The 54,443-nt window shown below is 70.9% G+C and carries 59 protein-coding genes and 1 riboswitch (1 of these 60 running past the window's edge); of the genes, 21 read left to right on the plus strand and 38 right to left on the minus strand.

From position 1 onward, the window contains the following. Window positions 1-90 precede the first annotated feature (90 nt). Window positions 91-495: a hypothetical protein gene (locus Ate02nite_RS25125; RefSeq protein ID WP_203809709.1), complete on the plus strand. Its 405-nt coding sequence runs from the start codon at window positions 91-93 to the stop codon at window positions 493-495. 422 nt (window positions 496-917) lie between these two features. On the opposite strand, the gene mycP is transcribed toward Ate02nite_RS25125, so the two are convergent. Beyond that, a complete protein-coding gene (mycP, locus tag Ate02nite_RS25130; RefSeq protein ID WP_239147666.1) occupies window positions 918-2,114 on the minus strand; it encodes a type VII secretion-associated serine protease mycosin in 1,197 nt (398 codons plus the stop codon). 88 nt (window positions 2,115-2,202) lie between these two features. Continuing rightward, a riboswitch (adenosylcobalamin (AdoCbl) riboswitch) is annotated at window positions 2,203-2,348 on the plus strand. An 8-nt stretch (window positions 2,349-2,356) separates the two neighbouring features. Here mycP and Ate02nite_RS25135 point away from each other — a divergent pair. Then, the gene (locus Ate02nite_RS25135) at window positions 2,357-2,560 is read left to right on the plus strand and encodes a CbtB domain-containing protein (protein ID WP_203809714.1); all 204 of its coding nucleotides are present in this window, start codon (window positions 2,357-2,359) and stop codon (window positions 2,558-2,560) included. Beyond that, window positions 2,551-3,303: a CbtA family protein gene (locus Ate02nite_RS25140; protein ID WP_203809716.1), complete on the plus strand. Its 753-nt coding sequence runs from the start codon at window positions 2,551-2,553 to the stop codon at window positions 3,301-3,303. Before Ate02nite_RS25135 ends, Ate02nite_RS25140 begins: the two co-directional genes overlap by 10 nt. A 49-nt stretch (window positions 3,304-3,352) precedes the next feature. Here the strand turns inward: Ate02nite_RS25140 and Ate02nite_RS25145 are convergent, their stop codons facing one another. The 4 genes from Ate02nite_RS25145 to Ate02nite_RS25160 all read right to left on the minus strand — a co-directional run bounded on the left by Ate02nite_RS25145 (window position 3,353) and on the right by Ate02nite_RS25160 (window position 6,205). Then, a complete protein-coding gene (locus Ate02nite_RS25145; RefSeq protein ID WP_239147667.1) occupies window positions 3,353-4,111 on the minus strand; it encodes a class I SAM-dependent methyltransferase in 759 nt (252 codons plus the stop codon). Continuing rightward, on the minus strand, window positions 4,108-4,848 hold the full coding sequence (locus Ate02nite_RS25150; RefSeq protein ID WP_239147668.1) for an alpha/beta fold hydrolase: 741 nt from the start codon (window positions 4,846-4,848) through the stop codon (window positions 4,108-4,110). Before Ate02nite_RS25150 ends, Ate02nite_RS25145 begins: the two co-directional genes overlap by 4 nt. Window positions 4,849-4,926: 78 nt before the next feature. Beyond that, window positions 4,927-5,619 (minus strand): SRPBCC family protein, encoded by a 693-nt coding sequence (locus Ate02nite_RS25155; RefSeq protein ID WP_203809720.1) that lies wholly within the window; start codon window positions 5,617-5,619, stop codon window positions 4,927-4,929. After that, the gene (locus tag Ate02nite_RS25160; RefSeq protein ID WP_203809722.1) at window positions 5,612-6,205 is read right to left on the minus strand and encodes a winged helix-turn-helix domain-containing protein; all 594 of its coding nucleotides are present in this window, start codon (window positions 6,203-6,205) and stop codon (window positions 5,612-5,614) included. The genes Ate02nite_RS25155 and Ate02nite_RS25160 overlap by 8 nt, the downstream gene beginning before the upstream one ends. 54 nt (window positions 6,206-6,259) lie before the next feature. Here Ate02nite_RS25160 and Ate02nite_RS25165 point away from each other — a divergent pair, with 54 nt between their 5' ends. Continuing rightward, window positions 6,260-7,285 carry a phosphotransferase gene (locus Ate02nite_RS25165; RefSeq protein ID WP_239147669.1) on the plus strand — a complete coding sequence of 342 codons (1,026 nt, stop codon included), beginning with the start codon at window positions 6,260-6,262 and terminating at the stop codon, window positions 7,283-7,285. Between the two features lie 35 nt (window positions 7,286-7,320). On the opposite strand, the gene Ate02nite_RS25170 is transcribed toward Ate02nite_RS25165, so the two are convergent. Beyond that, complete coding sequence (locus Ate02nite_RS25170) at window positions 7,321-7,719, minus strand: GNAT family N-acetyltransferase (protein ID WP_203810384.1); 399 nt, start codon at window positions 7,717-7,719, stop codon at window positions 7,321-7,323. Between the two features lie 238 nt (window positions 7,720-7,957). Here Ate02nite_RS25170 and Ate02nite_RS25175 point away from each other — a divergent pair, with 238 nt between their 5' ends. Both Ate02nite_RS25175 and Ate02nite_RS25180 read left to right on the plus strand, forming a co-directional pair. Further along, window positions 7,958-9,112, plus strand: a complete 1,155-nt coding sequence (locus Ate02nite_RS25175; protein ID WP_203809724.1) for a serine/threonine protein kinase — start codon at window positions 7,958-7,960, stop codon at window positions 9,110-9,112. Window positions 9,113-9,784: 672 nt separating this feature from the next. Beyond that, entirely contained in the window at window positions 9,785-10,123 is a 339-nt protein-coding gene (locus tag Ate02nite_RS25180; RefSeq protein WP_203809726.1) for an RNA polymerase-binding protein RbpA, read from the plus strand. Window positions 10,124-10,184: 61 nt separating this feature from the next. Here the strand turns inward: Ate02nite_RS25180 and Ate02nite_RS25185 are convergent, their stop codons facing one another. From Ate02nite_RS25185 to kdd, 9 genes are all read right to left on the minus strand, one after another. Next, a complete protein-coding gene (locus Ate02nite_RS25185; protein ID WP_203809727.1) occupies window positions 10,185-10,703 on the minus strand; it encodes an FxsA family protein in 519 nt (172 codons plus the stop codon). 55 nt (window positions 10,704-10,758) lie between these two features. Then, window positions 10,759-11,547 carry a polyprenol monophosphomannose synthase gene (locus Ate02nite_RS25190; RefSeq protein ID WP_239147670.1) on the minus strand — a complete coding sequence of 263 codons (789 nt, stop codon included), beginning with the start codon at window positions 11,545-11,547 and terminating at the stop codon, window positions 10,759-10,761. Next, window positions 11,544-13,142: an apolipoprotein N-acyltransferase gene (lnt, locus tag Ate02nite_RS25195; RefSeq protein WP_203810388.1), complete on the minus strand. Its 1,599-nt coding sequence runs from the start codon at window positions 13,140-13,142 to the stop codon at window positions 11,544-11,546. The genes Ate02nite_RS25190 and lnt overlap by 4 nt, the downstream gene beginning before the upstream one ends. Window positions 13,143-13,594: 452 nt before the next feature. After that, window positions 13,595-14,857 carry a glutamate mutase L gene (locus Ate02nite_RS25200; RefSeq protein WP_203809728.1) on the minus strand — a complete coding sequence of 421 codons (1,263 nt, stop codon included), beginning with the start codon at window positions 14,855-14,857 and terminating at the stop codon, window positions 13,595-13,597. Next, on the minus strand, window positions 14,854-15,219 hold the full coding sequence (gene kal / locus Ate02nite_RS25205; protein WP_203809729.1) for a 3-aminobutyryl-CoA ammonia lyase: 366 nt from the start codon (window positions 15,217-15,219) through the stop codon (window positions 14,854-14,856). Before kal ends, Ate02nite_RS25200 begins: the two co-directional genes overlap by 4 nt. Further along, on the minus strand, window positions 15,216-15,989 hold the full coding sequence (kamE, locus tag Ate02nite_RS25210) for a lysine 5,6-aminomutase subunit beta (protein WP_203809730.1): 774 nt from the start codon (window positions 15,987-15,989) through the stop codon (window positions 15,216-15,218). The genes kal and kamE overlap by 4 nt, the downstream gene beginning before the upstream one ends. After that, window positions 15,986-17,542 (minus strand): lysine 5,6-aminomutase subunit alpha, encoded by a 1,557-nt coding sequence (kamD, locus tag Ate02nite_RS25215; protein ID WP_203809731.1) that lies wholly within the window; start codon window positions 17,540-17,542, stop codon window positions 15,986-15,988. The genes kamE and kamD overlap by 4 nt, the downstream gene beginning before the upstream one ends. 12 nt (window positions 17,543-17,554) lie before the next feature. Next, the gene (locus Ate02nite_RS25220) at window positions 17,555-19,093 is read right to left on the minus strand and encodes an amidohydrolase (protein ID WP_203809732.1); all 1,539 of its coding nucleotides are present in this window, start codon (window positions 19,091-19,093) and stop codon (window positions 17,555-17,557) included. A gap of 5 nt (window positions 19,094-19,098) precedes the next feature. Beyond that, complete coding sequence (kdd, locus tag Ate02nite_RS25225; RefSeq protein ID WP_203809734.1) at window positions 19,099-20,118, minus strand: L-erythro-3,5-diaminohexanoate dehydrogenase; 1,020 nt, start codon at window positions 20,116-20,118, stop codon at window positions 19,099-19,101. Window positions 20,119-20,247: 129 nt separating this feature from the next. Between kdd and Ate02nite_RS25230 the strand changes: the two genes are divergently transcribed. Continuing rightward, on the plus strand, window positions 20,248-21,594 hold the full coding sequence (locus Ate02nite_RS25230) for a KamA family radical SAM protein (protein ID WP_203809736.1): 1,347 nt from the start codon (window positions 20,248-20,250) through the stop codon (window positions 21,592-21,594). Window positions 21,595-21,663: 69 nt separating this feature from the next. Here the strand turns inward: Ate02nite_RS25230 and Ate02nite_RS25235 are convergent, their stop codons facing one another. Further along, window positions 21,664-21,855 (minus strand): CsbD family protein, encoded by a 192-nt coding sequence (locus Ate02nite_RS25235; RefSeq protein WP_203809739.1) that lies wholly within the window; start codon window positions 21,853-21,855, stop codon window positions 21,664-21,666. Window positions 21,856-21,968: 113 nt separating this feature from the next. On the opposite strand from Ate02nite_RS25235, the gene Ate02nite_RS25240 reads away from it, so the two are divergent. Then, on the plus strand, window positions 21,969-22,694 hold the full coding sequence (locus Ate02nite_RS25240) for a class I SAM-dependent methyltransferase (protein ID WP_203809741.1): 726 nt from the start codon (window positions 21,969-21,971) through the stop codon (window positions 22,692-22,694). Between the two features lie 125 nt (window positions 22,695-22,819). Here the strand turns inward: Ate02nite_RS25240 and Ate02nite_RS25245 are convergent, their stop codons facing one another. Further along, on the minus strand, window positions 22,820-23,266 hold the full coding sequence (locus Ate02nite_RS25245) for a MarR family winged helix-turn-helix transcriptional regulator (protein ID WP_203809743.1): 447 nt from the start codon (window positions 23,264-23,266) through the stop codon (window positions 22,820-22,822). 82 nt (window positions 23,267-23,348) lie between these two features. Here Ate02nite_RS25245 and Ate02nite_RS25250 point away from each other — a divergent pair, with 82 nt between their 5' ends. Then, the gene (locus tag Ate02nite_RS25250) at window positions 23,349-24,518 is read left to right on the plus strand and encodes a quinone oxidoreductase family protein (protein ID WP_203809745.1); all 1,170 of its coding nucleotides are present in this window, start codon (window positions 23,349-23,351) and stop codon (window positions 24,516-24,518) included. Window positions 24,519-24,680: 162 nt separating this feature from the next. Here the strand turns inward: Ate02nite_RS25250 and Ate02nite_RS25255 are convergent, their stop codons facing one another. The 5 genes from Ate02nite_RS25255 to Ate02nite_RS25275 all read right to left on the minus strand — a co-directional run bounded on the left by Ate02nite_RS25255 (window position 24,681) and on the right by Ate02nite_RS25275 (window position 28,714). Then, window positions 24,681-25,154 (minus strand): Lrp/AsnC family transcriptional regulator, encoded by a 474-nt coding sequence (locus Ate02nite_RS25255; protein ID WP_203809747.1) that lies wholly within the window; start codon window positions 25,152-25,154, stop codon window positions 24,681-24,683. A 304-nt stretch (window positions 25,155-25,458) separates the two neighbouring features. Further along, window positions 25,459-26,058 carry a sugar O-acetyltransferase gene (locus tag Ate02nite_RS25260; RefSeq protein ID WP_239147671.1) on the minus strand — a complete coding sequence of 200 codons (600 nt, stop codon included), beginning with the start codon at window positions 26,056-26,058 and terminating at the stop codon, window positions 25,459-25,461. Between the two features lie 14 nt (window positions 26,059-26,072). After that, complete coding sequence (locus Ate02nite_RS25265; protein ID WP_203809751.1) at window positions 26,073-26,582, minus strand: ATP/GTP-binding protein; 510 nt, start codon at window positions 26,580-26,582, stop codon at window positions 26,073-26,075. Further along, window positions 26,582-27,721, minus strand: coding sequence for an acyl-CoA dehydrogenase family protein (locus tag Ate02nite_RS25270; protein ID WP_203809753.1), 1,140 nt, complete (start codon window positions 27,719-27,721; stop codon window positions 26,582-26,584). The genes Ate02nite_RS25265 and Ate02nite_RS25270 overlap by 1 nt, the downstream gene beginning before the upstream one ends. Before the next feature lie 9 nt (window positions 27,722-27,730). Beyond that, the gene (locus Ate02nite_RS25275) at window positions 27,731-28,714 is read right to left on the minus strand and encodes a zinc-binding alcohol dehydrogenase family protein (RefSeq protein ID WP_203809755.1); all 984 of its coding nucleotides are present in this window, start codon (window positions 28,712-28,714) and stop codon (window positions 27,731-27,733) included. Window positions 28,715-28,736: 22 nt separating this feature from the next. Between Ate02nite_RS25275 and Ate02nite_RS25280 the strand changes: the two genes are divergently transcribed. After that, window positions 28,737-29,648, plus strand: coding sequence for a 5'-3' exonuclease (locus tag Ate02nite_RS25280; RefSeq protein WP_203809757.1), 912 nt, complete (start codon window positions 28,737-28,739; stop codon window positions 29,646-29,648). On the opposite strand, the gene glsA is transcribed toward Ate02nite_RS25280, so the two are convergent. Further along, a complete protein-coding gene (gene glsA / locus Ate02nite_RS25285) occupies window positions 29,637-30,608 on the minus strand; it encodes a glutaminase A (RefSeq protein ID WP_203809759.1) in 972 nt (323 codons plus the stop codon). The genes Ate02nite_RS25280 and glsA overlap by 12 nt on opposite strands. 4 nt (window positions 30,609-30,612) lie before the next feature. Beyond that, window positions 30,613-31,092, minus strand: a complete 480-nt coding sequence (locus Ate02nite_RS25290) for a GNAT family N-acetyltransferase (protein WP_203809762.1) — start codon at window positions 31,090-31,092, stop codon at window positions 30,613-30,615. A 49-nt stretch (window positions 31,093-31,141) separates the two neighbouring features. Between Ate02nite_RS25290 and Ate02nite_RS25295 the strand changes: the two genes are divergently transcribed. The 3 genes from Ate02nite_RS25295 (at window position 31,142) to Ate02nite_RS25305 (ending at window position 33,634) form a co-directional block, all read left to right on the plus strand. Further along, a complete protein-coding gene (locus tag Ate02nite_RS25295) occupies window positions 31,142-31,687 on the plus strand; it encodes a TetR family transcriptional regulator (RefSeq protein WP_203809764.1) in 546 nt (181 codons plus the stop codon). 79 nt (window positions 31,688-31,766) lie between these two features. Then, the gene (locus Ate02nite_RS25300) at window positions 31,767-33,233 is read left to right on the plus strand and encodes a PAS domain S-box protein (RefSeq protein WP_239147672.1); all 1,467 of its coding nucleotides are present in this window, start codon (window positions 31,767-31,769) and stop codon (window positions 33,231-33,233) included. An 89-nt stretch (window positions 33,234-33,322) separates the two neighbouring features. Continuing rightward, window positions 33,323-33,634 (plus strand): hypothetical protein, encoded by a 312-nt coding sequence (locus Ate02nite_RS25305; protein ID WP_203809766.1) that lies wholly within the window; start codon window positions 33,323-33,325, stop codon window positions 33,632-33,634. Here Ate02nite_RS25305 and Ate02nite_RS25310 read toward each other — a convergent pair. From Ate02nite_RS25310 to Ate02nite_RS25325, 4 genes are all read right to left on the minus strand, one after another. Further along, window positions 33,628-34,623 (minus strand): TolB family protein, encoded by a 996-nt coding sequence (locus Ate02nite_RS25310; RefSeq protein ID WP_203809768.1) that lies wholly within the window; start codon window positions 34,621-34,623, stop codon window positions 33,628-33,630. The two genes, Ate02nite_RS25305 and Ate02nite_RS25310, sit on opposite strands and share 7 nt — an antisense overlap. Before the next feature lie 164 nt (window positions 34,624-34,787). Continuing rightward, entirely contained in the window at window positions 34,788-36,044 is a 1,257-nt protein-coding gene (locus Ate02nite_RS25315) for an MFS transporter (protein ID WP_203809770.1), read from the minus strand. Between the two features lie 7 nt (window positions 36,045-36,051). Continuing rightward, window positions 36,052-36,891: an alkaline phosphatase family protein gene (locus tag Ate02nite_RS25320; protein WP_203809772.1), complete on the minus strand. Its 840-nt coding sequence runs from the start codon at window positions 36,889-36,891 to the stop codon at window positions 36,052-36,054. A 56-nt stretch (window positions 36,892-36,947) separates the two neighbouring features. Beyond that, the gene (locus Ate02nite_RS25325) at window positions 36,948-37,598 is read right to left on the minus strand and encodes a DUF1775 domain-containing protein (RefSeq protein ID WP_239147673.1); all 651 of its coding nucleotides are present in this window, start codon (window positions 37,596-37,598) and stop codon (window positions 36,948-36,950) included. A gap of 221 nt (window positions 37,599-37,819) precedes the next feature. Here Ate02nite_RS25325 and Ate02nite_RS25330 point away from each other — a divergent pair, with 221 nt between their 5' ends. The 4 genes from Ate02nite_RS25330 (at window position 37,820) to Ate02nite_RS25345 (ending at window position 43,775) form a co-directional block, all read left to right on the plus strand. Beyond that, complete coding sequence (locus tag Ate02nite_RS25330) at window positions 37,820-40,867, plus strand: putative bifunctional diguanylate cyclase/phosphodiesterase (RefSeq protein ID WP_203809776.1); 3,048 nt, start codon at window positions 37,820-37,822, stop codon at window positions 40,865-40,867. A 57-nt stretch (window positions 40,868-40,924) separates the two neighbouring features. Then, window positions 40,925-41,584 (plus strand): GNAT family N-acetyltransferase, encoded by a 660-nt coding sequence (locus Ate02nite_RS25335; RefSeq protein ID WP_203809778.1) that lies wholly within the window; start codon window positions 40,925-40,927, stop codon window positions 41,582-41,584. A gap of 56 nt (window positions 41,585-41,640) precedes the next feature. Beyond that, the gene (locus tag Ate02nite_RS25340; RefSeq protein WP_239147674.1) at window positions 41,641-42,711 is read left to right on the plus strand and encodes a cellulose binding domain-containing protein; all 1,071 of its coding nucleotides are present in this window, start codon (window positions 41,641-41,643) and stop codon (window positions 42,709-42,711) included. A 269-nt stretch (window positions 42,712-42,980) separates the two neighbouring features. Beyond that, complete coding sequence (locus tag Ate02nite_RS25345) at window positions 42,981-43,775, plus strand: DUF6928 family protein (protein WP_203809780.1); 795 nt, start codon at window positions 42,981-42,983, stop codon at window positions 43,773-43,775. A 207-nt stretch (window positions 43,776-43,982) separates the two neighbouring features. On the opposite strand, the gene Ate02nite_RS25350 is transcribed toward Ate02nite_RS25345, so the two are convergent. The 3 genes from Ate02nite_RS25350 to Ate02nite_RS25360 form a co-directional block, all read right to left on the minus strand. Further along, window positions 43,983-44,237, minus strand: coding sequence for a hypothetical protein (locus tag Ate02nite_RS25350; RefSeq protein WP_203809782.1), 255 nt, complete (start codon window positions 44,235-44,237; stop codon window positions 43,983-43,985). Between the two features lie 76 nt (window positions 44,238-44,313). Then, window positions 44,314-44,598: a hypothetical protein gene (locus Ate02nite_RS25355; RefSeq protein WP_203809784.1), complete on the minus strand. Its 285-nt coding sequence runs from the start codon at window positions 44,596-44,598 to the stop codon at window positions 44,314-44,316. A 72-nt stretch (window positions 44,599-44,670) separates the two neighbouring features. Continuing rightward, on the minus strand, window positions 44,671-45,201 hold the full coding sequence (locus tag Ate02nite_RS25360; protein ID WP_203809786.1) for a P-loop NTPase family protein: 531 nt from the start codon (window positions 45,199-45,201) through the stop codon (window positions 44,671-44,673). 177 nt (window positions 45,202-45,378) lie between these two features. Between Ate02nite_RS25360 and Ate02nite_RS25365 the strand changes: the two genes are divergently transcribed. Then, window positions 45,379-46,041: a DUF4232 domain-containing protein gene (locus Ate02nite_RS25365; RefSeq protein WP_203809787.1), complete on the plus strand. Its 663-nt coding sequence runs from the start codon at window positions 45,379-45,381 to the stop codon at window positions 46,039-46,041. A gap of 80 nt (window positions 46,042-46,121) precedes the next feature. On the opposite strand, the gene Ate02nite_RS25370 is transcribed toward Ate02nite_RS25365, so the two are convergent. Then, the gene (locus Ate02nite_RS25370; RefSeq protein WP_203809788.1) at window positions 46,122-47,291 is read right to left on the minus strand and encodes an acyl-CoA dehydrogenase family protein; all 1,170 of its coding nucleotides are present in this window, start codon (window positions 47,289-47,291) and stop codon (window positions 46,122-46,124) included. 105 nt (window positions 47,292-47,396) lie between these two features. Here Ate02nite_RS25370 and Ate02nite_RS25375 point away from each other — a divergent pair, with 105 nt between their 5' ends. Then, entirely contained in the window at window positions 47,397-48,014 is a 618-nt protein-coding gene (locus Ate02nite_RS25375; protein WP_203809789.1) for a hypothetical protein, read from the plus strand. Here Ate02nite_RS25375 and Ate02nite_RS25380 read toward each other — a convergent pair. From Ate02nite_RS25380 to Ate02nite_RS25390, 3 genes are all read right to left on the minus strand, one after another. Further along, window positions 47,988-48,911 (minus strand): helix-turn-helix domain-containing protein, encoded by a 924-nt coding sequence (locus tag Ate02nite_RS25380; RefSeq protein ID WP_203809790.1) that lies wholly within the window; start codon window positions 48,909-48,911, stop codon window positions 47,988-47,990. The two genes, Ate02nite_RS25375 and Ate02nite_RS25380, sit on opposite strands and share 27 nt — an antisense overlap. A 63-nt stretch (window positions 48,912-48,974) precedes the next feature. Next, complete coding sequence (locus Ate02nite_RS25385; RefSeq protein WP_203809791.1) at window positions 48,975-49,127, minus strand: hypothetical protein; 153 nt, start codon at window positions 49,125-49,127, stop codon at window positions 48,975-48,977. After that, window positions 49,124-49,834: an ankyrin repeat domain-containing protein gene (locus Ate02nite_RS25390; RefSeq protein WP_239147675.1), complete on the minus strand. Its 711-nt coding sequence runs from the start codon at window positions 49,832-49,834 to the stop codon at window positions 49,124-49,126. The genes Ate02nite_RS25385 and Ate02nite_RS25390 overlap by 4 nt, the downstream gene beginning before the upstream one ends. Before the next feature lie 67 nt (window positions 49,835-49,901). Here Ate02nite_RS25390 and Ate02nite_RS25395 point away from each other — a divergent pair, with 67 nt between their 5' ends. Next, entirely contained in the window at window positions 49,902-50,501 is a 600-nt protein-coding gene (locus Ate02nite_RS25395; protein WP_203809793.1) for a hypothetical protein, read from the plus strand. A 60-nt stretch (window positions 50,502-50,561) separates the two neighbouring features. Here the strand turns inward: Ate02nite_RS25395 and Ate02nite_RS25400 are convergent, their stop codons facing one another. The 3 genes from Ate02nite_RS25400 to Ate02nite_RS25410 all read right to left on the minus strand — a co-directional run bounded on the left by Ate02nite_RS25400 (window position 50,562) and on the right by Ate02nite_RS25410 (window position 54,256). Then, the gene (locus Ate02nite_RS25400) at window positions 50,562-52,160 is read right to left on the minus strand and encodes a purple acid phosphatase family protein (RefSeq protein ID WP_239147676.1); all 1,599 of its coding nucleotides are present in this window, start codon (window positions 52,158-52,160) and stop codon (window positions 50,562-50,564) included. An 82-nt stretch (window positions 52,161-52,242) separates the two neighbouring features. After that, window positions 52,243-53,778: a purple acid phosphatase family protein gene (locus tag Ate02nite_RS25405; protein WP_203809794.1), complete on the minus strand. Its 1,536-nt coding sequence runs from the start codon at window positions 53,776-53,778 to the stop codon at window positions 52,243-52,245. A 52-nt stretch (window positions 53,779-53,830) separates the two neighbouring features. Next, entirely contained in the window at window positions 53,831-54,256 is a 426-nt protein-coding gene (locus Ate02nite_RS25410) for a DUF1810 domain-containing protein (protein ID WP_203809796.1), read from the minus strand. Between the two features lie 92 nt (window positions 54,257-54,348). Here Ate02nite_RS25410 and Ate02nite_RS25415 point away from each other — a divergent pair, with 92 nt between their 5' ends. Continuing rightward, a protein-coding gene (locus Ate02nite_RS25415; protein WP_203809798.1) for a ricin-type beta-trefoil lectin domain protein crosses the window boundary here: on the plus strand, window positions 54,349-54,443 show its 5' end (the start). It continues 391 nt past the right edge of the window; 95 of the gene's 486 nt are visible here — the first part of the coding sequence; the start codon lies at window positions 54,349-54,351; its stop codon lies beyond the right edge, outside the window.

Genomic DNA, 54,443 nt, shown 5'->3' on the forward strand with positions numbered 1-54,443 from the left:
GCGGCATCCGGCGCGGCATCCGGCGCGGCATCCGGCGCGGCATCCGGCGCGGCATCCGGCGCGGCATCCGGCGCGGCATCCGGCAGCAAATTGTCTGAGATCCCCGCCGCTAGCACGGCTTCCGGTGCGGCCGGCGACAGCACGGCGTCGGACGCCCCCGCCAACGGCGACGGCGACGGCGAGGCGGCGTCCTGGCCGGCGTCTGGCGCCAGGCAGCTGGACCGCGGGTCCGGCGAATTGGACCGCCGGGTTCGCCTCGACCTCGGTCTGGCCGGCCCGCACACCGTGCGGCTGTGGCGGGTCGACGCCACCCACGGCAACATTGCCGCACGCTGGACGGGCGGCGATTGGCCCACCGACGAGCAGTGGGCCGCGCTGAAGGACGCGGACGTCCTACCGGAGGCCGAACCACCCCGCCGACTGGAGCCGGGCGAGGACATCACCCTCGACCTGCCCAATCCCGGCATAGCGTTCGTGGAGATCCGCCCGCTGTGACCCGGCACCGCCGGACGCGTTGTGGTGCGCTCGCCAGACTCGGCGACGCCGACCGTTTGTTGAGGTCCGCTGGGTGCGACCTGGCACCGCCGAACGCGCCGGGATGCGCTCGCCGTGGCCCAGCGGCACCGAACGCGGTTGAAGTCCGCCCGGCCTATCCCGGCGCCGCCGCGCATTGTGGGGCGCCCGCCAGGACCCGGCGGCGCCGAACGTTGTTGAGGTCTGCCCGGTGTGCCCTGGCACCACCGGACATGTTGACTGTCAATACGACATCAACACGTGGCCGTCCATGTGTTGACGTCAATGTTGATGCAGTCAACACATCAATCTGGCTTTGCCGGGCCCGGCTAGGCGGGTCCGGGCTCGGCTCTCGCCAACCCGGCGACCGCCGGCCCGGATCACGATCGCCATTCGCCGGGCCGTCAGGGCAGTTCCGGCCCGGCGGCTTGCCAACCCCGGCGGCGGCCGGCTCGGACCACGATCGCCGCGACCGCCAGCAGCAGGACCAGGCCGGCGCCGATGCCGGCGAACAGCAGTGCCGAGTCCTGTGAGCGGGCTCGGCGGGCGGCCAGGGCCTCGGCCGCCGGGTCGCCGGGGCGCATCACCACCGGGGCCACCGGCGCGCGCTGGTCGGGGCCCAGCGACTCGGTCAGGGCACGGTAGGGGTTGAGCAGGCCGGCGCCGTACTCGGGGCTCTTCTCGCCACCGGGGGCCGGGTCAGCCGTCGCCGTCAGGCGGCGTTCCACCTCGTCGGGGGTCAGGCCGGGGTTGCGCTGCAGCAGCAGCGCCGCGGTGGCCGCCACGAACGGGGTGGAGAAGCTGGTGCCCTGCACGTTCGCGTGGCCGGAACCGCGAGCCGCCACCGTCACGGGAGCGCCGAAGGCCATCAGGTCCACGTAGTCGCCGTGCTGGGAGAAATCGGCCCGCACGCCGGCCGAGGTGACCGCGCCGACGCCGATCACGCCGTCGTCGGCGGCCGGGAACGGCAGCGGGTTGCCCTTGGTGGCGTTGTTGCCGACCGCGGCGACCACCACCACCCCGGCGTCGTGGGCGCGTTTCACCGCGGCGGTGACCTCGCCGTTGGGGTCGGTCATCACCAGCGAGAGATTGATCACCCGGACCTTGCCTTGGTCGACGGCCCAGTCGATGGCCTGCGCGAACTGCGCCGGTGTACCCCGGTCGCCGACGGCCTTGCCGTCGATCTCCTGCTGTTCGCTGATGCGGACCGGCACGATCGTCGCGCCGGGCGCCAGGCCCTGGAAACCGGTCTCACTGGTCGGCTGGGCGGCGATGATGCTGGCCACCCCGGTGCCGTGGTCGGCGCAGTCCTGCTTGGCGTCGGCGTCGGCGTGCAGGAAATCGCGGCCGTCGTCGACGTGTCCCCTGAGCTGCGGATGCCCGGCGTCCACACCGGAGTCGATGACCGCCACCCGCACGCCGGCCCCGGTCGCGAACGACGCTAAGTTCTTCGGCGCGTACACCTGGTCCTCCAAGGGTGTGCCCTTGAAAACCGACGCCTGTTTCGGCGCGCTGTCGCACACGTTCGCCGCCCACGCCGCCGGTGCGGGCAGCAGAAGCAGCACCACCGTGGCCGTCGCGGCCGCCAGAGCTCGCCTCAACACCGCCATCCCCCGTTCAACGATTCGGATGGATGGTACCGAGGGGGTACGACACCCGGTTGTGCCCGCCTGCGCCCCACAGTTAGGTTGTGGGAACCAAACTGCGGCGTCGTGAGGGAAACCGGTGAAAGTCCGGTGCGGTCGCGCCACTGTGAACGGGAGCCCGCTCCCGTGAGTCAGGACGCTCGCGCGCCGCAGCCTGCACGACGGGACGCGTCATCCCGCAAGGAGGTTCTCGCACCATGCCCAAGGCTCAGGCGGCACAACCGCTCACCACCCCGGCGGTCTCGCCGCGGCTTCTCTGGACGGCCCTCGCGGTCGTCGCCCTCATGCTGCTGCTCACCTACCTGGTCGCCTTCGACCAGGGCGCGGTGTCGCAGTCCGGCATGTACCTTCACGAGCTCATGCACGACGGCCGGCACCTACTCGGTGTCCCGTGCCACTGACCGGCCCCGCCCAGAGTTTCGGCGCCTTCCTCATCCGGGGACTGCTCGCCGGTCTGATCGCCGGCCTGCTGGCCGGCGTGTTCGCCTACACCGTGGGGGAACCCAAGGTCGACGCGGCCATCGCCATCGAGGAAGCCAACGCGCACGCGGCCGGTGACGACGGGCACCACGACGAGGAACTGGTCAGCCGCGACGGCCAGAAGGGCGGCCTGTTCCTGGCCACCGGCCTCTACGGCGCCGCGATGGGCGGCCTGCTCGCCACCGCGTACACGGTGCTGCGCCGCCGCCTGCGCACCCCGAACGACACCCGCGCCGCCCTCGGCCTCGCCGGAGCGGCCCTGCTCGGTGTGGTCCTGGTGCCGTACCTGAAATATCCGCCCAACCCGCCCGCCGTCGGCAACCCCGACACGATCAACCAGCGCACCATCAGCTACCTGGCGATCGTGGCGATCGGCCTGGTCGCCGTGTGGGCCGGCGTGATCGCCGCCCGCACCCAGCCGGTCGAGTGGCGGCAGGCCCTCGCCGGGGTGGCCGGGTTCCTGGTGGTCGTCGCCGTCGGATACCTGCTGCTGCCGACGATCAACGAGGTGCCCGACACGTTCCCGGCCGCGCTGCTGTGGAACTTCCGGATCGCCTCGCTCGGCACCCAGGCCGTCCTCTGGTCGGCCCTCGGCCTCGGCTTCGCCGCCCTGGCCACCCGCCCGGTCCGGGAACCGGCCCGCGAGGCCGTCCCCGTCGCCTGAGCAGCCCGCGGAGGCTCGCCACCAAAGCAAAAGCGAGCCTCCGCGGAAATCAACGAACCGCCGTGATCAGTACGACGTTCTTGCGCACCCGGAAGACACCGTCGGCCGCGATCCGCGCCGACACGATCTCGCCCGCCGCCGCAACCTGTTCGGCGGTCAGTGGCTCGCCGGCCATGCTGTTCAGGTAGTCGACCACCGGCGCCACAGCGGGCACGGCCAGATCCCCCGGATACCGCTCCACCCGTACGTCCTGGAATTTTTCAGAAACCAGGGCCGGACCGCTCTCCGCGTAGAAATCGCTCTGCCCGGCGCGCGGCATGATGTCGGGCCGGCCGATGGCCGTACTCAGCTCGGTAATCTCCGCCATGTGACCGTGACCGTTGGTGGCCACCGCAAGGCGGCCGCCAGGCCGCGAGACGCGGGCCAGTTCCCGCAGCACCGCCGCCGGATCATCGACGTGGTACAGCATGTGGTTGGCGATCACCGCGTCGAAGCTGCCGTCCGAAAACGGCAACGCCCCCGCGTCACACCGCCGCACCCGCACCCCCGGCAGATCCGCCAACCGCGCGCACATCGCCGGCGAGAAGTCCGTGACGGTCAGGTCGAGACCGTCGTGGCCCAGCCGCCGCCACAGCTCCCCGGTCCCAGCCCCCACTTCCAGGATCCGCCCCGACCGGGGCAGCCGCGACGCCAGCCACGAGAACCAGTCCTGCGGATTCGTCCCGTACTCGTGCAGCGCCATCCGGGCGGTCAGGTTCCCGGTGGTGGCCGCGTACTGGGTGGCGGCCTGCGCCGAGGGCGACGTCACGCCGAGACCTTCCTGGCCAGGAACTCCTTCACCACCGGCGCGATCACCGCGGCCTTCACGATGTGGGTCTGACCCGGCAGCGTGCGGTATTCCGCCGCCGGCAACGCCTCACTGAATGCCTTCGCACCATGGCGCATATACCGCGGGCTCTTACCACCGTCCATCACCAGCGCCGGGGCGCCCACCGCCGACCAGCGCCCCGCATCCAGCGGCACCCCACGCCCGGTCTCCCCGAGAATCCGCAGGTCATAAGGCAGGGTGTGCGCCACCCCGAGGAGCTTCTTCCACGCCGGCATCAACGGCATGAGGTGCACGAAAAACTTAGGCACCCCCACATGCACCATGAACTTCTTCACCGCCCCCGACCGGTCCCCGCGCGCGATCAGCGCCTCGGTGTCCCCGGTGAACGTCGCCTCCCGCGGCTCCCGGGATCCGTCGACGATGAACGGCGGCTCATACAACGCGAGCCGGGTCAGACCGGGCAGCCGGTTAGCCGCGTCAGCCGCCAGGACCGCCCCCGACGAGGTGCCGAACACCACCGCCGACCCACCGGCCACCGCCAGCACCGCCGCCAGATCCTCAATCTCCCGCTCCACCGACCAGGGCAGCGTGTCCCCGCTCTCGCCCCGCCCGCGCCGATCATAGGAGTAGACCGTGAAACTGCCGGCCAGCTCCGCCGCGAATCCCGCCGACGGCCCGTTGTCCCGGTAACTCATCGCCCCGTCGACCAGGATCAACGCCGGCCCGGACCCGACAGTCGCATAGCCGATCACGGATCCGTCGGCCGAAATGACAGTAGGCATGACAAAAAGTCCTTAAAGCTCGTTGACGAACAGGGTCCAGTCGGTCGGGTCATCGGCGAACAACACATGGTCCACCACCAGCGCCCCATGAAAACCCCGCAAAAACCTGAAAAGGCCGCCCGGCGTACGGACACCAAGCGTGTGCGCATTGACGAAGAACACCGAGCCCCCGCCCAGCACCGGGTCACCGATGCGCGGCTCAGACCCCAGGCCCAGCTTGGTATGCAGAGCAGCCCAGGTGGCCGGCCAGTCGGCAACCGGCGGCCCGAACACGGTGACCGAGCGCGCCTCCCGCCCCGGGAACCACCGCAGGTACTCAACAAGCGACGCGAAGAACATCGCCGTCCCGAACTGCATCGCCTCGTACTCGTCGGCCCAGTCGTCCCCCGGCAGGAACCCGCTGGTGACAGCACGCAGCACGGTCGCCGACCGGTCCCGGCCCTCGACCAGATACTCATACGCCACGAACCGCCCGTCCGCCCCCGGCGAACTCCCGTACGCGAACCGCGATGGCTCGGACCGCCCGGTCACCGTCCCCGCCGGAATCCACCCGTCCCCGAAATCGGTGCGCACCGCGTCCCCGTCTACCTCGGTCCGCCCGATGAACCACGACGAGATGCCCGGCCCGGTCGCGATAGCCGCCCACACCTGCTCCGGCGTGGCCTCGACCACCGCCTCCGACCGCGTCTCGAACTCCTTACCCACGATCGCCCTCCACCTGCGAATCCAGAGCCGGATGCACCGCGACAACCAGGCGATGCTTACGCCCCTCCGGGCTGTGATACTTCGACACGAGGTGGGTGACCGCACCCGCGAGCTCCTCGGCGAACGCGGCCCGCTCGGCCGGCGACGCGAACCGCACCTCCCCGTCCAGCGCGAACGTCGCCACCCGCTGCTTGGCCTGCGCACCCCCGGTGATCAGCGACCCCACATCCCGCACCAGCCGGGCCGCCAGAGCAAGCAGCCACCGCGCCGACAGCCGATCCGGTGCCCGCCCCGGGTCGGGCGCCACCGCCGACAGCGCGGCCGGCGAGATCACGAAGGACGCCGCGGTCGCCCGCAGCATCCGCTCGGTCACGTTGCCCTTGCGGCGCTCCTCGACCAGCTCGATCAGCCCGTGCTGCTCGAGCTGCCGCAGGTGATAGTTGACCTTCTGCCGGGGCAGCCCGACCCGGCCGGCCAGCATGGTGGCCGACCCCGGCGAGACCAGCTCGGCGAGCAACCGGCTGCGAATGGGATCGAGACTGACCTCGGCCGCGGCCGGATCCTCGATGACGGCGACATCGTGCATGCCCCCTACGAAACCACCGACAATAAAATTTGTCCAGAGGCTAAGCTGATCACCGTGACGGAGATCGACCACCTCCTGCGCCCGCACTGGCGAGCAGAACCCCTCACCCACAGCAACGCCAACGAGGTAACCGCCGGTGTCTGGCGCATCCACCGCGACCACGACACCGCCATCCTCAAACTCGCCGCCGCCCGGCGCCCAGGCGCCGCACCCCACCTCGCCGCCAGCGACGACCCAGGCCACTTCAACTACTGGCAAAGAGAAATCCGCGCGTACGAGGCCAGCCTGCCCCCAACCGCATTCCCCGGCATCCAGGCCCCTCAGCTACTGGCGGTGGACCACCAAGGCGACCGCACCGCGCTGTGGCTGGAGGACGTCCAGGGCACCCCCGGCCGCCACAGCACCCCCGCCGACCTGGCCGACCTCGCCCACCGACTGGGCACCGCCCAGGCCCGCTACGTGCACGACCGCCCCACCCACGAATGGCTGGCCCGCGACTGGCTACGCGACTACACCCTGGCCCTGCCCGTCCCCGACGACCTCGACTGGAACCACCCCGTAGCCCAAGCCACCTGGCCACCGTCCCTCCGCCAGGCCCTGCACCGCCTGTGGACCCACCGCCACGACCTGCTCGCCCTGGCCGACCACCTTCCGCGCACCCTCTGCCACCACGATGTGTGGCCGATGAACCTCATCCTCACCGACAGTGGCCCCACCCTGATCGACTGGGCGTTCGTCGGCCCCGGCGCCATCGGTGAGGACGCCGCCAACCTGGCGCTCGACACCTTCTTCGACGGCCTGATCGACATCCGCCACCTGGACGAGGTCCTGACCACCGTCACCGCCGCCTACGAGAAGGGCATCGCCCCCGCAGTAGACCCGGCCACAGCCCGCCGAGCCGTCAAGACCACCGGCGCCGCCAAGTACTTCTGGCTGGCCCCACGCATGCTGATGACCGCCGCCACCCCCACCCCCGCAAAGGCCGCCTACGACCAGCGCACCCTGGAAGCCACCTTCGCCGGCCGAGCCCCCGTCCTGACCGCCGTAACCACCTGGGCCGACGAGGTCCTGTCCAGCTGACCGTTCCGTGGCGCCCGACGCTCACACCCCGGCCTTCACGGGAGCAGGCGCAGCACTCCCGCCGGCGTGGCCCGGAAGCCGCATCCGTCCAGGTAGAAGTGCTCCAGGTGCGGTTCGAAGTCGACGTGCAGCCATTCGCAGCCGGCCGCGCGGGCCTCCGCGGTCGCCACCTCGACCAGCCGGGTGCCGACGCCGCGGTGCTGCCGGTCCGGGTCGACGGCCGTGTCCAGCAGAAACGCGTGGCTTCCGCCGTCCCAGCACACCTGCACGAACCCGATCAGCTCCCCGGCCTCGAACGCACCGACCCAGGTGAGCGCATGCCGGTCGAGCCGCCGGGCCCACGGCCGGACCTCCGCCGGATCACCCCCGAAGGCACGAGCGTGCAGCGCACTGACCTGCCGGTCATCGACGGCAAAGCGGACTTCGAGGTGCATCGTCACCCGGCAACGCTAGGAATCCACCGAGTCGAGGGCACCCCGATTTCCGGAAGTTGAGGGCCGGCCGCCCTCCAAAAGTCCAAGTCAGGATGCCGTTGATTCCTTTTTAGGGTTCAGCGTGGCCGGTGGCGGCGCGCACACCGCGTAGAGCGTCCTAGGATGATGGGGTCGGGGGAAAGTCCTGCCGGTGTGGTGGCTCGGCGCGGACGGTCGGCGCGCCTAGGCTCACCAGGCGATGAGCGACAACGACGCCACCCTGGAGACCCGTCCCTGCGCCCACTGTGGACGTCCCGTCCAGCAGCGCGCCTCGGCCGGGCGGCCGTTCCGGTACTGCCGGGACAACGACGGCGAGTGCCAGCGGGCCTCCCGCAACAACCGGATGCGGCACCGCTCCTCCCCCGGCCTGGCCGGGCAGGTGGCCCGCACCTGGGAGGTCGTCGACCGGCTCGACCAGCTGATGGAGACCCTGACCGACGCCCTGCACTCGGAGCTGTCCCCGGCCGGCGTCGAGCGCCAGCTCGCCGAGCTGCGCGCCGAGACCTCCACCCAGCTCGCCGCCGCCCACACCGAACGCGACGACGCCCGCCGCGACGCCGAACGGGCCGACGCCGCCGTGGCCACCGCCCAGCAGCTGACCGCGGCCGCGGCGGCCGAACGCGACGAGGCCCAGCACCGCGCCGAGGACGAGGAACGCAAGGCCACCGCCGCCGCGCAGGCAACCGAGGAGGCCACCAGCCAGCGCGACGAGGCCCGCCGCGAAGCCACCGCCGCGGCTGCCCTGCGCGAACGCGCCGAGACCGAACGCGACGCCGCCCGCGACGAGCTGACCGCCGCCCGCGAATCGGCCCGCGAGGAACTGGCCACCACCCGGGCCGAGCTGCAGAAGACCCGCCACGAGCGCGACGAGATCGAGCGTGACCTGGCGTCGAGCGTCCGCGAGGCGCAGAACGCCACCGCCCGGGCCGACGAGCTCCTCCAGGCGACCGAGGACCTGAAAACCGCCGGGCGCGAGCTGACCGACCAGCTGACGGCCGCCACCAAGACCACCGACGAGGTACGCCGGGAAGCCGCCACGGCCCGCACCACCGCCGAAGCGGAGCTCGCCCAGGTCCGGCTGGACCTGGCGACGGCGGTCACCGAACGCGACGCCGCCGCCCACGCCCGCGACGACCTGCGCCGCACCGCCGACCGCGCCACCCAGGACGTCACCGACCTGGAACGCCGCCTGTCCGCCGCCCGAGCCGAGGCCGAGGCCGCCCACGCCCGCGCCGCCCAGCTGTCCACCCAGGTCAGTGACCTGGCCTCGGCCTTGGCGTCGCTGGGCGCCCGCCCGCCCACGCCCCCGTCCCAGCCCACCCGAGCCACCGAGCCAACCCCCGCCGCCGGCTGACCCACCGACGCCTGGAGTGCCCTGAACGGGTCTCGCGGTGGGAGGAGTGCGGATTCTCACTGCCATCGTCGCGGGCGCCGGCCCGCCCGGCCGGCGACCGGCGGAGTTGTCGATCACCTGGTCATCGGTGCGGGGCTGGAATCGGGGGTCGTCGGGTGCGGCGGCCGGGTGGATGCGCCGGCGGCGGGTCAGTGGCGGGGCCAGCGGCTGCGGCGGTGGGATATTCGCCGCTCGGGCGGGGTATACAGCGAGTGTTCAGGTGCGTACCGGATTGATGCTGTCGGATCCCCGGCGGCGCTTCCGGACTCTGATGGTGGACAATCGGGGCGGCTTCCGGTCCGGAGGTGAAGCTTCGCTGAACTGTGCTCAGTTTCGGCGACCACCGGACGAATCTTTCCGGGCGTAGGGCGAAACGAGGCGAGGCTTTGTCGGGTAACCGGTCGAGTGACCGAGATCGCATCACCTGCAGAACACGCATAACCCCGTAAAGTGGACCAAGGTCCACTTCGCTGGGGGCGGGTGGTGACCGGTAAGGCCTGTCGCCGGTTACGCTCGTATCGTTAACACCACCGTCACAACGGTGGGCCGAAGCCTTGGCGACCGTGGAATCCCGCGGCCGCCCCTTTCGTTACACCAACGAGAGCAGCACCACGAGCGAGGGGAAAGCCGATCATGGGCGAACGCATGCTGCGCGGCAGCCGTCTTGGCGCAGTCAGCTACGAGTCCGACCGCAACACCGAGCTGGCTCCCCGTCAGACCCGAGAGTACCTGTGCGTCAAGGGTCACCAGTTCGAGGTGCCGTTCGCCGTCGACGCCGAGGTGCCGGTCACCTGGGAGTGCAAGTTCGACGGCAGCGTCGCCCGTCTGGTGGACGGCAACGAGCCCGAGCAGAAGAAAGCAAAGCCGCCGCGCACCCACTGGGACATGCTCCTGGAGCGGCGGTCGATCTCGGAACTCGAGGACATTCTCAACGAGCGGCTCCAGGAGGTTCGCACCCGCCGGGGCCGCTGATCCAGCACACAACGACGAAGGCCGACCCCGCGGGGTCGGCCTTCGTGCTTTCCAAGAACTGTTAGCGGACGACTTCGCCCTCGACGACCTCGCCCTCGATGGCGGCGGCCGGCGGGGTGTGCACGGGGGTCTGCTCCTCGACGACCACGACCGGCTCGCCGCGGCGGACCTTGACCCGGCGCGGGCCGAACAGGTCACCGGCGACGGCCGCGCCGACCTGACGTTCGGTGTAGCGCTCGATCCAGCGCCGGACGACCGGGCGGCCGATCAGCAGGAGCAGGCCGGCGACCGAGGAGAGGAAGCCGGGGATGGCCAGCAGCAGCGCGCCGGCCAGGCCGGCGAGGGAGTTGGCGACCTGCGGGCCCGGCGGGCGGCCCTCGGCGGCCGCGGCCTGGAAGCCGCGCCACCCCTTGATGCCCTCGCGGCGCAGCAGCAGCATGCCACCGATCTCGAAGGCGGCGAGAAGAAGCAGCGCCCAACCGGCCCCGAGCACGTGCGCCACGCTGATGAACACGGTGATCTCGGCGATCGCGAGCACGGCCAGGCCCAGGGGCAACAGGGCTATTCCTCGACGCTGCATGGTGTCCTCCGGGGGGTCATGCGTTCTTCATCCAGCATGACACGCCGATGCCCGGTCACGGCCAGGTGGAACCCTGCCGCTGCTTGCGGCCGAGGCGGCTCATCAATGCCGCCTTGCGCGCCTGCACACCCCACACGGTGACCCTGAGCAGCTGTTCCTTGAAAATGTTGCCGCTCATCTTGCTGACGCCGTGTTCGCGTTCGGTGAACGTGATGGGCACCTCAGCCATCCGGAAGCCGCTCTTGTAGCTGCGCCAGGCCAGCTCGACCTGGAACGAGTAACCGGTGGAGGCGACGGTGTCGACGTTGATGGCGTCCAGCACCGGCATCCGGTAGGCGCGATAGCCGCCGGTGGCGTCGCGGAACGGCAGGCCCAGCACCATCCGGATGTAGATGTTGCCGCCCCGGGAGAGCAGCAGCCGCTGCAGCGGCCAGTTGTGCACGCTGCCGCCGGGGATGTAGCGGGTGCCGAGCACCGCGTCGGTGTCGCGCAGCGCGTCGAGCAGCTTGTGCAGCTCCTCGGGGGCGTGCGAACCGTCGGCGTCCATCTCGACGACCGCGTCGTACCCCTTGTTCTTGGCCCAGGCGAAGCCGGCCTTGTAGGCGGCGCCGAGGCCTTCCTTGCCCGCCCGGTGCAGCACGAAGATGTGGTCGTCGGCGACGGAGAGTTCGTCGGCGATGGCACCGGTGCCGTCGGGCGAATTGTCGTCCGCAACGAGGATGTCGACCGCGGGAACCGCGCTGCGCACGCGTCCGCTGATCTTGCGGATGTTGTCCGCCTCGTTGTAAGTCGGGATGACCACGAGGACCCGTCCAACTCCCGGGTAGCCTTCCGCCTCGCTCACCGTTCCTCCGTCTTTACTTCCGCGTTGTCCCCGCTGGTACGACGCTTGCGCCGCAGCAGAAACGCACCGATGAAAGCGCCGGCCGCCAATACGACGCCCGACATCTCGGGCCAGATGCCCAAGCGAGTCGCCAGCGTACGCGACTCGTCCAGTTTCATGTCGCGCACCATGACCGCGGCTTCGTTGAATCCGCTCTCGTCGTGTACCTCGCCGTCGGTGCCGACAAACGCCGACACACCCACCGTTGACGCCATCAGCGATTCACGACCGTGCTCGACCGCGCGCAGCCGCACCATGGCCAATTGCTGGCGGGCCTCGGCGGCGTTGAAGGTGGCGTTGTTGGTCTGCACGGCGAGGATCTGGGCGCCGCCGGTGACGGTGTCGCGGACGATGCCGTCGTACGCGACCTCGAAGCAGATCACGTCGCCGAGGGTCAGCGCCGAGGTGCGGATGATGCCGGTGTGGTCCCCGGCCAGCATGTTCTTGACCAGGTCGACCTTGTCGGTGACCAGCCGGGCGACCGACCGCATCGGCATGTACTCGGCGAACGGCACCGGGTGCTGCTTGACGTACTCCTGGGTGAGGTCGGGCCCGGTGTTCGGGTTCCACAGAATGCCGGCGTTCTTGATGTCGGCGGGATTGTCGGTGCGCAGCACCGCGCCGACCAGAATGGGCGCGCCGATCGCATCGGCGGCGGCCGAAATCTCGGTCGCGGCGTCGGCATTACGCAATGGATCAATGTCGCTGGAGTTCTCCGGCCAGATGACAAGGTCGGGTTGGCGCTGTTTACCGTTCTTCACGTCTTCAGCGAGTTTTAATGTGGCGCTCGCGTGATTGTCCAGGACGGCTCGCCGCTGGGCGTTGAAGTCGAGGCCGAGGCGGGGCACGTTGCCCTGGACGATGGCGACGACCCGGCTGGTGTCGCCGGAGCCGCCGAGCGGCAGGGCGGCGGGCGCCACGATCAGGGCGGCCAGCGCCACCAGAAAGCCGAGGGAGCCACGATTCGGCCGCTGCCACACCAAGGCGGCCAGGCAGCCGCCGGCGGCGGCTACGGCGAACGTGACGAGCGGGGCCCCGCCGTAGGCGGCCAGGCGCAGCGACGGGGCGTCGCCCTGGCTGAACGCCAGCCGGCCCCACGGGAAGCCGCCGAACGGGGCGCGGTCGCGGGCCGCCTCCTGGGTGACCCAGAGCAGGCCGAGCAGCACCGGACACAGCGCCCGCCACCGGTCGAGCATCGGCGACAGCCAGGCGGTGGCCAGGCCGGTCAGGCCGACGAAGACCGCCTCGGCGCTGGACAGCAGGGCCCAGGGCAGCCAGCCGGCCGCGAAGCTGGTCCAGTTGAGCAGCGGGAAGAACAGCACGATGCCGGTGAGCAGGCCCAGCCCGAACCCGGCCCGCAGCCGCCGCCGGTGGCTGGCCACCCCGAGCAGGGCGACCCCGGCCGGGGACAACCACCACAGGTCGTACGGCGGGAGGGCCAGCAGGAGGGCGGCCCCGGCGAGCAGGGCGAGCGGCAGCGCGAACGTCAGCCGCAGCGGCTCGGGCCGGCCGTCGGGCCCGCTGACCTGGGGTGCGGCCGGCGGCTGCAGCGTCATTTCCACCCGCGGAAGGCTACCGGGCGGAAAACGCGGGCGGAACTGCGGGAACGGAGAAGGCGCGGCCGGGTAGGCCGCGCCTCGGGTGCCTCTCGCGCTCCCGGGCACGGCCGGTGGGTCAGTGGGTGGTCTCGTACGCCTTCGGACCGGCTTGCCGCGGACTGGCTGTCCCCGCCGAGCCGTTGTCTACTGGTGCCGGTACAACCCCCTGCCCCACCGACGCGACGATCGGTCCGCTGCCGCTCCGTCGACCCCCACCCCCTGGACCTGGCTGAACGCGCGACCCCTGCGAGGACTGCGGCCAGTGGGAGGAGGAACAGATTAGACATCGATCGCTCGCCGTACCTAGGACCTGAAGAAGGTACGTCCCGCCCCCGGTGGCCTGTCAATCGCCCTCCCCGTGCTTGGGCGTGTCGCGTTGTTGGGCGTGTCATGTCCCGTACCCGATCGGGTTACAGCGTGTTCAACAAGGCGGTCGCAGCGTGGCGATGATCAATGGCTAACAGCCCGGCGGCGGCGAGCACGTACCGCTCGTCGATCACCGTACGGGCGGTAGCCGGGGCGGCCCAGCCGCCGGCCGTGTCGGCCAGCACCGCGTTCAGGACATATGCGCCGCCACCGTGGCGAAGTACCCCGCCGGAGCCGACGACGAGGCGGACGTCGCGCAGGTCCCGGCCGCCGGTGCGGGGCCGGCCCGGTCCCGGAGAGTGACCGCGGGCGTGCCGGCGCAGGGCGATCACGGCCGCGACGGCGGCGAGATCCCGGTCACGCTCCGCCGACGGATGGTTTTCAGTGGTTGAAAGTGCCAATTTCTCGACTGTGGCCGCGGCCACAGTGCCGCCGGCACCGACCGCGACGCCGAGGTCACCCTCCACAGTTCTGGATCTCCACAGGGTGCCGGCCACGTCGCGCTGCGGGCCGTTCTCGGCCTCGGCGTCGGGCAGCAGCGCCGAGTACACGTCGGTGGTCGCCCCGCCGACGTCGACGACCAGCACCCCGGCCCCGGTGAGGTCGGCGAGCAGCTCGACCCCGGCCAGGACGGCGTCGGGGGTGGCGGCCCGCACCAGCGAGGCGAACCGGCGGCCCTTGGACAGCCGTTTGCCGCCGATCACGTGCCGCAGGAACACGTCCCGGATCGCCGCCCGGGCCGGTCCGGGGTCGAGCTCGCCGATCTTCGGCAGGACGTTGGCGGTAACGGTCACCGGGATGCCCCGATCGGCGAGGAGCGTCGCCGCGTCGGAAGAAAAGAAAGAGTTGCCGGCCACCACGACCGGCAAGCGCAGCCGGGAGGTGGCCAGGCGGCGGGCGTTGTGCAGCAGGACCGCCGCGTCGCCGCCGTCGGTGCCGCCTACGAGGAGGATCACGTCCGGCCGGGCGGCGCGCAGGGCGGCCACCGCGGTGCCGTCGAGCGGGCCGGCGGCGACGTGCACGACCTGGGCACCGGCCGACAACCCGACCCGGTGCCCGGCCTCGGCGGTGACAAGCGATTCGTAGCCGACGACGGCGAGCCGCAGACCTCCTCCGGCACTGCTGCAGACGTACACCCCATCGGCGAAGCCGCCCACTTGGGCGACGGCCTCATCGAGGCCGGCCAGGACGTCGGTCGCGGAGGTTGTCGGCACTTCGGCCCGGGCGGTCATCTCGCCCGAGGCGAGATCGATCCGGGCGGCCTTGGTGTACGTGGAACCGACGTCGACGCAGACGGCCGCCGTCATCCCTTCGGCGGCACGACGACCGTGCCGGTGGCGGTGACCGCGACGATCGGCTCGTCCAGGACGGCCGCCGCCGAGCCGCCGGTCCCCCGGCAGACGACCCGCGACTCGAACGCGATGCGGCGCGACCGGGTGCCCATCTTGACGACCTTCGCGGTGATCTCCAGGACATCGCCGGCCTGCACGGGTGCCTTGAACTGGACGTCGTCGTAGGAGGCGAACAGGCCCTCGTCGCCGTCGAGCTGGATGCACACCTCGGTGGCGACGTCGCCGAACAGGCCCAGCGAGTAAGCGCCGTCGACGAGGTTGCCGGCGTAGTGGGCGTGCGAGTACGGCACGTAGCGACGGTGGGTGACGGTGATCATAAGGCTGCCTTTGTTCCGGTCAAGGGTGGTGGCGGGGCGGTCGGACGGGCGGTGAGGGCGTGGACTAGGTAGGAGGCGACCTCGCGGGGGGTGGTGCCCCGGCCGAAGATCCGGTCGACGCCCAGCTCACCAGCCATGAGCTCGTCGAAGCGCGGGCCGCCGACGATCAGCAGCGGCCGTTTGCCCTCCGGCAGGGCCTCCCGGAAGGCGGCCGACATGGCCCGGGTGTTCTGCAGGTGGGCGTCGCGCTGGGTGACGACCTGCGAGACCAGGACGGCGTCGGCCTTCTGCGCGCGGGCGGTCTCGACGAGTTCCGGTACCGAGACCTGGGCGCCCATGTTGGTGACCGCGAGCTCCCGGTAGTACTCGAGGCCCTTCTCCCCCGCGATGCCCTTGAGGTTGAGGATGGCGTCGATGCCGACGGTGTGCGCGTCGGTGCCGATGCACGCCCCGACCACGTTGAGACGGCGCCGCAGCCGGCGTTTGATGACGGCGTTGACCTCTTTGGCGCTCAGCAGCGGGAAGTCCCGCTCGACGACCACCACCTTCTCGGTGTCGACCAGGTGATTGACCTTGCCGTAGACCACGAAGAAGGTGAACCCGTCGCCCATCTGCTTGGCGTGCACCAGCATCGCCGGGTCCATCCCCATCTTCCCGGCGAGTTGCAGTGCGGCCCCTTCGGCCCGCTTGTCATGCGGAATCGGCAGCGTGAACGACAGCTGCACCATCCCGTCCCCGGTGGTGTCCCCGTAGGGCCGGATGATCGTCATGCTTCCAGGGCCTCCGTCACCGGGTTGTAGTAGCCGTCCTCGTGCTTGGCTACGCCGTCCAGGCCCTTGCCTCGGTCGGCGGGGCGTTTCATGATGCCGAACGTGCCGTCGGCGATGGCGTTGAGCAGGGTGTCGTCGGCGATCCGGTCGAGCAGGTCTACCGCCTCCGAGAGGACCCGCTCGGCTCGCTGCTGGATGAAGCCGCCCGGGGCGGGGACGAAGTCCTCGTGCAGGTTGCCGGCGCCGGCCAGGACGTAGCGGACGTTCTGCAGGGCGATGTCGCGGTCGGACAGCCACGGCGTCACCACCGCCTCGGTCATCATGCCGACCAGCAGGATGCCCTGGCCGGTCAGCGCGCCGACCAGGTTGAAGAAGCCGTCCAGCAGGTTGCCGCGGAAGACGTCGCCGGTCATGTGCTTGGTCGGGGGCATCCACTTGAGCGGGGCATCCGGGAACAGCTCCCGGGCCAGCAGGGCGTGCGCCAACTCCAGGCGGAACGACTCGGGGACCTCGGGGTTGATCTCGAAGGCGTGGCCCAGGCCCAGCTGCCAGTCGGCCAGGCCGGCCTCGTGTGCGAAGAACTCGTTGAGCAGCTGCGACACCGTCACCGTGTGGGCCGCCTCGACGGCGTCCGCCGTGGTCAGGTAGTTGTCCTCGCCGGTGTTGATGATGATGCCGGCCCGGGCGTGCACCTGCCTCGAGAAGCGCTGGTCGACGAAGGTGCGGATCGGGTTGATGTCGCGGAACAGGATGCCGTACATCGAGTCGTTCAGCATCATGTCCAGGCGTTCCATACCGGCCATCGCGGCCATCTCCGGCATGCACAGCCCGGACGCGTAATTCGTCAGCCGCACGTAGCGGCCCAGCTCCTTCGACGTCACGTCCAGGGCTGCCCGCATCAGCCGGAAGTTCTCCTGGGTGGCATAGGTGCCGGCGAAACCCTCCCGGGTGGCGCCTTCGGGCACGTAGTCCAGCAGCGACTGGCCGGTGGACCGGATCACCGCGATGATGTCGGCACCGGCCCGCGCGGCCGCCTGGGCCTGCGGGATGTCCTCGTAGATGTCGCCGGTCGCGACGATCAGATAGATCCACGGACGTTGCTGCGGATCGCCGTACCGCTTGATCAGCCGGTCCCGCTCGGCCCGGCGCCGATCAACGACCTTGAGGCCGTCGCCGGTCGCTCTTTTCGCGGCCCGCCGGGCCGCGGTGGCTTCCGCTTTCTTGGCCGGTACGGCGAATCGCACCGCTCCCGCCGCGGCCTTCTGCGCGAGCACCGTGATGTCGTCGACGCCGGTGGTCCGCATCGCGTGGAACACCGGCAGCGACACCCCATGCCCCAGCCCGACATCGGCGCGCACCGCGTCGACCAGGCGGTTCACCCACGGGATGCCGTCCGAGTCGGCGCCGTGCACGCCGGCCAGGCGCAGCACGGCCCGTTCCACCGACACCGTGGTGTGTGACCGGGCCAGCTCGACGACGGGACCGCCCGCCCGCTCGGCGAGCCGACGCGCCTTCGCGACGACCGTCGGGTCCAGATTCAGCTTCCCGGCCACACCATGTCCTCCCTACGCTTCGAAGATCGTTTCGCCGGCTACGACCGTGCGCCGGCACACCGGCCGCGCCGGCACCACCCCGTCGATGTCCGCCAGCAGCGCCGGCAGGCCGTCCCGGACCCCGCCCGGGGTCTCCCACACCGCGAACGTGGCCTGCGCGCCCGGGACGAGCACGCCGGCCCGGTCGACACCCGCCGCCCGCCAGCCGCCGCGGCTGGACGCCGCGAACGCCGCCCGCACGGTCATCCGGTAGACCGGATTGCGCGGCGCGGCCGCGGCCACCACCACCGCCCACGGATCCAAAGCGGTCACCGGAGAATCAGAACCGAAGGCCAGGGGTACGCCGGTGGCGTGCATCGCGCCGATCGGGTTGCTGGCCAGGGCCCGCTCGACGCCGAGGCGCTGGGCGTACATCCGGTTGTTGCCACCCCACAGGGCGTCGAAGACCGGCTGCACCGACGCGGTCACGCCGAACTCGACCATCCGCGCGATCATCGGCTTGTCGATCAGCTCGACGTGCTCGACCCGGTGCCCGGCGGCCCGCACCTCGTCCACCCCGACCTGCTTGGCGGCCAGGGCAAAACCGTCCAGGATCGTCTCGATCGCGGCGTCGCCGATCGCGTGGAAACCGCCCTGCACGCCCACCCGCATGCACTCCAGGAGGTGCTCGGCGGCCTGCTCGGCGGTCACGAACGCCTCACCCAGGCCGTGGTCACCGTCGTGGTAGGCGTGCCGCACCGCCGCCGTCCGGGAACCGAGGGCGCCGTCCGCGTACAGATCGCCGGCCGCGCCGACCGCGCCGAGGTCCCGGGCCCGCTCGGCGCCGCCCAGCTCACCCCAGTAGCCGTACACCCGGGGCAGGCCCTGACCGCCCAGCGCGAGCACCGACCGCAGGTCTTCCTCGCTGGAGGTGCCGGGGCCGGCACACTCGTGCACCGCGGCGATCCCCATCGACGCGGCCCGGCTCAGGAAGGTGCGCTGCGCCGCCGTCCGCTGCGCCGGGGTCAAAGCGTCGAGCGCCACCGCCCGTACCGCATGGTGGGCCTGTTCCCGCACCCAGCCGGAAGCGTCGAAACCCGCCACACCTTCCGCGGCACCCAGCAGCGACGCCGACACCAGGGCGGAATGCACCGACGCCTGCGACAGGTAGGTGCGGCGACCGCCGGCCGCCCGCTCGATCTCGGCCGCCGACGGCGGAGTCTGCTCCGCCCAGGTCGACTCGTCCCAGCCGTGCCCGTGCACCACGCCGTCGGCCGGGCGGGTCGCGGCGAACGCGGCCACCCGGTCGAGCAGCTCGCCGGCCGAGCGCACGTCGGACAGGTCGAGACCGTCGAACGCCAGGCCGGAATCGGTCGAATGCACATGCGCGTCCACGAACGCCGGGGTGACCAGGGCCTGGTCGAGGTCGACGGTCCGGTCGGCGGACGGGGCGTCACCCGGGTCGCCGAGCCACGCGATGTTGCCGTCGCGGACCAGCATGGCGGTGGCCCGCGGGTCGGCGGCGGAGTAGAAGCGGCCGTTGGTGTAGAGAACCGAGGGGAGGTGCGTCATACGCGTCAGTGTCCCGCTACCCGCGACTCGAACAGTTGCCGCACCGCCGGGACACGGCGCACCAGGTCGACCGCGAACTCGGCGTGACCGGGGACGAAACCGTTCCCGATGAGCATCGTCACATCGGCGGCCAGACCCTCGGCGCCGAGCGCGGCGGCCGGGAAGCTGGTCGCCATCGAGAAGAAGATGACCGTGCCGCCGGGGGCGGTGGCCAGGATCGCGCCGTGCTCGCAGCCGGGCACGTCGACGCAGACCACGGTGATCGTCACCGGCTCGCCCACCGCCTCCGCGACCGCGACCGGGTTCCGCGCGTCGGCGACCGCGACCGCGTCGGCCAGGCCCCCTTGTCTTACCGCGGCCGCCTCGGTCTCGTCCCGGACGATCGCCGTCGTGCGCGCGCCGGCCAGCCGGGCCGCGGCCAGCGACAGGGAGCCGCTCTTGCCGGCGCCGCCCAGCACCGCGACGGTCACCTCGCCGTCGTATTCGCGGACAATCCGGTCAGTCAGCGCCGGTGCACCGCACACGTCGTAGACGGCCAGGGCCAGCTCGGGCTCCAGATCCTCCGGAAGCACACCGACCACCGAGCGGCCGAACAGGATCGCCGTACCCTCTGCTGGGATTTGCTCGGATTTTCCGTCCCATTGCTGGAGACCGTCGGTGATCCGGAGCGGGGTCAAGGTCAACGACACCAGAGTGGCTACCCGGTCGCCCGGCTTCAGGCCCAGCGGGGACTCCGAGCCGACCTCCTCGACGACGCCGATCAGCATGCCGCCCGAGCCGGTCACCGGGTTGTGCATCTTGCCGCGGGTCTCGATGATCCCGGCGACCTCGGCCCGGACCTTCGCGCCGTCGCCGCCGTGCTTCTCGGCCAGCTGACGGAAGCTCGCCGCGTCGAGGTTGAGCCGCCGCACCGCGATGCGCACCTCGTCGGCGGCGATCTCCGGGCTGGCGTCCAGGCGCCAGGCCGCCTGCGGCAGCACACCGGCCGGCTCGAGGACCCGCCGCAGACCCACAGAAGCTGACACGTTTCCCACCTTTACCAAGAAATCAAGAAGCTCAAGCCGCCGTCATACCGTAAATCCTACGGAGACTAGCTTTCTAGACGAAAAAATATCCAGTACGTTGGAGCCACTGTCGCTTCCCGGGAGGCATCGATGAACGGCCAGCCCTACGAATACCAGCGCCGTCCGCTCGTCGAGCCGGACTGGACCCGATTCCCGGGCTGGCGTGACGTCACCGCCGCCCAGTGGGAGTCCGCCCAGTGGCAGCGGGTCAACTGCGTCAAGAACATCAAGCAGCTCCGCGCGGTCATGGGTGACCTGCTCGACGAACGGTTCTACGTCGACCTCGAAACCGACCAGCAGCGCCTGGCCACCATGTCGATGCTGATCCCGCCGCAGATGGTCAACACCATGGTGCCCGACCGCACCCCCGACACGGAGTCGTTCTACAACGACCCGGTCCGCCGCTACATGCTCCCGGTCGCCACCGACCGGCACCTGGAGTGGCCGTCACACCCGCACGCCACCCGCGACTCGCTGCACGAGCACGACATGTGGGTCGCCGAGGGCCTCACCCACCGCTACCCCACCAAGGTGCTCGCCGAGTTGCTGTCCACCTGCCCGCAGTACTGCGGGCACTGCACCCGGATGGACCTGGTCGGCAACAGCACCCCCACGGTCGACAAGCTGCGCTTGTCTCTCAAACCCGTCGACCGCTACGACGCCCACCTGGCCTATCTCAAGGCCCACCCGGGCGTACGGGATGTGGTGGTCTCCGGCGGCGACGTCGCCAACGTGCCCTGGAAGCAGCTCGAGGCGTACCTGATGGGTCTGCTCTCGGTGCCGACCGTGCGGGACATCCGGCTGGCCACCAAGGCCCTGATGGGTCTCCCCCAGCACTGGCTGCTGCCGGACGTCGTCGAGGGGATGCAGCGGGTCGCCATCACCGCCTCCCGGCGCGGCGTCAACCTGGCCGTGCACACCCACGTCAACCACGTGAACTCGCTGACCCCGCTGGTCGCGCGGGCCGCCCAGACGCTGCTCGAGGTGGGTGTGCGGGACGTCCGCAACCAGGGCGTCCTGATGCGCGGCGTCAACGCCACCACTGAAGACCTGCTGGATCTGTGCTTCGGGCTGCAGGGCGAGGCCGGCATCCTGCCCTACTACTTCTACATGTGCGACATGATCCCCAACGCCGAGCACTGGCGGGTTCCGGTCTGGCACGCCCAGCAGCTGCAGCACGACATGATGGGCTACCTGCCCGGTTACGCCACCCCGCGGATCGTCTGCGACGTGCCGTTCGTCGGCAAGCGCTGGGTGCACATGCTCACCGACTACGACCGCGAGCACGGCATCTCGTACTGGACCAAGAACTACCGCACCTCCCTGGAGGCCGACGACGCCGAGGCGTTGTCCAAGCAGCACGCGTACTACGACCCGATCGACACGCTGCCCGAATCCGGGCAGGCGTGGTGGCGTAAGCAGGCGGCCGAGGACTGAACTCCCAGGGGATGACGAGAGGGGCCCCGGTCACCCGGAGCCCCTCTCGTCTGTTTCGCTGAAGCTGGTCTAGCTGAAGGCGTCCTTGACGTCCTTGCCGGCGTCCTTCACGTGCTCGGCGGCCTTGCGGGCCTGCGCGCCGGCCTCCTGGGCCTCACCCTTGGCCACCAGGGACTCGTTGTCGGTGGCGCGGCCGACGGCCTGCTTCGCCTTGCCGGACAGCTCGTCGGCCTCGTTCTTGACCTTGTCAGTGAAGCTCATTCGTCAACCCTCCAAGTTTTTGTGCTTGGCAGGTTGGTGCCCGAAGGGCTCCTTTTTGAAACAGGTCTCATCCGGTAGAGCGTCCTAGGATACTGCGATATAGGATCTTTGTCGTGAACGATCACGCCGCGCACGCGAACTCGTTCGGCCCCGCCGCCTCCATCTACGAACGAGGCCGTCCCAGCTACCCGGACGCCGCCCTCGACTGGCTGCTCCCACCCGGCCGCCCCCGGGTCGTCGACCTGGGCGCCGGCACCGGCAAACTCACCCGGCAGATCCGCGCCCGCGGCCTCGACGTCACCGCCGTCGACCCGTCCCCCGGCATGCTCGACGAACTGGCCCGGGCGGTGCCCGGCGTGCCCGCACTGCGCGGCACCGCCGAGGACATCCCGCTGCCGGACGACGCCGCCGACGTCGTCCTGGTCGCCCAGGCCTGGCACTGGGTCGACCCCGCACAGGCAGTGCCGGAGATCGCCCGGATCCTCGCCCCCGGCGGCCGCCTCGGCCTGATCTGGAACCTGCGCGACGAGCGCACCGACTGGGTCCGCCGCCTCGGCGAGGTGATCGGCAGCCAGCAGGGCGACCCGGAGACCACGATCGGCCCGCCGTTCGGCCCGCTCGAACAGGCCACCTTCGAGTGGGTGGAGACCCTCGGCCCGGACCGCCTGATCGACATGGTCGCCTCCCGCAGCGCGGTCATCCTGATGACCCCGGTGGACCGGGCCGCGGTCCTCAACGAGGTCCGCCGCCTGGCCGCGACCCATCCGCAGCTGGTCGGCCGTACGGAGTTCGCACTCCCCTACGTAGCCGACTGCGCCCGAGCCGACCTGCCCACCTGAGTCCGTCGTCTGCGGCCCAATGCCGACGCCGCCGGCCCAGTTGAGGGCCGGCGGCCGGCGGCCCGGTTGGCGGCCGGTGGCCCGGTAGCCCGGTGGCGGCGGGTGGCCCGGTAGCCCGGTGGCTCTCAACGGCCGGGAGCGATGATCCGGTTGAGCAGGTCGATCAGCTGGCCGCGCTCGGCCGGGGTCAGCGACTCGGTCAGCGCGTTGTTGGCGGCGGCGCCCAGGCGCTCGGTGCGGGAGAGCAGGTCAGCGCCGGCCGGAGAAAGCGAGATCGCGTGCTTGCGCTGGTCGGCCGGGTCGGGCTTGCGGTGGACCAGGCCTTCGGAGTGCAGGTCGCGGACTATGGCGACCATCTCCTTCGGGTCCACCCGCAGGGTGCGGCTCAGCGTGGCCTGCGAGACCGGGCCGAGCTCGGCGACCGACGCCAGCACGGCGTGGTGCATCATCCGGACGCCCTCGGCCGCGAGGGCCTCGGCGACCAGGCGGTGGCCGCGGGCGGCGGCCCGGCCCAGCAGCCAGCTGGGCAGCTCGCGGATCCGCTCGGGAGCGTAGGGAACCTCGTCGGCCATCCGCCCAGCCTAGCCAAAACCGTTGGGCATTCCCAACGGTTGGCCGTTATCGTGGGGACTCCCCAACGATCGGAGGCGGCGAATGCGGCGCGTGCGGCACTACGAATACGGCGGCCCCGAGGTGCTGCGCCTCGAGGACGCCCCCGAGCCAGAGCCCGGCCCCGGCGAACTGCTGGTGCGGGTCACCGCGATCGGGGTGACCCTGCCGGCGGTCCGCCGAGTGCGGGCGGGTGATCCGGCCGCGCTGCCCGCCCCGATCGGCGGCGAGGTCGCCGGCGAAGTGATAGCGATCGGGCCTGCCGTTCTCGCTCCCGCGCTCCCCACCGATGCTGTCGCACCGGCATGCGAAATCCGGGTCGGCGACCGAGTGACCGGGCTGTCGTTCACCGGGTCCTACGCCGAGGTGGTGACCGTGCCGGCTGCGCTGGCGACGCCGATCCCCGAGTGGGCGTCCGACGTGCTGGCCGTCGCGCTGATCCGCAGTGGACACGTCGCACTCGGCGTGCTCGCGACGGCCGCTCCCGGGCCAGACGAATCCATGCTGATCACCGGTGCCGCGAGCGGGGTTGGTCATCTGCTCGTGCAGCTGGCCGGCCTGCCCGAGCTGCGCGGAATGCCCAACCCGCCCGGGGCGGCCGGGGCGGCCGGAGCGGCCGGGGCGGCCGGGACGGCCGGGACGGCCAGGACGGCCAGGACGGCCGGAGCGGCCAGGACGGCCGGAGCGGCCAGGACGGCCGGAGCGGCCGAGCTGCCCGGGGTGCGGAGCCCACGCGGGCAGGCCGGGCCACGCGGACTGCGCGGGGCGCGCCGGGTGGTCGCTGCGGCGGGCTCGCGTGACAAGGGCGGGTTCCTGCGGGACCTGGGCGCGAACGAAGTGGTTGCCTATGCCGACGAGAGCTGGGGAGCACCGGTCGACATCGCCCTCGACGCCGTCGGCGGCGACCTGCTCCCCCGCGCGCTCGCCGCGGTGCGGCCCGGCGGTCGGTTGATCTTCTTCAACTCGGGCGGCGGCACGGTTCCCGCGCACGACCTGCTGGCCGGCGCCAAGACGATCACCGGCTTCACCGTGGCCCGCTTCGCCGCCACCCAGCCCGACCGCTACCGAGCGGACACGGAGGAGTTGTGGGAGCTGGCCCGCACCGGCCGGCTGAGACCGGCCATCCACGCCGAACTTCCCCTGGCCCGGGCGGCTGAGGCGCATCGCATCATCGAGGCCCGCGCGAACCTCGGCAAGGTCATCCTGCGCCCGTGAGTCGGCGCCCGTGACCGCGGCCGAGGCACTGCGGCTGGGCACCATCGTCAGGCGGCGCTTTGTAGGTACAGGCGATCAGGCTTAGGGGCAGCCCGGCCATTGCCGTGCCGTGGGCTGCTGCCGTGGCCCTGCTGCCGGAGGCGCCACACCGCGTATCGCGTCCTAGGATGCTAGGTCTGCAGGGGATGCGGCCGGGAGCATGCGGGGTGGGCGGTTCTCGTATGGGGTCGACAGGACCACCGTGGTGCGGGTCGTGACGTTCGCGGCCGTGCGGATCTCCTGCAGCAGGCGTTCCAGGTCGGCCGGGCTGGCCACCCGGACCAGGAGCATGTAGAAGTCCTCCCCCGCCACCGAGTAGCAGGAGTCGATCTCGGCCAGGTGGGCCAGCCGGTCGGGCGCGTCGTCGGGCTGCGACGGGTCGAACGGCCGGATCGCCACGAACGCCGTCAGCGGCAGCTCAAGGGCCTCGTAGGAGACCTTCGCGGTGTAACCGGCGAGCACGCCCCGCTGCTCCAGGCGGCGAACCCGCTGGTGCACGGCGGAGACGCTCAGCCCGACCCGTTCGGCCAGGTCGGTGTACGACAGACGGCCGTCCACGGTGAGGGCGCCCACGATCGCCCGGTCGATCTCTTCCACGGCGCAACCCTACTTGCCCGGCCAACCACATTTTCACGGGCGATCAACGATCCCCGCCCGGACTCATGCAGCCAGCGCCGCGATCTTGCGGGATTCCCGCTCGGAGCCAACCCGGATCCCACAAGATCGCGGCGGGAGCGGGCAAGAGGCGGGGCAGGCGGGCTACCCAGCGGGGGCGGGCCGCAAGCCGGTGGGGGCGCGCTAGGAAGCGGGCAGGCGGGCAAGCCGACGGGGGCTGGCAAGCCGGCGGGGGCGCGCCAGGAAGCGGCAGGCGGGCTGGCCGGCGGGGCTGGGCGGCCGGGGACTAGGCGGCGGGGAACGTGCGGGCCTTTAGGTCTTCGTCGGTGATGGGGCGGGCCACGCGGCAGGGCACGCCTACGGCCACCGTCATGGCGGGGATGTCTCGGGAGACGACGCTGCCGGCGCCGATCACCGCGCCGTAGCCGATCCGGACGCCGGGGAGCACTACCACGTTGCTGCCGATCCAGACCTTGTCCTCGATCACGATGGGCTCGGAGAAGCGCCGGAAGTCCTCGCGCAGGCCGGGGTGGATCGGGTGGCCGGTGGTGGTCAGGGTGACGCTCGGCGCGATCATCACGCCGTGGCCGATGCGGATCTCGACGTCGTCGACGAAGGTCAGGTTGACGTTGCCGAAGAAGTCGTCGCCGATGTGCACGTTGCTGCCGAAGCCGGCGTGGAACGGGGGCAGCAGCACGGTGCGGGCGCCGACCGAACCGAGGATCGCCTCGAGGAGCTCGCGGCGGCGGCCGGCCTCGCCGGGTGGCGTGCGGTTGTACTCGAAGACCAGGTCGGCGCGGCGCTGCCCGTTCTGGAAGGAGGCTTCCGACTCGGTGTAGAAGGCGCCTTGGCGGATCCGGGCCAGCACCTCTTCATGATCCGACATGCCGTCCACCTTAGTCAGGCGGCCACAAAACGCCGGACCGTGGCCACCCGCCCCGGCAACGGGCCGGGCGGCACCTCGATCAGGTCGAAACCGAGTTCGCGGTAGGTCTGTTCGTGGATCTGCTCGAAGCGCAGCGCGTCGGCCAGGCCGATCCGGCGGGCCGCGGTGGGCTCGACGAAACCCAGGTTGCGGATGAAGAAGACGGCTCGGGAGTAGACGTCGAGGTCGGCCAGCAGAGCCGGTGGCGGGGTGAGCCCGGAGTAGCGGCACAGTGCGAGGGTGCAGACCGGCGACCGGTCGAAGAAAGCGCCGTCGGGCGCGGCCAATTGCCGACGTTGCTGCAGGGCGAACACGCGGTCGACGAAACCGGCGTCCTCCCACGGCGCCGGATCACCGAGGGCCTGGCCGTGCGCGATCACGTCGGTGGCGGCCTCCTCGACTACCGGATGGCCCGCCAGTTCGAGGGCGCGCAGGATGGCGGTCTTGCCGGCGCCCGGCGTGCCGGTGAGGATGTGGCCGGGCATCAGCCGGTCAGGGCACGGCTGATCACCAGGCGCTGGATCTGGTTGGTGCCCTCGACGATCTGCAGGACCTTGGCCTCGCGGAACCAGCGCTCGACCGGGTGGTCGCTGACGAAGCCGTAACCGCCCAGCACCTGCACGGCGTCGGTGGTCACCTTCATCGCCACGTCCGTCGCGAACAGCTTGGCCTTGGCGGCCTCGATGGAGAACGGGCGGCCGGCGTCCTTCAGGCGGGCGGCCGACAGCAGCAGCGCGCGGGCGGCCGAGACCTGAGTGGACATGTCGGCCAGCATGAAACCCAGACCCTGGAAGGCGGCGATCGGCTTGCCGAACTGGGTGCGCTCCTTCGCGTACGCCGCGGCGTAGTCCACTGCGGCCTGGCCCAGGCCGACCGCGCAGGCGGCGATGCCCAGCCGGCCGGCGTCGAGGGCCTCCATGGCGATCCGGAAGCCGCCGTTCTCCTCGCCGATCAGGTGGTCGGCGTCGACGTGCAGGTTGTCCAGGACGACCTGGGCGGGCGGCGAGGAGCGCAGGCCCATGGTGCGCTCGGGTGTCTGCGGGTGCAGGCCCGGCGCACCGGCTTCGGCCAGCAGGCAGGAGATGCCACGGGCGCCTTCCCCACCCGTACGGGCAAAGATGTTGTAGAAATCGGCCTGGCCGGCATGGGTGATCCAGGCTTTGGTGCCGGTGACCGACCAACCGCAACCGTCGCGGGTGGCCTTGGTCGTCAGGGCGGCGGCGTCGGAGCCGCCCTGCGGCTCGGACAGGCAGTAGGCACCCAGCAACTCGCCGCCGAGCATGTCGGGCAGCATCTTGCGCTGGCGTTCGGTGCCGTGCGCGTGCACCGGATAGCAGGCCAGGGTGTGCACGCTGACCGCCTCGGCGACGGCCAGCCAGCTGCCGGCCAGGGTCTCCAGGACCTGGAGGTAGACCTCGTAGGGCTGGCCGGAGCCGCCGTCGGCCTCCGGGTAGGGCAGGCCGAGCAGGCCGGAACGGCCCAGCGTGCGGAGCAGGTCGCGGGGGAACTCACCGCGGCGCTCGTAGTCGTCGGCTTTCCCGTCCAGCTCGCGGGTGGCCAGCTCACGGGTCAGGTCGAGGAGGTCGTGCGCCTCTTCGGTCGGCAGGATCCGGTCAACGGTCACCCCCCAACCTTAACGTTCGTTTGGGTTTTCGCGGCGCATCGACACCACCAACTTTCCGGTGGCCCGGTTCGCCTCCATGTCGGCGTGTGCCTCGGCGATCTCTTCCAGCGCGTACACCCGGGAGACCGGAACCACCGCGGAGCCGGCCGCGACCGCGTCGAGAAAGCCCTGCAGGACGGCCGCGGGGAGGTCGTCGGCCTCGCCGCCGTAGGCGGACAGGCGGACGCCGCGCGGGAGGTACCCGATCGGGTAGAAATCGCGGACCAGCCACTCGTTGGACAGCATGCCGGTGAAGCAGGCGACGCCGTGCACGCGCAGGCAGCGCAGCGTGTCGGGCAGGGTAGGGGTGCCGACGAGTTCGAGGGCTTTGTCCACTCCATCGGGATAAATCCGGCGGACCTGGGTGGCGACGTCGCCGTCGTCGATCAGGACGTGGTCGGCTTTTAGGGCGTCCGCTTTGGCAGGGTTTCGTGTCGTGGACAAAACGGTCATTCCACGTTGGCGCGCCAAGATCGCCGCAGCCATGCCCACTGACGACGTGCCGCCCCGGATCAGCAGCGTCTCGCCCGGCTGAAAGTCGAGCCCTACGGTCAGTGACCCGTAGGCGGTCTGCAACATCTCCGGCACGGCCCCCAGAACCGCCCAGTCCAGGGACGACGTGAACGGGATGACCTGCTCGGCCGGCACGCACGTGTACTCCGCGTAACCGCCGTCGAAGACCCGGCCCATCCCGCCCATCATCGTCATCACCTGCTGGCCGGGCGCGAACTCGCCGCCCGGCGCGGCCGCGACCACCCCGGTCGCCTCGATGCCGGGCACCCGCGGGAACACCACCCCCTCGGCCAGGCCCAGCCGGGTGTGCAGTTCGGAGCGATTCAGGCCGAAGGCCTTCACCTCGATCAACACCCAACCCGGCGGCGGTACGGGAACCGGCAGGTCACGGATCTGCAGGGCGGTCGGCGGGCCGGGTGCATCGAGGACAACAGCGCGCATGGGGTCACGCTAGTGTTTCCGGGTGACCAAGCCGCCGCTGCTCGCCGTCGACGCGCCAAGCCTCTACTTCCGCGCCTTTCACGGCATTCCGGAGAAGGCGGCGCAGACCTCCGCCGGCGAACCGGTCAACGCGATCCGCGGGTTCCTCGACATGCTCGCCCAGCTGATCCGCACCCGGCACCCCGACCGTCTGGTGTGTGCGCTCGACGCCAGCTGGCGGCCGGCCTGGCGGGTGGCGCTGGTGCCGTCCTACAAGAAGCACCGGGTCGCGCACGGCGACGTCGAAGAGGTGCCGGCCGCCCTGAAGCCGCAGATCCCCATTCTTCTCGAAGCCCTCGCCGCGATCGGCATCCCGGCCTTCGGCGTCGACGGCTACGAGGCCGACGATGTCCTCGGCACGCTCGCCGCGACCCAGCCGGGGCCGGTCGAGGTGGTCTCCGGCGACCGGGACCTGTTCCAGCTGGTCGACGACGCGCGCGGCACCCGCCTGCTGTACTGCGGGCGGGGTGTGGCCAAGCTGGAGGACGCCGACAACGCCCTGGTCGAGCAGAAGTACGGGGTACCGGCCCGGTGGTACGCGGATTTCGCCGCCATGCGCGGTGACGCGAGCGACGGGCTGCCGGGCGTGCCGGGCGTCGGCGAGAAGACCGCGGCCCGGCTGATCATGCGCTACGGCGGGGTCGAGGAGATCCTGGCCGCCCTCGACGACCCGGACGCCGGTTTCGCGCCGGGGGTGCGCACCAAGCTGGCCGCCGCCACCGACTACCTGGCCAAGGCGTTGCCGGTGTGCAAGGTCGCGCTGGACGTGAAACTGCCCGACTTCGACCCGGCGCTCCCCCGGGCGCCGAAGGACCCGGACGCGCTGCTCGCGCTGGCCGAGCGATGGAACCTGGCCGGGTCGGCCCGGCGCCTGGTCGACGCCCTAGCGGGCTGAGGGTTCTGACGCGAACAGAGTGAGGCCCAGACGCTGGGACAGGTGGCCGGCCGCGAGCTGGCCGCGCACGCTGTTGCCGTACTCGTCGAGCGGCGGGGAGAACGCGGCCAGGGCGCCCTTGCCCGGCGACACCACCACGATGCCGCCGCCGATGCCGCTCTTGCCGGGCACCCCGACGTCGTACAGCCAGTCGCCGGAGGTCTCGTAGAGACCGGCCGTCGCCATCACCGCCAGGGTGTAATGGCAGACCGGCGCCGCGACCAGGCGTTCCCCGGTGCGCGGGTGCACCCCGCCGTTGGCCAGCACCGCACCCATCGAGGCCAGGTCGGTCGCGGTGACCCGCAGGCAGCTCTGCCGGGTGTAGAGGTCGACCGCGTCGGCCGGGTCGCAGCCCAGCTCACCGTAGGTCGCCAGTAGGTTGGCCAGGGCCCGGTTGCGGTGGTTGGTGGCCGCCACCGACGGGAAGATCTCCTCGTCGAGGAGCAGCTCGCGGCCGGCGAACCGGGACAGGCCGGCCCGCACGAACGCCCACTTCTGCTCGACGTCCGCGCCGGGGGCCAGGCTGACCGTGCCGATCGCGCCCGAGTTGACCATCGGGTTGGTGCGGCCGCCCGGCCCGCGCTCGACCGCGGCGAGCGAGTTGAACGGCAGGCCGGTCGCGTTGACGCCGAGCCGCTCACGCAGCAGGCCGGCCCCGAGGGCCTCGCAGACCAGCGCGAACACGAACGGCTTGGCCACGCTCATCATCGCGAACCCGTGATCGGCGTCGCCGGCCTCGTAGCGCAGGCCGCTCACCCCGGCCGCGCACAGCCCGAACAGGTGGGCCGGCACGTCGGCGAGAGCCGGGTAGGTGGTCGACGGGCGGCCGGTGTCCACCCCCTTGAAGAGGTCGTAGGCCTCGTCGACGGCCCGCCGGACGAGGTCGGGCTCGGGCAGTGCCCCGGTGGAGACAAACGGCATGCGCTCAGTCAACCAGGGCCAGCTCGTAGGTCTGGCCGACCAGGTCAGCTCCGAAGCGGCGCTGCGGTTCCTCGCCGGTGAGCCGGAACCCGCGGCGCAGGTAGAGGTTCCGCGCCGCGTCCAGCCCGTCGGTCGTCCACAGCGTCATCCTTTTGTAGCCGACATTTCTCGCATAGCCGACACACGTGTCGACCAGGCGGCCGCCCAGGCCGGTCCCCCGCGCGGCCGGGTCGAGGATCAGGACGCGCAGCACGGCGGTCTGCGAGCCGCCGTCGACGCAGAACACCGAGCCGACCCGGTGGTTGTCGAGCTCCGCGATCCAGGCCGCCTCCCGGGCCGGATCATGGCCGGCCGCGAAATCCGCGACGATCCGGGCCACCATCGCCTCGAAACTGGTGTCCCAGCCGTACTCCCGGGCGTAGATCTCGCCGTGCGCCTTGATCACCCAGCCGAGATCCCCCGGCCGGCCCAGTTCCCGGATCATTACTACCTCCCTACTGAAACGACTGTTTCAGTCAGGCATACTAGCCCGCATGGCGGACGGACGGCGTGCGGAACTTCTCGAGCTCGCGTACGCGTACGTCCGCGATCATGGCCTTTCCGGCCTTTCCCTGCGGCCTCTGGCCGCCGCGATCGGATCCAGCCCGCGGGTCCTGCTGTTCCTGTTCGGCAGCAAGGAGGAGCTGATCCGGGCGCTGCTCGCCCGGGCCCGGGCCGACGAACTGGCGCTGCTCGCCTCGCTCGGCGCGCCGGACGGCCTGCCGGCCGCCGCTCAGGCCGTCTGGGGATGGCTTTCCGACCCGGCGCACGCTCCGCTGTTGCGTCTCTGGCTTGAGGCGTACGCGCGGAGCACGGTCGACGGCGACGCGGGTCCCTGGACCGGTTTCGCCCGCGCGACGGTGGCCGACTGGCTGGCCGTCCTGGAGCGGGCCGATCCGTCCGCCGACCCGGCCCGCCGGACCGCGGTGCTGGCCGTGCTCCGGGGCGCGCTGCTCGACCTGCTCGCCACCGGTGACACCGCCCGGACCACCGCCGCCGTACACCTCGCTTTGTTCGTCGGCCTGAAGTCTGACGTCTGAACTAACCGCAACCCCGGTATGGCCGCCGCGCGACGGGACTACCGTCACGCTGTCCGGTCCAGGTGGAAAGGTCGCGGTGGTGAAGCTTCCGGCGGAGATGCTGGCCGCGATCGTCGAGCAGTCCTCCGACGCGATCATCGCGAGCACGCTCGACGGCACGATCACGCTGTGGAACGCCGGCGCGGAACGCATCTACGGGTACTCGGCCGGCGAGGCCCTCGGGCGGCACCTGTCCGAGTTCATCCTGCCCGGCCGGGTCGCTGCCCTCGACGCGTCCCTGGCCAAACTCGCCGCCGGGCAGCACGTTCAGCTGGACGAGGTGCCCCGGGCCCACCGGGACGGCACCGCGGTGCTCGTATCGGTGCTGGTCTCGCCGATCCGCGACGAACACGGCCGGGTGGTGGCGGTCGCCGCCACCGAACGGGACATCACCGACCAGAAGCGGCGCGAGACCGAGTCCGCGCGGGCGGCCCGGCTGGCCGGCCTCGGCCAGCTGGCCGGCGGCATCGCGCACGACTTCAACAACCTGCTGGCCATCATTCTCAACTACGCCGACTTCCTGGCCGAGGAGGTCAGCGGCGAGGGCGCCCACGACCTCGCCCGGATCCGGGACGCGGCTGACCGGGCCCGGTCGCTGACCGGCCAGCTGCTGCTGTTCGCCAAGCGGGAACCCACCCAGGTGGCGGTGGTCGAGCTCAACGAGGTGGTCACCGAGGCCGGCGAGCTGCTGAGCCGCACCATCGGCGCCCAGATCGAGCTGGTCTGCCGGCCGTGCGCGGGCCGGATCCCGGTGCTGGCCAACCGCGGCCGGCTCGACCAGATCCTGCTCAACCTGGTCATCAACGCCCGCGACGCGATGCCGGACGGCGGCGTGGTGATGCTGGCGACGGAACTCGCCGAGATCTGCGCGGACGGGCCGCTTCCGCCGGGCCGGTACGCCCGCCTCGAGGTCAGCGACACCGGCACCGGGATGACCGCCGAGGTACGCGACCGCCTGTTCGAGCCGTTCTTCACCACCAAGCCGGCCGACCGCGGCACCGGCCTGGGGCTGTCCACCGTGCACGGCATCATCGAGGAGGTCGGCGGCCACATCGGGGTCGACTCGACCCCCGGGATCGGCACCACGTTCCGGATCCTGCTGCCGCTGGCGAACGACCCCGCCGACCCGCCGACCTGCCCCGGACCGGACGAGGACCACCTGGGGCACGGCGAGCTGGTGGCGGTCATCGAGGACGAGGACGCGGTGCGCGACCTGGTCGTCCGCATCCTGCGGGAACACGGTTACCGGACGGTCGCGGCGAGCCGGGATCCCGGTACCGACCTCGACGTGGCCCTGCTGATCAGCGACGTCGAACTGCGCGACGGATCGGGCCCGGCCGTCGCCGAGCGGCTCCGCGCCGTGCACCCCGGCCTGCCGGTGCTGTTCATGTCCGGTTACCACGAGGTCGACACGGCGGAGCCGGTGCTGCGGAAGCCGTTCACCGCGGCTGAGCTGCTCGCCGCCGTCGCCGGAGTTTTACCGGCAAAATACACCTTATCCCAGTAAAAAGGTTAGGCCATACGGCCGATTACGCAGCGTCTATGGCGGAGCATGATTCATATACAGAACGTGTTGGAGCCAGAGGAGGCGACATCATGTTGTTGCAGGGCAGCCGGTCCGCACAGCGGCCGATCCAGGTAGTCCCCACCCACCCCGAGCAGGCCCCCGCCGGCCCGGAACCCACCACCGAGCCGGTCGCTTACGAGCCACGCCGGTCCTACGCCCCGATCAGCTGGGAACAGCCCAGCCTGGGCAAGTCGGTCGCCACCGGTCTCGGCGGCATCGCCCGCACCACGCTGTTGTTCCTGCTGGCCGGCGCGGTCTTCGTCGGCGCGGCGATGGCCATCGCGATCGTCGTGACCAGCGTCGTGTTCGGCCTGGGCTTCGACGCCGGAACCGGTTACTGAGCGGAGTTCCAGAGGGCGGCCGGTGACTCGGCGTCGGGGATCAGCAGTTGTGGCGCCCCGCCGCCGCCGGCCGGCACCACCCAGACGTCCGCGGCCTTCGGGCCGCGGCGTACGGCGTACATCACGGTGCGGTCGTCGAACCAGGCCGCCTGGTCGTCCACGCTGCGGGTCTCGGCCAGCCGGGTGCGGCGCAGGGTGGCCAGGTCGAGCACGCTGAGCCGCCAGCCCTTGGCCGGGTTGCCGCCGACCGCCTCCTTGAAGGCGATCCGGGTGCCGTCCGGCGACAGCGACGGGCACTCGACGTTGACGGCGAGGGTGCGCACGGTCTGCGCGGTCACGTCCCCGGCGACCAGATAACGCCGGCCGGCGGTCGACATGGTCGCGTAGAAATGCCGGTCGTCGTCGAAGGTGACACCCCAGAAGTTGAGGTCGACGTTGCGGTAGGGCCGCCCGTCCCGGGTCACCGCGAAGCTCTCCAGGGAGTCGACGGTCTCACCGGTGGCGGTGTTCAGCATGCCGACCCGGGTGGAGAACTTCCCGCCGTTGTAGCTGTCTCCCGTCACGAAGACGGTCCAGGTCAGCACGTGCCCGCTCGGCGCGACGCGGGCCCGGTTGGGCACGCCGACCAGCGGATAGGTGTCCTTGACCGCGAGATGCCGGTCGAGCACGGCGAGCTGGTAGGTGGCGAGCGGGCCGTCCGGCCGCAGGCACAGGGCTGCTCCGGCGGCCGCGTAAACCCGGTCGCACGCCAGTCCCGACACCGCGCGGGGGCCGGCCGCGTCGGCGCGCGGCACCGTCGCCACCCGGCCGTAGCTGCCGGACGCCGTGCTGCGGAAGAGCAGGCGCTCCCCCGGCCCGGCGTCGACGACGCTCGCGGCCACAGCCGGAGCTTTATCGCGGTTCCCGGCAACGATCACGTAGGCGACGGCCCCCGCGAGCAGGGTTGCGGTGAGGCCGGCCGCGAGCAGAACGCGCCCGCGTAGGCTCATGCCAACTTCGTCACCGCGCGGGCTCGCGTTGGTTGCATCGGCTCCAGGCGGGCTCGCGTTGGTTGCATCGGCGTCGGGCGGGCTCATGTTGACTGAATCAACATTGACGGCTGCATCACGTGTTGACGTGTTGATGTCGTGTTGACTGTCAACGTGTGGGGCGCTCATCGGGTCGCTCGGTGGGTGCGCAGCAGCAGGGTCGCGGAGCCGGCCAGGGTCAGGGTGGCGGCGGCGAGCACCGCGCGGATCGCCCCGGCCGCGCCGAACCACTGCCAGGCCAGGCCGAACAGCACCGACGAGACCAGGTAGGCGAGGGCCTGGCCGGTCTGGATCAGGGCGAGGCCGGTGGTGCGAAGTTCGGGCGGGAGCAGCGGACCGGCCACGGCCATCAGCACGCCGTCGGTGGCCGCGTAGAAAACGCCGTACAGAAGAAGCACCGTGACCAGCGCGCCGGAGCCGGACCACGACGTCGCCAGGATCAGGTAGACGAGCAGCAGGGCGGCGTAGCCGCCGAGGAAGACCCGGGTCCGGCCGGCCCGGTCGGCGAGGGCGCCGAGCGGGACCGCGAGGACCAGGTAGGCGAGGCTGGTGCCGACCGCGAGCAGCGGGAACCAGCCGGTGGCGATGTCCTCGCGGCGCTGCAGCAGCAGATAGACGAAGCCGTCGCCGATGGTGCTGAGGCCGAGCAGGATGGCCCCGGCCAGCAGGGCCCGCACCCGGCCGTCCTTGATCAGCGCAGCGGCCCGGCGCGGAGTCACCGCCCCCGGCCGAGCAGCGGCAGCACCGCCCTCCGTCAGAGGGGCACGCTGGTCGCGGACGAACAGGATCAGGATCAGGACGCCGATGGTGGCTATGCAGCCGCTCACTACGAAGACCGCGTCGAACGCCTGGCCGGAACCGGCCAGCACGGCCAGGGCCACCAGCGGGCCGGCGAAAGCGCCCGCGCTGTCCATCGCACGATGCACGCCGAACGCCCGCCCCAGCGCCGACGGTGGCGTCGACAGGGTGATCAGGGCGTCGCGTGGGGCGGTGCGCAAGCCCTTGCCGGCTCGGTCGGCGATGATCGCGGCGCCGATGCCGGGCAGGGAGCTGCCGGCCAGCAGCAGGGCGGCCTTGGCTGCGGCCGAGATGCCGTAGCCGAGGCCGGCCACCAGTTTGCGGCGCTGCGCCCGGTCGGCCAGATAGCCGCCGGCCAGGCGCAGCAGTGCGGTTGCCCCGGTGTAGAGGCCGTCCACCAGGCCGAACACCGCCGGGCCGAGGCCCAGACCGACTACCAGGTAGAGCGGGAGGACCGCGGTGACCATCTCACTCGACACGTCCGTGACCAGGCTGACCGTGCCCAGCGCCAGGACGTTCGCCGCGACTTTAGCGGCTTTTGTCCGAGTGGACGGCGTGCGGCGGTCCACCGAGGCGAGGTACATCTAAGCGTCAGTTCCACACGTCGGTGATCGGGGTCGCGCCGGCGGCGCCGCCGAGGGCGGTCAGGCCGTACGCGGTTTCGATGGTCCGCAGCACCGTGTAGTGGGTGATCTTCGTGGAGTAGGTGCCGGTCTTGACGTGGGCGCCGACGAACGTCGTGTAGATGTGGTTGAGCGACAGCGAGTTGTCCTCGTCGAAATTCACGATCAGCAGGCTGTTGTTGTTCTTGGCCCATTGGGCGTACCCGTCGAGGTTGTTCTGCAACCAGGTGTTGCCGGTGCCGACGCTGCAGTCGTGCATGTCGTTGCACATGTTCGGGGTGACGAACGCGACGGTGGGCAGCGCGGCGTAATCAGCCGGGAAGCTCGACCAGGTCAGGTTGCTGGCGGCCGGCACGTTGGAGAAGTCGACCCAGCTGTTGTGCTTGCGCCGGTAGGTGCCGCTGGAGCAGCCGGTGTAACCGTTCGACGGCATCGACTCGGAGTAACCCTTGAAGCTCAGCCCGGCGGTGATCAGCTGGGCGCCGAGGTTGTTGCCGGTGAAGGTCTTCGGGCAGTCGTCGTTGGTGACGCCCTGGGTGGCGCCGGAGAACAGCGCGATGTAGTTCGGCTGGCTCGGGTGGGTGATCGCGTACGACTGGGAGAAACTCGCCCCCTGCGCGGCCAGGGACTTGAAGTAGGGGGCACTGGACGCGGTGATCTGCGAGGTCGCCTTGTTCTCGAACATCACCAGGACGATGTGGTCGAAGCGGGGGACGGTGGTGGCAGCCTGGGCAGCCGGGGTCACCGACAGGCCGGCCGCGACCAGAGCGAGGGTCGCCGCAGCGACCGAAACACGCCGAACGGACATGCCTGCATCGTCGGCAAAGACGGACAAGCACGCCCGGACGGTACGTTCACTACAGGTTAAGAATTGACGTCGCTCGATCCCGACCGGCCGCGCCGCAGCACCACGAACCCGGCGACGGCGGCCAGCACGACCGCGATGACCACCCAGATCCACCAGGAGGAGCTTCCGCTGTCGTCGGCGGCCGGCTCAGCGACCACCGGGGCGGCCGAGGACGGCGCAACCGAAGGCGGCGCGACCGAGGACGGCGCGACCGAAGGAGTGGTGGCGGCCGTCGACGGGCCGGGCTTCAGCGTTACCAGCGGCGCCGGATTGTCCGGCTCGTCCTTGCCCTGCTCCTGGATCTCGATCCAGCGGACGACCTCGCCGTCGGAGTACGTCTCCAGGGTCTTGAACGACAGCCGGGTCTCACCGTCCGGCAGCTTCGCGATCCTGACCTTCCAGACCGCGTCGACGCCCACCTTCAGCGCCTTGCCACCGACCGTGAACCCGTCCGCGGTGGCCGTGAACGTCCAGCCGGCCGGGGCCTTGACCAGGGTGACGCCGGACGGCGCGATCCCGGTCGGCAGCACCACCCGCTCGGACTCGATGCCGGCGTCGGAGCTCTCCGCCTCCCCGTTGAAGGTCAGCGTCACATTCTCCGCGCCCGCGGTCGTCTTGTCCGCGCTCACCTCGACATGAGCCAGCGCCGGGCCCGCCAGCCCCAGCACCGCTACTCCTGCTACGGCACCCACCGTGACCACACGCGAACCGAAACGCACCCTGCGACCACCTTCACCATCGGAGCTGACCTGACAACAGTCGCCCCACCGGGGCGGAAAGTTCCGGCGAATCGTACGACGGTGAAACCGCAAAGCACTCAAGCCGATGGCGGCACGCCCGATCAAACGTCTGAGGGCAACACTGCCGTCCCGGGCCTGATCGGAGAGCGATGACGACGCGAGTCGCACGGGCGTGTTTCGCCGCGTGGATCGTGGTACTCACCGCCGTCTACTACACGTTCCCGGGCAGCCACCTGTACACGTGGGCGGCGCTGGGCTACTCCAGCGCGGCGATGATCGTGGTGGGCGTACGCCTCAACAAGCCGGACCACCGGCTGGCCTGGTACCTGATCGCGGTCGCCCTGGTCACCTTCAACACCGGCGACAACGCGTACAACCTGATCCTCGCTCTGGGCCGGGTACCGGCCTTCCCGGGCATCGCCGATGTGCTCTATCTGCTGGTCTATCCGCTGATCACAGCGGGTTTCATCATGTTCGTCCGGTACCGCTCGGGCGGCGTGTCCAACCGCGCCGCGCTGCTCGACGCGCTGGTCCCGACGGTCGGGCTCGGCCTGCTGTCCTGGATCTACTGGATCGCGCCGTTCACCCGCTCGCACGACCTGTCCCTGCTGGAGAAGCTGGTCTCGGTCGGCTACCCGCTCGGCGACGTGCTGGCGCTGGCGATGACCCTGCGGCTGTTCACCATCCCGGGCCGGCGGCCGCGGGCGCTCACCGCGATCGCCGTCGCCATGGTCGGCCTGCTGGTCTCCGACATCCTGTACGGCCAGTCGCAGCTCAACAGCGACTGGACCCTCGGCGGCCCGGTCGATCTGGGCTGGATCGTCTTCTACGCGGTGATGGGCTACACGGCCCTGATGCCGTCGATGCGCAAGCTCACCGAGCCGTCCATCAGCAGCGGGCACGAGACCCCGCACCGGATCATCCCGATGGCCTCGGCCGCCCTGATCGCCCCGGTCGCGCTCTACCTGGAGTGGATCCGCGGCGCCGACGTGGAGAACGCCCGCGACGGCGTGGTCGACGCGCCGGTCATCGCGGCCGCCGCCGCGCTCATGTTCGTGCTGGTCATCGCCCGGGTCAACGGCCTCGCCGTGGACCAGCGGCGGGCCCGGGCCCGGGAGCGGGCGCTGCGCCAGGCCGGCGACAAGCTGTTCGCGGCGGCCACCGTCGACGACGCGCTGCAGGCGACCGCCGACGCCATCGGCACCCTGATGCCCACGGACACCCCGTACGAGCTGCACCAGATCATCGAGGCCACCGAGACGCCGGAGAACAGCGGGGTCCGGGTGGTCGGCGCCGACCAGGTTCCGGACGGGGTCCCCACCGACGGCTACGACACGTTCCTGATCGGCACCCTGCGGCTGCCCGGCACGCCGTCGCGGCAGCTGCTCGGCATCCTGGCCGCGCCCGGCCCGGTACTGCGCGACATGGTGGACACCTTCGCCGCGCTGACCGCGCAGGTCGAGGTCGTCCTCGAGCGGATCGCGCTGAGCGGCGAGGTCAACCGCCGGGACAGCGAGGCCTGGTTCCGGACCCTGATCCAGAACTCGTCCGACGTGATCCTGATCGTCACCGACGACGACCACATCCGGTACGCCAGCCCGTCCGCGGCCGGCGTCCTCGGCCACGAGGACCTGGCCGGCACCCCGCTGACCGCACTGGTCGCGGTCAGCCACCACCAGACCATGCAGCACATCCTGACCGCCGTACGCGGCGGCCGGGGCACCCAGAACGCCCCGGACCTGACCGTGCTGCGCGCCGACGGGCAGCTCATCAAGGTCGAGGTCGACGGCCGGGACCTGCGCGACGACCCGACCGTGGGCGGCCTGGTGCTGACCCTCGGCGACGTCACCGAGCGCCGCCGGCTCGAGGACGACCTGTCCCACCTGGCGTTCCACGACGGCCTCACCGGGCTGGCCAACCGGGTGATGTTCCGCAACCGGCTCGAGCAGGCGTTCGTCGCCGCCGGGCCGGGCGGCGGCAACCTCAGCGTGCTGTTCGTCGACCTCGACGACTTCAAGGAGGTCAACGACACCCTCGGGCACGCCGTCGGCGACGAGCTGCTGGTCACCGTGGGCTCGCGGATCACCGACGTGGTCGGCGAGCACGCGCTGTCGGCCCGGATGGGTGGCGACGAGTTCGCCGTACTCCTGGAGGGTTGTCCGGACGCGGCCGCGGCCGACGCCGTCGCCGCCCGCATCGTGGCGTCCCTGGCGGTCCCGTTCGAGGTCAGCGACGGCCTGGGCGGTAGCCACATCGTCAGCGGCGCGGCCAGCGTAGGCGTGGCCGCCAGCACCGACGCGGACAGCGCCACCGAGCTGCTGCGGCACGCCGACCTGGCGCTCTACCAGGCCAAGGGTGGCGCGAAGGGCACCTTCCAGCGCTACCAGCCGGAGCTGCACACCGCGATGAACCAGCGGCTCGAGGTGCGGGCCGCACTGCACGAGGCGATCGACTCCGAGCAGTTCCGGGTCATGTACCAGCCGATCGTCGACCTGGGCACCGGCCTGATCGCCGGCGTCGAGGCGCTGGTCCGCTGGGAGCACCCGGTCCGCGGGCTGCTCGGCCCGTACCACTTCATCGAGGTGGCCGAGGAGAGCGGCGCGATCGTGGCGATCGGCGACTGGGTGCTGAACGAGGCCCTCGGCCAGTTCGCCCGGTGGAAGGCCGACGACCCGGCGATGTCGCTGCGATACGTGAGCGTCAACGTGTCGGCCCGGCAGTTCCGCACGCCCGGCTTCGTCCAGCGGGTCCGGGAGGCCATCGAGACGTCCGGGGCGCGCCCGGAGTGGCTGCTGCTGGAGATCACCGAGAGCCTGGTGCTGCGCGACGCCGAGCAGGTCTGGGCCGACCTGCGGGTGCTGCGGGCCCTGGGCGTCCGGATCGCGATCGACGACTTCGGCACCGGGTACTCGTCGCTGAGCTACCTGCGGCAGATGCCGGTCGACGTGCTGAAGCTCGACAAGTCGTTCATCGACGACATCCTGTCCAGCGAGCAGCAGCACACCATGGTCGACTCGATCGTGGCGCTGGCCCGCAATCTGGAGCTCAAGGTGATCGCCGAGGGCGTCGAGGACGCCGGCCAGCGGGCCGCCCTGACCCGGATGGGCTGCCCGTACGCGCAGGGCTACCTGTTCGCCAAGCCGGTCTGGCCGGCCGAGATCGTCGAGCTCGCGAACGCCGTACCAGAGCTCGTCTGAGTAGTTTTGACGGATATTCACTAGCGGCGGCGCCCCGCGAGGGGCAGGGTCGAGGACGTGCTCTCGAATCCCGTGTGGGCCGCCCTCTCCGGGCCGCAGGCCTGCTATGCCGAGGCGTCCGGTGACGCCGCCCGCTACTCCTCCGACATCTCACCGTTCGCCGGGCTTGCCGACCCGGCCGACCCGGCCGCCTGGCGCGACCTGGCCACGCTGACCAGCGAGGCCCTGCTGACCGGTCCGGCGCTGTCCGCCGGCCCCGGCTGGCAGGCCGAGGCCGCCGTGCCCGGCATCCAGATGATCGGCCAGAGCATGACCGGCGTCGCCGACCCCGACGCCGTCGTGCTGACCGAAACGGATGTTCCCGAGGTCCTCGACCTGGTCGAGCGGGCCAAACCCGGCCCGTTCCGCAAGCGCACCATCGCCCTCGGGCGTTACCTGGGCATCCGGATCGACGGCCGGCTGGTCGCGATGGCCGGCGAGCGGTTCCGGCTGCCCGGCTGGACCGAGATCAGCGCGGTCTGCACCGACCCCGACTACCAGGGCCGCGGCCTCGGCGCCCGGCTCACCCTGGCGGTGGCGAACGGCATCCTCGCGCGCGGCGAGCTGCCGTTCCTGCACGCGGCGGCCGACAACGACCGGGCCCTGCGACTCTACGAACGGCTGGGCTTCGAGCCGAGCCACGAGGTGGTGTTCGCGTCGTTCCGCTACACCGGCTGACAGGTACCCGCCAGTACGCATTGACAGGCGTCTAAGCCCTGCCGGACCGTCGAGGCATGTCGAACCGTCCCAAGCTCGTGGCCGCGACGCTCCTCGCCGCCACGACCGTCGCCGCCGCCGTGGTCCTCATGTCGGCCCCGCCCGGCGTGGCGGCGAGCACCGTCACGCTCGCCGCCACCCCCACCATCGGCACGTCCCCGTCGCTGCCGAACGCCCCCATCGACCTGCACGTGGTCGCCGTAACCACCAGCTCGGTCACCCTCGCCTGGACGGCGCCGGCGCCCACCAGCGCCCAGATCGAGGGCTACAACATCAGCTACACCCAGGCGTTCAACGACATCTACTGGATGCAGCAGGTAGGCAACGTCACCACCGTGACGATCACCGCCAACATCGCCCCCACCAGGCAGTACTCGTTCTCGGTGTCCACCCGCGACACTCTGGGCCACAGCGGCACGAGCGCCTACGTGAGCGGCGTGGTGACCCCCGCCTCGGACACCGCCGGCGACCGCACCCCGCCGACCGCGCCCACCGCCCTGGCCATAGCCGCCGTAACCACCACCGGCGTAAACCTGACCTGGACCGGTTCCACCGACGACGTGGCGGTAACCGGCTACAACGTCTACCGCTTCGACGGCCTCTACATCTCCACCCTGGTAGGCACGACGACGAGCACGGCCGTGACCGTCCCACCGGCGGCCTCATCGCTGGGCAGCTGGTACGTCCGAGCCACCGACGCCGCCGGCAACCTGTCGGCCGCGTCGAACATCGTGACCGCGCCCCCCACGACCCCCACGACGCCGCCACCGGCTCCCACCTGCCGAGTGACCTACGTGAACACGTCACAGTGGTCGACCGGCTTCGTAGCCGACGTAACGGTAACCAGCTCCATCGCCATGAACGGCTGGACCTTGGTCCTGACCTTCGGCGGCGACCAGCGAGTGACCCAGGCCTGGAACGCCAGCTTCACCCAGTCCGCCACCACGCTGACGTTGACCCCGGCGGGTTGGAACAAGAAAATCCCCGCCAACGGCAGCGTCACCCCAGGCCTGCTGGGCACTTACCGCACCAGCAACGCCCCACCCACCCAGGCCACCCTGAACGGCGCACCCTGCGCCCTGACCTAAAAACCGAAACAGCCTCGTCGCTCGCGGCGGGGCTGTTTCCCAACGCTCCTTTTCCGGTACGCCCTACGCCGGTTACCTGGCACTCAGTCCCGCCAGGCGGGCCTCACCCTCCGCGCGCCCCCGCCGGGCGGGCCCGCCCCAAACCCCAGACCCAGGCCAGCCAGCCGGTCTTCCGAGCCCCAGCGCTCAGCCGGCGTCGGCTGGGTCTACGCCAGCCGCCATGGTCGGTTAGCATCTCGGCGGCTCGACCGCGGAGGGCAGGGGTTCAGTTGGGTGCGAAGACGGCGTTGCTGGCGTTCGCCGATAAGGATCTGCCGACGGCACTCAGGGAGGCCGGTCGGCCACAGCCGGCGCTGCTGACCGGCGGGGGCGTAGAACCCGGTGCCGGTGAGGCCGAAGCTGTCGTGCGCCGGCTGTCCCCCGGATATCAGGTGACGCCGATCCGCGGCGGGACGCTGCTCGAGGACTGCTTCCCGCCCGACGACGTCGCCTTCGCGGTCGTGCTGCCCGGTGCCGTCCTGCTGTGCGACAGGCGACTTGTCGCGGAGACTCCGCCCGAGTTGCCCGAACAGGTGCTCGCGGAGGCAGCCGGCCGGCGGATCCTGTGGCATTCGATGCACTCCGTCATTGACGCGCTCACGTTCGCCGTGTGGGAAGACGGGCAGCTGATTCGCTCGCTGAGCGTGTCACCGGACACCGGGGTCGTGGAGGACGTTGGCGAGCCTCTTCCGTTCGAGCGTCCGTACTGGGCGGGAGAGCACCCCGTCACGTCGTTGTTCCCCGGCCAAGGGCCGTACCCGTTGCCGTTTCATCCGCTGGATCTCGGCGAGGCGGCGTTGCGCGCCCTGTTCGGCTTTGTCATTGAAGGCCGCTCGGAGCCAGACGATGTCGACGCCGACACGATCTCGCTCCACGGGTTCAGCGTCGCGGATCCGACCGGCCGCGAGCAGCAGGAACGTGACGCCATCATGCGGGAGGTGATGAGCCGCATGGCGCCGCCGCGCATGTACCGCATGGGCCCCGACGGCAACATGCACGAGGTAGGCGTAAACGACCCATTCTGACCTTCACGCTGCCGGGAGCCACACCGACCCGATGGCGAAGCTTGCCCCACAGCTCAGTCTCGCAGATGGCGTGGATAGGTGTTGCCGCCGAGATCACCAGAGGGTGGCTGTGGCTGCAGGAGGTTCGTCCGAACGCCACCTGGTGCAAGCGGCCGTCCGGCTACAAGCTTCGCCGAATCACCAAGGTCTTCGTTTCCGATCGTTACCTCACCGCCCTCGCAGCCATCGCCGGGACCGCCAGCGGCTGAGCCGGATGTCAGACCCGGCGAAGCACTCGAACGCGCCAATGCGGCGGGCAACGAGCTGGCCGCGGCGGTACTGGCCTGCTGGCGATGGAACGAGAGCCTCGACCCTTCCCTGCGCGCCGGCGCAGAGGTCGGCGACACGCACGCCCATCACAACCTCGGGGTCCTGCTCCAGCGCCACGGCGACCTGGCCGGCGCCGAGCGACACTTCCGCCATGCCGCACCCCGGCCCTGATCGGGCCGGGACGCCGGTCACCGGGCCCGGCCTGGCCCGCTCCCTCGGACCGTTCGTCCTAGTGGGACAGTCGGATGAACCGGTTGTACCAGTTCGGTTTCCAGGTCTGCCCGTCGTCGAACGAGAACGCCTGATTCCACTTCGGAGTCTCGGTCGTCGTGTCCGACCACTCGAACCGCACCTTGACCGGGATACCGTTGACGACGTCGTCGCAGTAGAACCGGCCCACGCCGTCCTCCTCGAATCGGCCGACGACCGGTGGTTCGAGCGCGCCCGAGTAGCGGCTGGATGTCCACCAGATCCGCCAGACCCTTTCCTGCGGGTCGAACAGGCGCAGGGTCATCCCCTCGAAGGGCGGCCGTCGGGCGGCATCGATCCGACATCTCCTGTCAGGGGTGTCCGGTGACAATCGACGTCACGCTGAGACGTTGCCGACGCCGCTCCACCACCGCTCAACGCCCGCCGGCGAGGTCAGCAGCACCACCGGCGGCTTTCCGGGGTCGGCATGCCACGCCCGCATCCGGCGCTGGTTGTGCTTGAACTTCCGGAAGTGCCACCGCAAGATCGAATCGGAAGCGAACAGGGTCTTGCGGATCGACTCGTAGTTGCCGTTACAAATGGGCTCGTGGGTAACGATCCTGATCACCGAGCGGCGCAGGAGCCGCCCGAGGCTGACCCAACGCGGAAAGTCCAGCCCCACGATCAGGTCCACCCGCGCCATCGGTATGTCCACCCACCGGCCGTACCCGGCATCGATTACCCACGCGTCGCCGTCGCAGATCGCGGTTATCCGCGCCCGCTGAATCTCATCCGGCACCTCGACCCAGCCCGGCTCCCAGGTCAGGTCGTCAATCGGGTGGTACGGCACCCCCAGCCGCTCGCCGATCCGCTCCGCGAGTGTCGATTTGCCCGCACCGGAGACCCCATACACCATGATGCGTCGCATTCCGCGCATGCTAGCGCTCGCCGAACATGGCTCCCGCAGAGTTACCAGCTGGGAGCCTTCGCCGTGGATCCGACCAGTTCGATGGCACCCATCAGAAAGCGCACTCGATCACGCCGCGGGGTTAGGCAGGCACGAATCCGTGATGTTCGGCACACCCACCGGGGATATCACGGAGGTATGAGACCACTGCTGCTTCTGCTGGCCGTGCCGGCCGTGTTCGTCGCCGGCTGCACGACCTCATCGCACAGCACAGCCACACCCACATCCACACCCACGACCGCGCCCGCTGCCCCGACGTCCGCAGCGAGCGCCTCCGCCGGCCCGGTGGACACCGGCACGCCGTCCGGCCCGGCGAAAACCGGGACGCCGACCGGCACGAAGAGCAGCGGGGGCGCGGCGGGGACTGCTACGCCCCGCTGCCACACCGGAGACCTCAAGCTGACGCTCGGCCGGCGCGGGGGCTCCACCGACACCAAGTTCCAGCCGCTGTACCTCACGAACGTCGCCGATCGAGCCTGCACGCTCCACGGCTACCCGGGCGTGTCCGTGGTGGCGGGGGACGACGGGCACCAGGTCGGTGACGCGTTCGACCGCGCCACGTTCAATCCGAAGGTGACGGTGACCCTGGCGCCGGGCGACGTCGCGTACGCGATTCTCGCCACCCACGACGTCGGGATGTTCCCGGCCGGCAAATGCAAGCCGGTGAGCGTACGCGGGTATCGCGTGTACCCGCCCGACGAGACCAAGTCGATCTTCGTCGCCGGCGCCACGAAGGCGTGCTCGGCGAAGGGCGTCAACGTGGGCAACGTCGCGGCGATCTTGATTCACCCCGTGGACTGATCCTCGCCTGCCGCTCGGTCCGAGCGGGAACTCCGCAAGGCCGGACCGCGCACGTCGGGGAGAGCGGCCGGGAGCACCGGTCAGAGCTGACCGTGGTTCGGAGGCTGGACGCCGGCCAGGTCATAGGCGGCCAAGTGGTGGTATTTCCAGTCGATCGGGTCGTGGACGCTGTGGGTTCGGGCGTTGCGCCAATGACGGTCCAGGTCGTACTTCGCCGCTGTCGCGCTGGTGCCGCACAAGGTGAACAGCTCGCTGCCGGCCTCCACCGCCACCTCGCTGCCGAAGGCCTTTGCCGCCGCCACCGCCAGTGAGCCTCGGGCGGCGGCGTCCGGGTCGGCCGGGACCAGGCCTGTCTCGTCGAGCGTTCGCGCTGCCTCGGCCAGCAGGGCCTCGGCGGCCCGGACCCGGGACGCCAGCCGGCCGTAACGGTGCAGCACGTGCGGGTCGTCGGTCGCCTTCGCGGCGCCGGTGCGCACGGCCTCCGTCGACGGGCGGGCCTTCTCGCGCAGGTAGGTGCGGGCGTCGGCCAGGGCCGCGCCGGCGATGCCGACCTCGATGGCGGCGTGGTAGAGCTGGGCTCGGGCGCCGAACTGCTGCGGCACCTCGTAGACCGAGCTGTAGTCCAGCCACAGCTCGGCCGGCACCCCGCTGAACGTGGCGGTGCCGCTGATCGTGGCCCGCTGCCCGATCACGTCCCAGTCGGTGTCCACCCGCACCCCGTCCGCGTCGCGCGGCACGAACACCAGCGCCAGCCGGCCGTCCTCGGTCAGCGCGCTCACCGCGATCCAGGCGCTGGTCAGCGCCCCGGTCGTGTAGTACTTCACGCCGTCGAGCCGGCCGTGCACGAAGCGGGTCTTCAGGTCCTGGGCATGCTGGCCGCCCCGCTCGGCCAGGGCATTGCCGATCCGCTGACCGGCGAGGACCGCAGCGTAGAGGCGTTTGCGCAGGTCCGGGCCACCGTGCACGGCCAGCAGGTCGACCATCAGGAAGTGCGCCTGCGGCACCTGCGCGATGGCCGGGTCGGCGGCCGCGACGATCCGGCCGACCTCGGCCAGGGTGCGCGGCCCCAGCCCGGGCCCGCCGTCGGCGCTCGGCACCGTGACGGCCAGAAGACCGGACCCATCAAGAAGATCAAGAGCCTCCTGCGGTACGGCCTGCGCACCGTTGCGATCACGCTCGATCGCTCCCGGCGCCAGCCCGCGGGCGACCTCGTGGGCAACGGCGACGGCTTCGTCATGGGTCATCGACATGTCCACATGTTAGGACGCCAGCGCGCTTCGGGTCTCCGCCGTGTCGGAAGTCCGCCGCGTCCACCCTGGTCGCCCCAAGGTTTCCCGGCCCTAGCATCAGCGCCCGTGAAGCGATGGATCGCAGTTCTCGCCGTGCTCTTCCTCTCCGCCTGCCGCACCGACGACACCCCCTCCGCACCCGAAACCCCGGCCGCCGGAGCAGCGGCGGCCACGACGGAGGCGGCCACGACGGAGGCGGCCACGACCGGGCCAGCCGAGGCCGACCTGCGGTGCCTCGTCGCGGGCAGCCCCTGGCACGTGTCCAAACCCGACCTGGAGAGCCAGTTCCGGGGCATCATGCGCGGGATCGACGTCACCGACGTACACATCGCCGGTGATCAGATTTTGACTGTGGGTTCTGATCTGGGGGTGCGGATCTCCGACCGGACCACGACCACCGTCACCGTCGACATGTCCGGCGGGCTCACCATGGTGATGACCCAGAAGCACACCGGGGACACCGCCGGGCGCTGGGAGGCCGACGGCAACGCGCTGCGGCCGGTCGGCGCGTGGACCGGCGGGATCGACGTGGACACCAAGGTGGCGATCAACGGGCGGACCGCGAACTCGCCGGTCAGCATGCCCGGAACGACGCTCGGGAACATCCCGATGACGTTCACCTGCGCGGACGGCAGCCTCAACCTGACGGTGACCGGGTCACCCTTCGTCTACCTGTTTCGCTGACCAGGTCATCCCCAGCTCGAACCGGGTGCCGACCCCGTAGTGGGCCATCGCCTCCGCGATCCGCCGTTCGACCGTGCGCTGCGAGGTGCCGTGCGCGGTGGCGATGGCCCGGTCGGACAGGCCGAGCGCGAGCATCCGCAGCACGTCCGGCCATTCCGGCCGGGGCTGCCGATAAGGCAAGGCAGAAATCCAGACCCCTTCGGCGTACGCGGCGGCCAGCGCCCGCACCGCCGGGTCGTGGCAGATCATGATGCTGGTCGGCGGGTGCTCGCCCCACACCACCGGCAGCGCGCACAGCACCTCCGGGTCGGAGTACAGCCAGGTGGCGACGTGCCGGGCCAGCCGTACCCGCATGCCGGCCGCGACCATCCCGTCCACGATGCGCCGGTCCTCGGCGGTGACCACGACCGAGGCCGGCAGGATCGCCCGGGCGTTGCCCATGCCGTCCGGGTACGGCCGGGTCACCTCCGGCAGCTCCGGCACGATCAGATCGCCGAGCACGTCGAGGCTCGGATAGAGGTTGAGCGGGGCCCGGGGCGGGGTGAGCGCGGCGTGCCGGGCCCAGGCCCGCCACTGCTCCTCGTGCCCGTGCACCAGCTCGACGTCCAGGGTGGTGCGGTCGCCGGTACCCTGCCGCCACTCCCGGCTGAGCTCCGGCAGCAGCCCGACCAGATCGGCCAGCCCGCGCGCCTGCTCCTCGACGACCCGGTCCGGCGATCGATAGCTGAGCCGGCCATCGTCCTCCTCCCCGATGAAGCCGGCCCGGATCAGCTGGTCCAGCAGCCGGTCGGCGTCGTCCGGCCGGGCGCGGAGTTTTCGCAGCTCGGCCCGGGTGGCTGGGCGGGAGCGCAACAGGGTGGCGAGCAGCCGCAGCGCGGCCGGCTCCAAGGCCGTCATGAGGCTGGGACTCTAGCGCCGGGCCCCGCACGGCGGGGAGAGCCGTTAGGCTGGCCGGCTGCCCTACGGAAGGCCGGAGATGACCCCCGACCGAGTCAAGATCGCCGAGCTGTCCCGGCTGTCCTGGCGGGACGTCGACCCGGCCGCCCGGCCCGGCTCGCCGGCAGGCCCGATCGGCGGTCGCCACCGGCTGGTGGGGGCGAGCAGCAGGGTCATCGGGGCAGTTCGCTCAGCCAGGCGATCACATCGTCGGCGTTGCTGCGGGTGGCCGCGTCCAGCGGGGTGAGGTTTTCCCAGCCGGGGATGCGGTGTGGGTCGGCGCCCTGATGGAGCAGGAATTGGGCGGCGGCGAGTTGGCCGCCGTGGCAGGCGGCCCAGAACGCATCGCTCACCTCGGCCGGCGCCGGCCGCTCCGGGCCGGTGAAGTACGCGGAGAGTTGGTCGAGGCGGCCGAGGGCGGCGTCGTGCCACATGGTGGTGTGGGCGCCGCGTTCGACCAGGCGGTGGGCGGCTTGCCACTGGGCGAACGCGGTCGCGTCGTCCAGGGCGGTGCCGCCGGCGATCACGGCGCCCGGGGCGTCGATGTCGGCGCCGGCGTCCAGCAGGGCGTCGAGCACGTCTACGTCGTCGCAGCTGGCGGCCCAGTGCAGCGGGGTCTCCTGGTGTCGGCCGACGAACCGGGCGTTGACGTCGGCACCCGCGGCGACCAGGGCGGCAACGGTGGCGGGGCCGTTCGGGAAATGGCCGGGAAAATCGCTGACCACGTGCAGCAGGGTGCGGGCCTCCCCGATTCGCGCCGTGGCCAGGCTGGGTTGCTCGGCCAGCAGCCGGCTCAAGGCCGCGACGTCGCCGTCTCGGACGGCCGCGACCACGGCCGCCGCCAGCGGATCCTCCGCGTCGAGAACCAGCACGTCAGCTGCCACACCGGACACCATAGCGGGCACGGACTAGCGTGCGGGGTAACGGACCCTGAGCGGACAGGCGGCCGGAATGAGCGCAGAGGAACTTCGCCGGCGTGTCGTGCGGGTGGTCATACCCCTCATCGGCGAGTACGAGACGCTGACCATGGCCCGGATTGCCGGGGCGGCGGGAATCGGCGAGGCCGAACTCCGGGCCGTCTTCGCCGACAAGGAGGCGGTCGTCCAGGCATGCATGTCCGCGATGGTGGCCCACATCAGCGCGGTGAGCGATCCCGCCGCGGAGGTGAGGCGGATGGAGGCGATCCGGGTGGATCAGCCGGTCGCGGCGCGGCTCCTCGAGGTGATCGGCGTCCTCGGGGACTACTACGAGCGTGTCCGCACCGAGCTGGAAACGCTCGAGCCGGGCGGCGACCAGGCACTCAGCGGTCAGGACTTCCGGGCCCTCGGCAGCCTGCCGGAGATTCGGCCGGCCGTGGTGCGATTGCTGCGGCCGGAGGAGGAGCACCTGCGTCTTCCGGCCGAGGCCCTCGCGGAGATCTTTCTCGGCCTGACCCGGTTCTGCACCCGGGCCCCGAACGAGGAGCAGCCGATGCGGGCCGAGGACGTGGTCGATCTTTTCCTTCATGGGGCGGACACGCGAGAGGCGCCCCGCGGCCCGGGGTGGCAGTGAGCTCGCGCCCGAATGCCACGCCGGTCCGCTGCTGCTTCTGAGGGCCCGATGCCCGTACTTTCAGGAAGCGTTGTCGTTGAGACGGCCTCGGGATTTGCCGCCCGCCTCGCGGGCGATGACCACTCGGTCGATCTCGTCGCCGGCCTCGGTTACCGCACGCAGGGTGAGGGTTGTCGTGCGGCCGGCGGAGGCCGGTTGGACATCGACTGCCAGGAATGAATACCCGGTGTAGCGGACCCGGGACCAGGTCACGTTCTCGGTCACCTTTACCGCGCCGGATGCCCAGACGAAGGACGGGACCTCGTCGACGTCGTTGACGTGGCCGGCGTAGGAGTCGGGGACGGCGAAGGCGTAGAGGCTGCGGCCCGCGGCGCCGGCCGTGACGTACGTCGTGCCGTCGGTGGCCGGGTGGACCGTCGCGCCGATCGGGGTCTTCTTGGACTTTCCGCCCTGGAGGACGTCGGCTCGTTCGTAGATGTGGTTGTGTCCGTTGATGACCAGGTCCACGCCGTACTTGTCGAAGAGCGGGACCCACTGGTTGCGGACGCCGCCCTCGGAGGCGTGCGCGGTGGTCGTGGAGTAGGCGCAGTGGTGGAAGAAGACCACGATGAAGTCGACGTCGTCCTGGTCGCGCAGCCATTTCAGGCGGTTGTCCAGCCATTTCGTCTGGGCGCCGCCGGTGTAGCCGAAGTTGGCGGGGATCTCGAAGGAGACGTCGTTCGGGTCCAGTGAGATGACGCCGACGTTGCCGTAGACGAAGGAGTAGACGCCCTCGGACTGGACCGGGCCGTTGTCCGGGAAGTCCCAGCGGGCCAGCTGGCCGCCGTAGCCGTTCTCGGAGTACAGCGCCTCCATGTCGTGGTTGCCCAGCGAGGCCATCCACGGCACCGACGCGGAGATCGGCTCGGTCTGGGCCAGGAACTGGTCCCAGGTGCGCGGGTCGTACGTGTCGGCGGGCAGGCCGAGGCCGCTGGAGTCGGCGTAGCAGAGGTCACCGGCGTGCAGGTGGAACACCGGGTCCTGGGCGGCGACCTGGCCGTCGTTACCGAGCGCGTGGTAGCTGACGCCCTGGTCACCGAACGCGGTGAAGGTGAACGACTCCGGAACGCTACGGCGGGTGGGCGCCGTGGTGAACGAGTCGATCCGGCCGAAGGTGGACAGGTCGGCCGGGTCGTAGCCGTCGTGGCCGACCGCGTAGTAGTAGGTGCGGCCGGGCTGCAGGCCGTCGATCGCGGCGTGCACGTAGTACTGATCGGTGGCCGCGATGGTCGACGACTCGGAGTGCAGGGCGCGGATCTCCGCGCCGACCCGGTGGCCGAGGTTCCAGGGAGCGTCGCCGAAGCGCAGGAACGGGTGCTTCACCGCGTGCGCGACCTGCCAGCCGACCCGCACCTGGCTGCGTGGATTGGGCCCCCAGGCCAGGTGCCGGCCGAACGGGACGACCAGCTTGCCGGGCACCTTGGTCGGCTGGTGCCAGACGGTGGCCGAGGCGGCGTTCGCGGGCACGCCGGCGGCGACCGCACCGGCGGCGACCGCGGCCCCGGCCGCGAGGACCGACCGGCGCCGGTGGCCCCGCTGCCGGGTGAGGAGTTCGTGCTGCTCCGACATGCTCAACCGGGCGGTGAGGTGGTCGGGCAGGCCCATGCGTGGGATGTCCATGCCCGCATGGTCGATCGGCCCAGTTAAATCAGATTGAACGTCGCCGGTTATGTAAAAGACTTGATGTACGTCGAATTAAATATCACGCCACCGCGTCGCTCAACTGCAGGCGGGAGCCCCCGGCCGCTTTCCGGGAAAGCACGACCCGGTCTATTTCGACGCCCTTCTCCGTAACGGCTCGGAGGGTCATCGTGGTCGTTCCGCCCTCATCCGCCGGATTCACGTCCACCGCGAGAAACGAATAACCGGTATATCGCACCCGGGACCAGGAAACGGTTTCGTGCACCCGGTCGCCGGCCGCGTTCCAGACGTAGGAACGGATCTCTTCGCGGTCCTTCTCCCGGCCCGCGTACGAGTCATGGCTGTCGAATTCGTAAAGGCCGCGCCCGCCCGCGCCGGCCGTGATGTAGGTGGTGCCGTCCGACGCCGGGTGAACGGTCGACCCGATCGGGGTCCGCTTGGCCCGGCCGTGCTTGATCACGTCGGCCCGCTCGTACACGTGGTTGTGGCCGTTGACGACCAGGTCGACGGCGTACTTGTCGAACAGCGGCACCCACATGTTGCGGACCGCCCCGTCCGAGGCGTGCGAGGTCGTCGTCGAGAAGGCGCAGTAGTGGAAGAACACCACGATGAAGTCGACGTCGGGCTGGTCGCGCAGGAACCGCAGCCGCTCGTTCAGCCACTTCGTCTGGGCGCCGCCGGTGTAACCCCGGTTGACCTGCACCTCGAACGAGATGTCGTTGGCATCCAGCGCGATCACGCCGACGTTGCCGTAGATGAACGAGTACACGCCGACCCCCTGGGCCGGGCCGTTGCCCGGGAACTCCCAGCGGGCCAGCTGGCCGCCGTAGCCGTTCGGCGAGTAGATCGCCTCCATGTCGTGGTTACCGAGGGTCGCCATCCACGGCACCGAGGCGGCCACCGGCTCGTTCTGGACCACGAACTCGTCCCAGGTCAGCGGGTTGTAGAGGTCTTCCGGCCGGCCCTGCCCGCTCGAATCGGCGTAGCAGAGGTCGCCGGCGTGCAGGTGGAACACCGGGTCCTGGGCGGCGACCTGACCGTCGGTGCGCAGCGCGTGGCTGCTCACCCCCTGATCACCGAACGCGGTGAAGGTGAAGGCCGGGGCGAGCCGGCGGCGGCTGGGTGCGGTCCGGAACGAGTCGATCCGGGCCGGCGCGGCGGCGTCCAGGCCCAGGTGGCCGACCGCGTAGTAGTACCGGGTGCCGGGCAGCAGGTCGTCGATGGCGGCGTGCACGTAGTACTGGTCGGTGGCCGGGATGAGGTCCTTGACCTCGGTGCGCAGCGGCCGCAGCTCGGCGTCGATCCGCTGGTCCAGGGTCTCCGGCGAGTTGCCGACCCGCACGAAGGGCTGCCGGACCGGGTACGGGACCTGCCAGCCGACCCGCATCTGGCGGCGCGGGTTGGCTCCCCAGGCCAGGTGCCGGCCGAACGGGACGACCAGGTCACCGGGCAGTTCGGTTCGGCGGCTGACGAAGCCCGGCACGGCGGTTAACCCGGCGGCAGCGCCGAGCAGGGTCCGGCGCCGGACGCGCCGGGTCAGGTACTCATGCTGTTCGGGCAGGCTGAGCCGGGTGGCCAGGTCATCCGGCAGCCCCATGCGTGGTAAATCCCCTAAGCGCATGATGTAGCACTTTATCAGCCGTTATAGGTTAATTCTGGTCCTGGTCCAGGAGATCAAGAGTGCGCCGGTCGGGATTGCCGCAGAATCGCGCGATCACCCGGTCGAACACCGTGCGGTCGGGTGCCACCTCGGCGAACAGGGTCATCGACGAGCACAGCTTCAGGTCGTCCGGCCAGCCGAGGATCTCGGTCGCCGACTTCTCGTGCTCGAGCATGGCGGTGGCGCACTCCAGCAGGCGCGGGCCGAGCACCGGATGAGCCAGATAGGCCCGCGCCTCGGCGCGGCCACTGATCGCGTAACGCTGCGCGATCGCGCTCCGGCCCAGGCCCGCCACCTGCGGGAAGACGAACCACATCCAGTGGGTTTCCTTGCTGCCCGCCCTGATCTCGGCCAGCGCGTCGGCGTACATGCGCTCCTGGGCCACCACGAACCGCTCCAGATCGAAGTCCACCATCGCATCATCCTCTCCGCGTTCCGGCCTCCCGGCCGGGCCGACCGGCCTACAGTGCAATCGGCCCCCCGCCCGCACAGGAGGAGAAGGAACTGATGCGCGCGGTACTCAGCAAGGCGTTCGTCGCCGTGGCCCTCGCCGGTGTCGCCCTGGTCCTGCCGGCGAGCCCCGCACACGCCGCCACCGGCGC

The organism is Paractinoplanes tereljensis (assembly GCF_016862435.1).
Taxonomy (GTDB): Bacteria; Actinomycetota; Actinomycetes; order Mycobacteriales; family Micromonosporaceae; genus Actinoplanes; species Actinoplanes tereljensis.

Coding starts and splice junctions, on each gene's coding strand:
- Ate02nite_RS25410 (WP_203809796.1), bottom strand. CDS start 54,256: ATGGTGGACTTCGATCTGGAGCGGTTCGTGGTGGCCCAGGAGCGCATG.
- lnt (WP_203810388.1), bottom strand. CDS start 13,142: ATGACGCTGCAGCCGCCGGCCGCACCCCAGGTCAGCGGGCCCGACGGC.
- Ate02nite_RS25365 (WP_203809787.1), top strand. CDS start 45,379: ATGAGACCACTGCTGCTTCTGCTGGCCGTGCCGGCCGTGTTCGTCGCC.
- Ate02nite_RS25310 (WP_203809768.1), bottom strand. CDS start 34,623: ATGAGCCTACGCGGGCGCGTTCTGCTCGCGGCCGGCCTCACCGCAACC.
- Ate02nite_RS25250 (WP_203809745.1), top strand. CDS start 23,349: ATGCGGCGCGTGCGGCACTACGAATACGGCGGCCCCGAGGTGCTGCGC.
- Ate02nite_RS25265 (WP_203809751.1), bottom strand. CDS start 26,582: ATGCCCGGCCACATCCTCACCGGCACGCCGGGCGCCGGCAAGACCGCC.
- Ate02nite_RS25340 (WP_239147674.1), top strand. CDS start 41,641: ATGTCGAACCGTCCCAAGCTCGTGGCCGCGACGCTCCTCGCCGCCACG.
- Ate02nite_RS25395 (WP_203809793.1), top strand. CDS start 49,902: ATGAGCGCAGAGGAACTTCGCCGGCGTGTCGTGCGGGTGGTCATACCC.
- kal (WP_203809729.1), bottom strand. CDS start 15,219: ATGATCACCGTCACCCACCGTCGCTACGTGCCGTACTCGCACGCCCAC.
- Ate02nite_RS25295 (WP_203809764.1), top strand. CDS start 31,142: ATGGCGGACGGACGGCGTGCGGAACTTCTCGAGCTCGCGTACGCGTAC.
- glsA (WP_203809759.1), bottom strand. CDS start 30,608: ATGCCGTTTGTCTCCACCGGGGCACTGCCCGAGCCCGACCTCGTCCGG.
- Ate02nite_RS25330 (WP_203809776.1), top strand. CDS start 37,820: ATGACGACGCGAGTCGCACGGGCGTGTTTCGCCGCGTGGATCGTGGTA.
- Ate02nite_RS25290 (WP_203809762.1), bottom strand. CDS start 31,092: ATGATCCGGGAACTGGGCCGGCCGGGGGATCTCGGCTGGGTGATCAAG.
- Ate02nite_RS25380 (WP_203809790.1), bottom strand. CDS start 48,911: ATGACGGCCTTGGAGCCGGCCGCGCTGCGGCTGCTCGCCACCCTGTTG.
- Ate02nite_RS25385 (WP_203809791.1), bottom strand. CDS start 49,127: ATGACCCTGCTGCTCGCCCCCACCAGCCGGTGGCGACCGCCGATCGGG.
- Ate02nite_RS25160 (WP_203809722.1), bottom strand. CDS start 6,205: ATGCACGATGTCGCCGTCATCGAGGATCCGGCCGCGGCCGAGGTCAGT.
- Ate02nite_RS25245 (WP_203809743.1), bottom strand. CDS start 23,266: ATGGCCGACGAGGTTCCCTACGCTCCCGAGCGGATCCGCGAGCTGCCC.
- Ate02nite_RS25220 (WP_203809732.1), bottom strand. CDS start 19,093: ATGACGCACCTCCCCTCGGTTCTCTACACCAACGGCCGCTTCTACTCC.
- Ate02nite_RS25275 (WP_203809755.1), bottom strand. CDS start 28,714: ATGCGCGCTGTTGTCCTCGATGCACCCGGCCCGCCGACCGCCCTGCAG.
- Ate02nite_RS25135 (WP_203809714.1), top strand. CDS start 2,357: ATGCCCAAGGCTCAGGCGGCACAACCGCTCACCACCCCGGCGGTCTCG.
- Ate02nite_RS25200 (WP_203809728.1), bottom strand. CDS start 14,857: ATGACGGCGGCCGTCTGCGTCGACGTCGGTTCCACGTACACCAAGGCC.
- Ate02nite_RS25320 (WP_203809772.1), bottom strand. CDS start 36,891: ATGTCCGTTCGGCGTGTTTCGGTCGCTGCGGCGACCCTCGCTCTGGTC.
- Ate02nite_RS25405 (WP_203809794.1), bottom strand. CDS start 53,778: ATGGGGCTGCCGGATGACCTGGCCACCCGGCTCAGCCTGCCCGAACAG.
- Ate02nite_RS25360 (WP_203809786.1), bottom strand. CDS start 45,201: ATGCGACGCATCATGGTGTATGGGGTCTCCGGTGCGGGCAAATCGACA.
- Ate02nite_RS25400 (WP_239147676.1), bottom strand. CDS start 52,160: ATGGACATCCCACGCATGGGCCTGCCCGACCACCTCACCGCCCGGTTG.
- Ate02nite_RS25370 (WP_203809788.1), bottom strand. CDS start 47,291: ATGTCGATGACCCATGACGAAGCCGTCGCCGTTGCCCACGAGGTCGCC.
- Ate02nite_RS25175 (WP_203809724.1), top strand. CDS start 7,958: ATGAGCGACAACGACGCCACCCTGGAGACCCGTCCCTGCGCCCACTGT.
- Ate02nite_RS25355 (WP_203809784.1), bottom strand. CDS start 44,598: ATGACCCTGCGCCTGTTCGACCCGCAGGAAAGGGTCTGGCGGATCTGG.
- Ate02nite_RS25170 (WP_203810384.1), bottom strand. CDS start 7,719: ATGCACCTCGAAGTCCGCTTTGCCGTCGATGACCGGCAGGTCAGTGCG.
- Ate02nite_RS25185 (WP_203809727.1), bottom strand. CDS start 10,703: ATGCAGCGTCGAGGAATAGCCCTGTTGCCCCTGGGCCTGGCCGTGCTC.
- Ate02nite_RS25315 (WP_203809770.1), bottom strand. CDS start 36,044: ATGTACCTCGCCTCGGTGGACCGCCGCACGCCGTCCACTCGGACAAAA.
- Ate02nite_RS25260 (WP_239147671.1), bottom strand. CDS start 26,058: ATGTCGGATCATGAAGAGGTGCTGGCCCGGATCCGCCAAGGCGCCTTC.
- kamE (WP_203809730.1), bottom strand. CDS start 15,989: ATGACGATCATCCGGCCCTACGGGGACACCACCGGGGACGGGATGGTG.
- Ate02nite_RS25350 (WP_203809782.1), bottom strand. CDS start 44,237: ATGGCGGAAGTGTCGCTCGGCGCCGGCCAGGTCGCCGTGGCGCTGGAG.
- Ate02nite_RS25180 (WP_203809726.1), top strand. CDS start 9,785: ATGGGCGAACGCATGCTGCGCGGCAGCCGTCTTGGCGCAGTCAGCTAC.
- Ate02nite_RS25235 (WP_203809739.1), bottom strand. CDS start 21,855: ATGAGCTTCACTGACAAGGTCAAGAACGAGGCCGACGAGCTGTCCGGC.
- Ate02nite_RS25230 (WP_203809736.1), top strand. CDS start 20,248: ATGAACGGCCAGCCCTACGAATACCAGCGCCGTCCGCTCGTCGAGCCG.
- Ate02nite_RS25305 (WP_203809766.1), top strand. CDS start 33,323: ATGTTGTTGCAGGGCAGCCGGTCCGCACAGCGGCCGATCCAGGTAGTC.